Raw genomic sequence first — 57,671 nt, 5'->3', positions numbered from 1 at the left:
CGCGGCGATCAGCCTTCTGGTGCCCGCGGCATATCTGTGCGCGTCACAGGCGATCCGGCTGAGCATGGGCGCCGGTGTGACGAGCCGCCGCCTGGTCGCCATCGCCGCCGTGCTGACCGGACTGTCGCTGGTGCTGCTTGCGGTCGACGCCGTTCCTTTCGTCCAATGTCTTCCGTTCCAGCTTGCCGGTGTCGTCATGTTCCTCGATGCCGTCCTGGCGCTTGCGCGACAAAAGCGGCGCGGCGTGCTGGGCAACGGTCTGCTGGTGCTGTGCTGCTGTTCGATGACGGGGATTGCGATCCGCATTCCGATGTTTCCGCTGTTGCTCGGCCAGCCGACACCGTTTCCGATCATGTCGGCAGAGACGTTCGAGCGTGTCTTCGTAAATTCGCTCGGCGTGCTGACGACGGGGCTCGCGCTGTTCATCATCGCGCGGATCGTGGCCAATGAAATGGCGAGCTATCGCTACCGTTCGGAACGCGATGACCTGACCGGCCTGCTCAATCGCCGGATGCTCGGCGGCATGCTCGACCGTCCGGCAGCGACCGCGGGGGCCGTGGTCATGTGCGACATCGATCGGTTCAAGACGATCAACGACCGGTTCGGCCACCATGTCGGAGACGAGGTCATCCAGTCCTTCGCCGCTATCCTGAAGGGACATGCCGGGCATGTCGGCCGCGTCGGCGGAGAGGAATTTGCCCTGTTGCTGTTCGGCGCCAGCTCGCAGGAGGCGGGCGAGACGGCAGACGCAATCCGCTGTCGCTTTCAGCAATTCCAACACCCGGCCGTCGGCGAGGCCGGTACGCTGAGTGCAAGTTTCGGGGTCGCCGCATTCGATACCGGCGCGAGCGTGCGCAGCGCGATGCGGCAGGCGGACAAGGCACTCTATGCCGCGAAGCGCACCGGTCGCAACCGCGTCTGTATCGCGCCTGATGAAGCGACGGTCCGGCGCGGGATGCAGCACGCGGCCTGACGCGGCGACCTCGCACGCGCCTGCCGATGGCGACCGGCTAAGCCGGGATCAGCTTCCGCCCTTGCGCGGCTTGCGCTTCGCTTTCGCGTCGAACCGCCCGCGCGGACCGGGCGAGCGCGGCTTGTGTCTGTCGGCGCGGAATTTCGTCGGTTTGCCCGAATGATGGCGGCGTGCAGCCTCGCGCGGGCCATCGGACGGTTCGATATGAACGCTGTCCTCACCGCTTTCATCCTTCGCCGTGCGGGCGAGCGCGGCGTTGAACTTGTCGGCGATCGCGCTGGGAACCTGAAAATGGGTCTCGTTGGCGCCGATGCGGATCGCGCCGACCTCGTTGCGGGTGATATGGCCGCGCCGGCATAGCAGCGGGAGCAACCAGCGCGGATCGGCATTCTGCCTGCGCCCGATATCGAGGCGGAACCAGACGACGTCCTCGAATCCCGGCCGGTGCCGTTCCTTCTGCGCCGCGCGGCGGGCCTCTGGCGTGTTTTCGATCAATTCTTCGGGCTGCGGCATCGCTGCGCGGTGCGCGCGAACGAGCGCCGCCGCGATATCGGCCGGGGTCCGCTCTGCGAGCAGGCGTTCGGCAAGGGCGCGGTCTTCCTCGTCGAATTCGACGGGGCGGAGCAGGTCGGCAAGCAGGCGCTCGCGATCCTGTGCGCGGATCGCTTCGGGTGTCGGGGCATCGATCCAGTCGGCCTTGATCCGCGCGCCGCGCAGCATCGATTCGACCCGCTTGCGGCGGGGATAGGGGACGATCAGTACCGCCGTACCCTTTTTGCCGGCGCGGCCGGTGCGGCCCGAGCGATGCTGCAAGGTTTCGGCATCGCGCGGAATTTCGACATGGATGACGAGGCTGAGGCTGGGCAGGTCGATCCCGCGCGCCGCCACATCGGTCGCGACGCAGACGCGTGCACGGCGATCGCGCAGCGCCTGAAGCGCCTGGTTGCGCTCCGACTGCGAATGCTCGCCCGACAGCGCGACGGCGGCAAAACCGCGTTCCTGCAACGTGGCGTGAAGGCGGCGGACATTGTCGCGCGTGGCGCAGAACAGGATCGCGGTTTCGGCTTCGTGAAAGCGCAGCAGATTGATCGCGGCGGCGTCGATCTCGGCCGGAGAAACGGTGACCGCCTGAAAGTCGATATCGCCGTGCCCGCGATCATCGCCCGCGGTCGAGATGCGCAGGGCGTCGCGCTGATAGCGCCTGGCGAGCGCGACGATCGGCTTGGGCATCGTGGCGGAGAACAGCAGCGTCCGCCGGCCCTCTGGCGTGGCATCGAGAATTTCCTCGAGATCGTCGCGAAAGCCCATGTCGAGCATCTCGTCGGCTTCATCGAGCACGACCGCGGCCGTCGAGGAGAGGTCGAGCGCTCCGCGTTCGAGATGGTCGCGAAGCCGCCCCGGCGTTCCGACCACGATGTGCGCGCCGCCGCGAAGTGCGCGCCGTTCGCGCGAAGCATCCATCCCGCCGACACAGGTCGCCATCCGCGCGCCGGCCTTTGCATAGAGCCAGTCGAGTTCGCGGCTGACCTGCAACGCGAGTTCGCGGGTCGGCGCGATAATCAGCGCGAGCGGCGCCTGCGCGGGGGCGGAGAAGCGATCGAGAAGCCCGTCGGCCAGCGAAAGTCCGAACGCGATGGTCTTGCCCGAGCCGGTTCGAGCCGAAACGATCAGGTCGCGGTCGCGGGCTTCGGGGGCCAGAACGGCGCTCTGTACGCTGGTGGCGTCGGTATAGCCACGCTCGGCAAGTGCATCGCCGAGGACGGACGGCAGGGAAGGAAAGGTCATGGTGCTCGCGAATTGGCCGGGCCGCAAGAACGGCGGGCGAGGTATGGATTGTTACTGGCACCGCTCGCATCCGTCCATGGGCGGAGCGCTGCGGCGTGCTCGGCCGCTCGAACCGGCGGCTTCGCGTCGCGCTATACAGCGTCGGATGCGTTTTGGCTTCAATTGTTTTTGTGCGCCTGCGTCGCCCTGGATAGCGCCGGCGCAGGACGCCGGACCCGCCATGCCAAAGGCCGACATGCGAAGGTTGGGAAATTGTAACCCCAACGCGACCGCCAGCCAATCTATAGAACGCTAGACCGGTTCACGTGCAATGGTTGCACGACAACGGAGAAAGCTCGTGAACAAGTTTATGAAATTCCTGCCGGTTGCCGTCGCGATGGCAGCGGTTCCGTTCGCCGTTCAGGCGCAGCAGCCCGCAGCCAAGATCAGCAAGGCGCAGGCCGAAGCCATCGCGCTGAAGGCAGCGCCCGGCAAGATCGTCGAATCCGACTATGAGAAGGAAGATGGCAGCTGGCGCTATTCGTTCGACATCCGCCAGGGACAGCGCATTCACGAGGTCGGCGTGGATGCCTTCACCGGCAAGATCGTCGAAAGCAGCTATGAAACCGCTGGCGACAAGGACTGACGGCGGCGCATGCGCATCCTGATTGCAGAGGATGACGCCGAAACGGCTGGGTTCGTCGAGCGAGGGCTCGGCGAACTTGGCCATAATGTCGTTATCGCAGGAAATGGCGAGGATGCGCTCCATCTCGGCCTGACCGAGGATTTCGACCTTCTGATCCTCGACCGCATGATGCCGGGGCTCGACGGCCTGTCGGTGCTGAAACGCCTGCGTGCCGCCGACATCACGATACCGGCGTTGATGCTGACCGCGCTCGGCCGCATCGAGGATCGCGTGGCCGGTCTCGATACCGGGGCGGACGACTATCTGGTCAAGCCCTTCGCCTTCAGCGAACTCGCCGCGCGTGTTCACGCGCTCGGCCGACGACGGACGCCGCAGGCGATGGAGACGCGGTTCAAGGCCGGGCCGGTCGAGATGGATCTGCTGTCGCGGGAAGTGCACCGAGACGGAAAGTCCATCCTGTTGCAGCCCAAGGAGTTTCGGCTGCTCGAGGAACTGATGCGCCACGCAGGCGAATATGTGACGCGGACGATGCTTCTCGAGAGGGTCTGGGATTTTCATTTCGATCCGCAGACCAAGATCGTCGAGACGCATATCAGCCGGCTGCGCTCGAAGCTCAACGAGGGCGATCTGCCCGATGTCATCGAGACCGAGCGCGGTGTCGGATACAGGATACGCACTGCGTGAGGGCGCTGTTCAACAGCGCGGCCTATCGTATCGCCTTTGCTTCCTCGCTGGCCTTCGCGCTGGCGACGGCATTGATGGGCATCGCGGTGTTCTACGCCGCGCACGCCGCCTTTACCCGGCAGATGGAAGCGAGCATCGAACAGGCTATTGCCGGCCTGACCGCCGAACTGCGGGACGAAGGCGTGCAAGGCGTGAAGGAGGCCGTGCATAGCCGCGAATCGGGCGGCCCCAATGCGCTCGGCTACGCCGTGTTCGATGCTGCCGGGCACCGGGTTGAGGGGGCGCTCGATACGCCGATGCCCGATCTCGGCTGGTCGGATATCACCTTCAACGATCCCGTCGAGGGACCGGACCCGGCACGGGCGAAGACGGTGGAGCTTCGCCACGGGTATCGCCTGACGGTGGCCGCCGACAAGGAACCGCTCGAGGCGATCGACGCCACGATCCTGACGATATTCGGCGTCGCGTTTCTGGCGCTGCTTCTGATCGGTCTGATCGGTGCGCTCGTGCTGGGCGCGTATCTTCGTCGTCGTCTGAGGCGGATCGAAGCCACGGCGGGGGCGATCGCGGGCGGCGATCTGAGCCAGCGCATGTCGGTGGGTCCGCGCGACGACGAATTCGACCGCGTGGCGGCATCGCTGAACGCGATGCTCGACCGCATTGCCGGGCTGATCGACAATCTGCGCCAGGTGACGAGCGATCTGGCTCATGACCTTCGCACGCCGTTGATGCGGCTGCGCAATCGGCTTGAGGCGCTACACGGGCCGAGCGAAGACGACATACGCGCACAGCGTATCGACGAGGCTGTCGAACGCGCCGATGAGGTTCTGAAGCTTTTCGACGCCATCTTGCGGATTTCCGAGCTCGAAGAAGGAAATCTGCGCCGCAATTTCTCATCCGTCGATCTCGTCGCGCTGCTCACCGACATTGGTGAGGCGCACGAGCCGCTAGCCGAGGATAGCGGGCGAACGCTGACGGTTCGGATCGATACCATGGCGACGATCGATGGCGACCGCGACCTGTTGGCGCAGGCGCTGGTCAATCTGATCGAAAACGCGCTGCGACACACGCCGACCGGCAGCACGATCGAAATTGGCGTGCGACGCGAAGCGGGGCGACCGGTCCTGTTCGTAGCAGATGACGGCCCCGGTATTCCCGCCCATGAGCGCGCCCGCGTCGTCCAGCGCTTCGTCCGCCTGGAAGCGTCACGCTCCACCCCCGGCAATGGACTGGGCCTCAGCCTTGCCGCTGCGATCGCTGCCGCGCACCGCGCCGATCTGCGGTTGAGCGACCGGGAGCCGGGCCTGGAGGCGGCAATTCTGTTCCCCGAGGAGAAGGCATGACCCTGCACAGGGCGATCATACCCGCGGCGCTGCTGCTGTCGGGCTGCGCGGCGTACACGCCCCATCCGCTCGATTCGGCGCCGGCAATGCTTTCGCCGCCGTCCGCGGCGGTGCTGGAGGCGAAGGCGGATGCGATCCGGCGACCGTGGCTGAAGCCCGTCGACCTCGACCTGTCGAAGCCGCTGACGCCGGACGCGATCGCGACGCTTGCGGTCATCAACAATCCCGACCTGAAGGCGCAGCGCGTCCGCGCCGGCGTTTCGGATGCGCAGGTGTTCGCGGCAGGACTGCTCCCCGACCCATCGGTCAGCCTCGGCGCGAACAAGGTGATTACCGGCCCCGATCCGTTCGTCGACCTGACCAGTGCGCTCGGCCTCGACATCAACGCGCTCCGCACGCGGGGCGTAACGCGTGCAAAGGCGCGTGCCGACGCGCGCAAGGTGCGGCTCGATCTCGCATGGGCCGAATGGCAGACCGCCGGAAAGGCGCGCTTGCAGGCCGCGAAGATCGAGGGGCTGGCGCAGATCGTGGCACTCGACAAGGCCTCGAACGAGGTTGCGCAGTCGCTCCTGTCGCGCCTTCAGAAAGCGGCCGGACGCGGCGATGTTGCGGGCGACCGGTTGCAGGCTGCGCGCGTCGCCGCGGTCAATGCCGCCGATGCGCTTCGCAAGGCGCAAAGCAATCTGGTCGCGGCACAGGAACAGCTCGATCAACTGCTCGGCTTTCCGCCGGGGACCTCGGTCGGGCTGGCGTCGATACGATTGCCCGGACCGCCGCCGGCGGTCGAAACGCTATTCGCGCTGGCGCGCGACAGCCGCACCGATCTCGCCGCGCTACGGGCGGGATACCAGTCGCAGGAAGCGGCGGTGCACAAGGCGGTGCTCGATCAGTTCCCTACGCTCAACCTGACGATCAACGCCAATCGCGATTCGGCGGGCAATTTCCTGCTCGGACCGGCGGTCGATTTCACGCTGCCGCTATGGAACCGGAACCGTGGCGGGATCGCGGTAGAGCGGGCGACGCGAGCGGCGCTCAAGGCCGAATATGATGCCCGGCTGTTCCAGACGCGCGCCGATATCGGCGCTGCGGTGGCGGGCATTCGCGTGGCGCGGCAACAACTGGCCGATGCGCAGAAGCGATTGCCGGAAATCCGCCATTACGCAGAGGCGACACGCCGCGCCGCCAATCGCGGCGATCTTTCGCTCGAAACGGCGCTGAACGCCGAACAGGCGCTGCGCGACCGCGAAACGCTGATCGCGCAAAGCGAAAACGACATCGTCCAACAGATGATTGCGCTCGAAATGCTTACGGGCGCGCCAAGGGAGGCATGGCCGCAATGAACCGACCGTTTGCATTTTGCTGTCTGCTGACGCTCGCCGCATGTTCGGGCGGCGGCGGGGGCCAGAGCAATTCCACCGCTCCGGTGGCGCTCGTGTCGCTCGGCGCCGCGACCAAGCAGGCTGTCGGCCAGCAAACGACGCTCTACGGCGCGGTCGAGCAGGGAGCGGAGGCGCAATATACGCTTTCGGCACCGGCCGAAGCGGTGGTCGCCAGCGTGCCCGCGCCCGCCGGCACCCCGGTCAAACGGGGTCAGCTGATCGTCCGGTTGCGACCCAGCCCGTCGACCCGCGCACAGCTTATGCAGGCGCGCAGCGATTATCAGGCGGCCAGCCAGGCGCTGGCGCGGGCCAAGCGGCTGCGCAGCGACGGTCTGGCGAGCGACGCCGATGTCGAAAGCGCCCGCAAGACCGCGCAGAGCGCACAGGCGATGCTCAACAGTCTGCAGAGCCAGACCAACGGCCTTGCGCTGCGGGCGCAAGGAAGCGGCTATGTTCAGTCGGTTGCCGTCAATCCCGGCAACCTTGTTTCGGCCGGCACGACCGTCGCGACGATTTCGCGCCTCGGTACGCTGCGCGCACGGTTCGGTATCGATCCGGCTGCGGCGAAGAAATTGTCACCGCAGGAATCGCTCCGCGTAACGCCGAGCGAGGGCGGGGCACCGTTCAGCGCCCGCATCCTGTCGGTGGATCCCACCGTCGATCCGCAGACGCGCCTCGCCTCGGTCTATGTCAGCGTGCCATCCGGTCAGGGCATGGGGCCGGGGCAGACGCTGACCGCAACCGTGCCCGTAACGACCGCCACGGGTGCGGTCACCGTTCCCTATGAGGCGCTGCTCAACGATGGCGGGCAGCCCTATGTCTATGTCGTCAAGAACGGCGTCGCACACCGTCATGACGTCATCACCGGCCCGGCAGGCAATATCCGCGTCGCAATCGAAAAGGGCGTATCGGCGGGCGACAAGGTGGTGACTGCCGGCGGGACCGGTGTCGAGGACGGGATGAAGGTCCGTACCAGCGACAAGAAGGCGCGCACCAAGTGAAGTCTCGCCTTTCCCGCCATGCCCGCGCGCTATGGCTCGCGATGATCCTGCTGACGCTTGGCGGCGTTTTCGGCGCGATGAAACTGCCCGTCAGCCTGTTTCCGCACATCGCCTATCCGCGCGTCGTCGTTTCGATCGACGCGGGCGAACGCGATGCCGCGCAGATGGAAGCATCGATCACGCGGCCGATGGAGATCGCGCTGCGCTCGGTACGCGGCGTAACGCGCATCCGCTCGACGACGAGCCGCGGCTCGGCCGAGATTCAGCTGAACTTCAACTGGGGCCACAACATGCCCGAGGCGCTGCTGGCGGTGCAGGGGGCGATTTCGGAAATCCGACCCGACCTGCCGTCGGGCGTCAGCTACAATGCGTGGCGGGCCGATCCGACGATCTTTCCGGTCTATGGCATCGCACTGACCTCTCCGACGCTCGACCAGGAAGCGCTTCGCCAGCTTGCCGTGCTGAAGGTGCGACCGGCACTGACCGGGATCACCGGGGTAGCGGCGGTCGATGTGCTGGGCGGCTCCGCGCGAACCTTCGAAGTGGATATCGACCCCGGAAAGCTTACCGCGCTGGGCCTGAGTCCCGATGACGTCAGCACGGCGCTTGGCAAGGCGAACGTCGTTCGCGGTGCCGGCCGGTTGCAGGACCGCCATCGCCTCTATCTGCTGCTGGTCCAGAATCGTCTGAAGGATGCGCGCGACATTGCCGCGACGACGATCCGGGCGGCCAGCGCGCAGGGCGGCGGATTGGTGACTGTGGGAGATATTGCCACGGTGCGTTCGGCATCGGTGCCGAACTATACGCTGGTCACCTCCAACGGCCAGAACGCCGTTCTGGTGAATGTGCGCCAGACCTTTACCGGCGACACGGTACAGGTGGCCAATTCGGTCGCGGCGAAGATGAAGACGCTCGGCCTGCCGCCCAGCGTCAAGGTCACGCCCTTCTACGATCAGTCGCAACTCGTCACCGGCGCGGCCAACGCGGTCCGCGATGCGATCCTGCTGGGCGCGGTCCTGGCGGGGATCGTGCTGTTCGTTTTCCTGCGCTCGTTCCGCCTGATGGCGATCACCGCGGCCGTTCTGCCGGCGGTGCTCGCCGGGACCTGCGTCATCCTGTTCGCGCTCGGCATGCATTTCGACATGATGACGCTGGGCGGTATGGCGGCGGCGGTCGGCCTCATCATCGACGATGCGGTGGTGATGCTCGAACATATGATGCGGCGCATGCAGGAGGGCGAGGCGACCGATCCGCCGGGCCTGCTTTCGGCGGCGGCGGAGATGGGCAAGCCGCTGTTCGGATCGACCGGCGCGACGATCGTCGTGTTCCTCCCGCTCGCCTTTATCTCTGGCGTCACGGGCGGGTTCTTCAAGGCGCTGGCGGTGACGATGGTCGCCGCGCTCGCGATCTCGCTGATCTATGCGCGGTTCATGATTCCGCTGGTTTCCGCGCACTGGCTGAAGCCAAAGGACGCCGAGGCGGCAGAGAATGCCGGCGGTTTCATGGGGCGTCTCAGCCGGGCTTACGAAAGCCTTTTCGACAAGGCGTTCATCCGTCCGGCGATCGTCGTCGCCATTGTCGGCATCGGCCTCGCCGGGGCAGGCTATTATTCCTACAAGCACGTCCCGTCCGGTTTCATGCCGAAAATGGACGAGGGGGGCTTCATCCTCGACTACAAGGCGCAGCCGGGCGCCGCGTTGACCGATACCAATCGGCTGCTCAAGCAGGTCGAACAGATCATTCAGGCCAATCCGGCAGTCCAGAGTTATTCTCGGCGCACCGGTGTCCAACTGGGTGGCGGCCTGACCGAGGCGGACGAGGGCGATTATTTCATCCGGCTGAAAAGCGGATCGCGCAAGCCGATCTGGCAGGTGATGAGCGAAATTCGCGATCAGATAAACAGCCAGGTTCCGGGGCTTGAGATCGAAACCGCGCAGTTGATGGAAGATCTGATCGGCGATCTGACGGCGGTTCCGCAGCCGATCGAGATCAAGCTGTTCGGCGATAATCCGCAACAGCTTGCCAGCGCCGCCAGAAAGGTCGGCAGCGAAATCTCGAAAATTCAGGGCGTCGGCGAAGTGGTCGATGGACTGCGCGTCGCGGGTGACGCCATCGGTGTGAAGGTCAATCCCGGCGCCGCGTTGCAGCAAGGGCTTGATCCCGACGCCGTCGCCAATCAGTTGGAAGCGCTGGTCGGCGGAACGCAATCGACACAGGTGCGCGTCGGCGAACAGATGATCGGCGTGCGCGTGCGCGGCCCAGCCGATATGCGGCAACGTGCGAGCCAGATCGCCGACCTGCCGATCACCGCGCCCGACGGACATACCGTGCGCGTCAGCCAGATCGCCAAGGTTTCCATCCTGGCCGGACAGAAACAGCGTACCCGTGAAGACCTCGCTCCGTTCATCGATGTGACCGCGCGGCTGGAAGGGCGCGACCTCGGTTCGGCGATGAAGGAAGTGCGCAAGACCGTATCGGGGATGAATCTGCCGCGTTCGATCCGCGTCGAATATGGCGGCATGTACGCCCAGCAGCAAAAGAGCTTCACCGACCTCGCGATCGTCTTTTCAGCCGCATTGCTGTTGTCGGCGCTGTTGCTGACGCTGCTCTATGAACGGATCGCATGGACATTGTCGGCACTGGCGACGGTCCTGCTGTCGGCAGCGACCGTTCTGTGCGGACTCTGGATCACGGGCATCGAACTCGACATCTCAGCGCTGATGGGACTGACGATGGTCGTCGGCATGGTGACCGAATTGATCGTGTTCTTCTTTGCCGAGATCGACACCGATGGAACGGTCGATTTCGCGAGCCTGAAGGAGGCGGGGGCAAAGCGGCTTAGGCCGATCCTGATGTCGGCGCTGATCGCCATTCTCACGCTCAGCCCGCTTGCGCTGGGCATGAGCCGCGGTGCGGGTCTTCAGCGGCCATTGGCGACGGCGATTATTTTCGGCCTGACGGCGGCGGTGCCGCTGGTGCTGATTTTTCTTCCGGCGCTCGTCTCGCTGTTGCCCGGTGCCTCGAACAAGCATGAGAAACAGGAGCGAAGCGCCTGATGTTCAATGCGATTACGCATCTTCTCGATCAGCTCGGCTATGTCGGTATCGCGCTGCTGATGTTCCTGGAAAACGTATTCCCGCCGATCCCGTCCGAACTCATCATGCCGCTTGCCGGCTTCGACGCGGCGCGCGGCGACATGAATATCTTTCTGGTCATATTGTCGGGCAGTATCGGGTCGCTTGCGGGTGCGACGCTCTGGTACTTCATCGGCCGCTGGATCGGCGAGGACCGGTTGAAACGCTGGGCGGGAAAGTTCGGCCGGTTGCTGACGCTCAGCGCGTCGGATGTCGATCACGTCAACACCTGGTTCGATCGGCACAATGAAAAGGCGGTGCTGATCGGACGCCTGGTTCCCGCGGTGCGGACGCTGATTTCGGTCCCGGCCGGCCTGTTCGAAATGCGCCTCGACAGGTTTCTGCTATTTTCCAGTATCGGAACAGTTGCTTGGACGACGATCCTTACACTTGCTGGATATTTTCTGGGCGAGAAATACCGGCTGGTGCAAGGCTATTTGAACCCGGTTTCCAACGTCATCGTCGGCGGGATCGTCGCATATTATCTCTACCGGGTCATCACCTGGAAGCCGCATTGATCGCGGGACGGTCGGGTCAGAAGCCGATCCCGACGGTCGCGGAGAGGCGCGGGCTCTTGTCGCCAGCGTCATAGCGCGGCTCGTTGATCGGGAAGGCGGCCTCGACCTCGACGCGGAGGTCGTTCGCCAGTTTGAATCGCGCACCGGCGCCTGCCGAATACAGGTCGCCGGTCCCGTAATTGTCGCGCAGGTCGCGAACCACGCCGGCATCTGCGAAGGTGTAAAGCTGCGCCCAGCGCAGCAAGCCATCGTCCTTATCCAGAAGATCGGTCCGGATCTCGGCTGAGGCCAGAGCGCCTTCGTCGCCGGCGCGCTCGCTGAAATCATAGCCGCGTCCGAACCACGGGCCACCGATGGTGATCTGGTCGATCGCGAGCAGCGGATCGCTGCTCAACTGACTGGTGACGGCGAAGCGTGCGCTTACCGGTCCGGCGATCGTACCGACCCAGTTCGTCCATGCCTGAAGAATGGCGTAATGCGATCCGGCGCCGTCGCGGGAGGCGAGGGGATCGCCCTGACGCGTCGCGCCGAGAATGTTCAGGCCCTGCCGGATGCCGACGCCTGCGCGCAGCCTTCCGCCGGCCAACGGCGTGTATCCGTTCAGCGAAATGCCGAGCGATGCGACGCGGTCGCGCTGGCTGGGCGTTCCGTTCCACGACTGGTTGACCTTCACATAGTTGAAATCGGCCGAGGCCCAGAGGCTTTCGCGCCGCCCGCGCTCGAGCGTCTTGGTGATGCTCGCGTTGAAACCGATGCTGTTGCCGCGCGGGTCATAGCTTTCCCACCGGCCGCCTGAATTGGTGCGGCTATATGTTGTCGAAAGCGCAAGCTCGGTCGATGCATCGGGCAGCAGATAGGCGTAACGGCCGTACAGCACCGTCAGTTCGTCCGGCTCGGCCGGCGTCACGATGCCTTGCAGCGTAACGCGGTCGTCGGCTGCGAGCAGCGAGGCCGCCTCAACCCCGACCTGTGCGCGGATGGGGCCAAGCGCTTCGGAACCGCGATTATCCACTGAAGCCCAGCCACGGACTCGGTCATAGCTGACGGGGACGATCAGGACGCCCTGGCCGTCTTCGACGCTATAGCGCACCTTGCCGATGCCGATGCCGGGAAGGTCGGTCGCCATCATCAGCGCGCGGTCGAGCTGTTCCTCGCGTGCGGGCCTGCCGACCAGGCCGTTCAACAGCTTCGCGACTTCCGTGCGCTGCTGCCCTTCCAGCCGAATCCTGTCGATCCGTCCTTCGGAAACGATGACCGTCAGCACCCCCGCCGTCAGCGTCTGCGGCGGTATGCTGCTCGTCGCGAAGATATAGCCGTGGTTTCGCGCGACGTCGGAAATCGCGCTCAAAAGCTTTTGAGTATCGTCACCTGCAAAGGTCTTGCCCACGAATGGGGTGATGGCCCGGGCAAATTCCGCTTGGTCGATGTCGGGAGCGCCTGCGACGTGCACCGCGCCCACGGTAACACCGGTCAACGCGTTGTTCGAACGCTGGGCCGAGCTTTCTATGTCGCTCTGATCCTGCGCGGGTTCGCGCGATTCCGGCTTTACCGAGGCGCGCCCTACCGCGCCCGGATCAGTCCGCGAGGGCGGAACCTGCTGGGCGAGGGCGGTCTGGGATATCGTGATCGCGCACAAGGCGGCGACTGCAAGGCGAAAGCGAAACATGCAAACGCCATTAACCAGTGTTCGTTTATAATCCTTTTACGTCCCAGTGCTACTTCATGAGATCATGCGATTTATTTCGCCGCGTTCGAGTAACCCGGGACACAGCTTATGATGTACAAGCGACTGACCAAAATCGCGCTTCTCGGCACCGTTTTCCTTGCCGGAACCGCGCACGCCCAGTCGACGGGCTGGACCGTATCCGAAGCATCCGCCGGAGTGACCGTCACCCATGCGGGACAGAGCAAGATCGCTGTACGGGGCAATCAGCTTCATATCGGGGATATCGTATCGACCGGCGAAAATTCGCGCGCGGTCCTGGTGCATGGCGACGAATATGCCGTGGTGGCGCCGAACAGCCGGTTGCAGATCGCCGACCCCGAACCAAGCAGCGGCCTGCTGCAATTTTTCGAAAAGGTCGGCAACGTCGTCTTCAGCGTGACCAAGAAGACCAAGGCGCATTTCGGGGTAAAGACGCCCTATCTTGCAGCCGTGGTCAAAGGAACGACATTCAGCGTCACCGTCGACAGCTCGGGTTCTTCGGTTCAGGTGGTCGAAGGCGCGGTCGAAGTATCGACGCTTGACGGCGGCGCGCGCGACCTCGTGCTGCCCGGCAACGTCGCGATCATCGGTGCCGACAATCTCGGCCGGCTGACGGTGCAGGGGCGCGAAACGAGAACGCTGCAATCCCCCAATGCGCCCGTCGAGACGCCCGATGCGAAATCGAGCGATGCGACAGCCGACGACGCGGTGGTCGCCGATGCAGCGGCGATGGATACGCCTGCACTGGCCACGTCGATCGTTCAGGACGCCGGTTCGATTGCCGGCGCACGCGCGGCCGCTCGTGCCCAGCCCGTAATTGAGTTTGCCGTGGCGGAGCGCCCCAAGTCGCTCGCCACGATCACCGACGGCCTGGTTGCGGGTTCGACCGGGATGGGGGCGGCGGTTGCCGCGTCGGGCGCGACGCCGGCGGCGGTTGAAAAGGCAGCCGGCAAGGGCGGCAACGGAAACGGTGGCGGCAACGGAAACGGTGGCGGCAACGGAAACGGTGGCGGCAACGGAAACGGTGGCGGCAATGGAAACGGTGGCGGCAACGGAAACGGTGGCGGCAACGGAAACGGTGGCGGCAACGGAAACGGTGGCGGCAACGGGAACGGCGGCGGCAACGGAAACGGTGGCGGCAACGGAAACGGTGGCGGCAACGGGAACGGCGGCGGCAACGGAAACGGTGGCGGCAACGGAAACGGTGGCGGCAACGGAAACGGTGGCGGCAACGGAAACGGTGGCGGCAACGGAAACGGCGGCGGCAACGGAAACGGTGGCGGCAACGGAAACGGTGGCGGCAACGGAAACGGTGGCGGCAACGGAAACGGTGGCGGCAACGGAAACGGTGGCGGCAACGGGAACGGCGGCGGCAACGGGGACGGTGGCGGCTCGGGCGACTGAGCCGAATATTACCGGGGGGAAGTGGAGTGGGCTGGCCCATCAAATACGGGCGGAACATGGTCTGGCGCCACCTCCCGCTATTGGTAGCGATGGTCGCCGGGCTTGCCGTCTATCTGTCCGGCGCGGGTACAGGCGTCGAACGGGCGCTCCACAGCGCGCGCGATACAATCCGCGTACATTCCGCCAGCGGCAAGCTGGTGCTTGTCGAAATCGATGCGAAGTCGCTACGGGCAATCGACGATTGGCCCTGGCCGCGAAATATCCATGCCAAGGCATTGCGCGCACTTGAAAAAGCCGGCGCATCGACGGTCGCGTTCGACGTCGACGTCTCGTCGCACAGCAGCCCGCAGCAGGACGCCCGATTTGCTGCCGCTATCGAAGCGGCCCGGGTGCCTGTTATCCTCCCGACATTCCGCCAATACGCTTCGCAGCGTGCGATACATGAGGTCGAGAGCTTACCGCTTCCTGCCTTTCGCAGGCATGCGCAACTCGCTGCGGTCAATATCTTTCCCGATTCGGACGGGCTCGTTCGATCCTATCCCTCGGCGGTGATTACGGCCGGCGTTCCGCGACCTTCGATCGGTGCGATGCTTGCCGGGGCGACCGGGAAAGCGGGGCAGGCATTTCCGATCGACACGGCGATCGATCCCGCCAGCATCCCGCATATCAGCTATGTCGATCTGCTCGATGGCCATGTCCCGGCGGGTAGCCTTGCCGGCAAGACCGCGCTGATCGGCGCTTCCGCGATCGAATTGGGAGATCGATACCCTGTTCCCGGCTGGGGCGTGATATCCGGTCCGGCCATCCAGTTGCTCGCCGCAGAGACGCTGATGGCGGGCAGCAGCCCTGTCGGCCACGGCCCGTGGCTTCCGCTGGGGATTACGCTCGCGCTTCTGTTGCTGGCGTCGCGCTATCGCGGGCGAAAACGCGCGGCGATTCTGGTCGCGGCCACGATCGGTATTTTGGGGCTGCCGCTCGCGATGGAGATGTTGCACTGGGGAACGGTCGGAGTCGCGCCTGCGCTGGTCAGCATCATCGTCGGCAGTGCGTGGATGGGTGCAACCGACGCGCTGGCGTCGTTCAATCACATTCGCGGCACCGACGAAATTTCGGGACTGCCGAACCGCCGCACGCTCGAGCGTGATCTCGAAAGCGAAAGCGCCGGTTCGGTTGTCGCCTTGCGTATCGGCGAATATGCCGATCTGGCGTCGCTGCTCGGCCCGGCGCGCGGCGCGGAACTGGTCCAGCGCGTTGCCGACCGTCTTCATGCCTGCGGCATAGAGGCCGCTTACCGCGTCGAAGAGAATGCGCTCGCTTTCGCCCCGCCCGAACTCGCCAATACCGATGTGGAGGCGTTTTTCGCGCATATCGCCAGTATATTGCGACCCCCGGCAGAGGTGGCAGCGCGGCAGGTGCAGATCGGTTGCTCGTTCGGACGAGCGCTGGTGGGAGAGGACGGTGTCGGCGCCGCGATAGACCGCGCGCTGCTCGCCGCGGATCAGGCGCGGGAACATGGCGCGGTCTGGGAAGACCATAGCCGCGAGATGGAAGGTAGCCTCGACTGGAAATTGTCGCTGGTCGGAGAGCTCGACGCGGCAATGGCTGCCGAGGATTTGTGGGTCGCCTATCAACCGAAACTGAATCTGCGCACGAAACGCATCGTGGCGGCCGAGGCACTCGTGCGCTGGACTCACCCTCAGCGCGGCGACATTTACCCGGACTCGTTCATCCCCCAGCTTGAGAAGAACGGCCGAATCCTCGACCTGACGCTCTATGTGCTCGACCGCGCGATGAAACAGGCGCAGCACTGGCGCGAACAGGGCGCCGCGATCAACGTTGCCGTCAATGTTTCGGCGCCTCTTCTGACCAAGCGGGGTTTCGTCGATGCGGTACGCGAGCGGCTCGACGACGGACGGCTTTCACCCGAATTGCTGACGATCGAAATCACCGAGTCCGCGAGCATGGAAGATCCGGAACGCGCGCTAGAGGGCATGCGCCGCTTCGCAGATATGGGGATCAGGCTTTCGATCGACGATTACGGGACTGGGCAATCGACGCTCAGCTATCTGAAGCATCTGCCCGCGCGCGAAATCAAGATCGACAAGAGCTTTGTCCTGACGATCGAGGATAGCGCCAGCGATCAGGCGATGGTGCGATCGAGTATCGATCTGGCGCACGAACTGGGTTTCGATGTCGTGGCGGAAGGCGTCGAAAATGCCGCGATACTCGAAATGCTACGCAAAATGGGTTGCGATTATGCGCAGGGATGGCACATCGGGCGCCCGGTCCCTGCACGGGACTTCGTCAAGTTGATAGCACAGGACGCCGCCGCCTGAAGTCGGGCCGGTCGACGCTTGTCGAATTGGAGCATCCATGTCCAATGCCGCCGAAAATCGCGAGGGCAAGACCCTGACCGTCACGCGCGCGGCGAAACGACACAAGGTGTTCGTGCCGTCGAAGATGTTGCTGCATTCGGGCGAAGAGCGCGTCCATATCCTTGACATATCGCAGGCCGGCGCGCGCACCTTTGGTTCGTTTACGGCCAAGGTCGGCGATCTGGTCGAACTGACCGTCGGTGACGAGCAGGTCACCGCGCGCGTGCGCTGGGTAAAGGACCGCACCTTCGGCCTAGAATTCGATCCCGAGATGGACCAGGCGGCGATCGACCAGTTGCTGAAGCGCTAAACGTTGCTTTCGCTATATTGCCAGCCTGTCAAAACTGCGATGCCTGCCCCAGACCGCAGATCTTGTCGTCGTTCTAGGCGCGCCTGGCGGATTGGTCGGCAAAGGTAATCATCGGCGCGAAGGTCGATGCCTGCATGCTCGCCCTGCCGACGAGCACGCCGTCGACGTTCGGCAGCGAAAGGATCTGCGCGATATTGTCGGCGTTTACCGATCCGCCATAGAGGAGGCGGGCCGAGGGACCGAGATGCTCGCGCAATCTGGCGTGGACGGTGGCGATCTGATCACTGTCGGCTGCGCTGTCCGCCCCGATCGCCGATTCGGGTTCATAGGCGACCCACATCTGTCCGTTCGTTTCGGCGACAGGTGCGATTTCGTCTCGTAACCGGCGGAATGCTTCGTAGGGGGCTTGTCCGTTCAGATCGGCGCCGACGCACAGGATCGGGGTCATGCCGGCTTTCGTTGCAGCACGTAGCTTGTGGGCGACGGTCGCCGATGTGTCGCCGCGCGCTCGTGTTTCACTGTGCCCGACAAGGGTGAATACGGCACCGGCATCGCTTGCCATCGGTGCCGAGATGCAGCCGGTATGCGCGCCGCCCGGCTCGACATGCACATCCTGGCTGGCGATCTGAACAGCGGTCATCCGGCGCGATCCGGCATCGAGCAGCGTGAAAGGCAGCGCGATCACGACATCGACATTGCTCGCGCTCCGGGCGGCCCGGTCGATTTCGTCGAGCTCGCGCAGTGCCGCCCGGGTCCCGTTCATCTTCCAGTTCCCGACGACGGCCGGCCGGAAAGCGCCAGGTTCCGCTTGCTGCTCCCGCAACATCGACGATCCGCGGGCAGCGTGGGTCATGCCGAGGGGGCGATAATCAGTTCGACGCCCGCGTCCTCGATCATCTTCGCGGATGCTGCGTCGATTCCGTCGTCGGTTACGAGAATATCGACTTCGCCGAGACCGCAAACGACGGCGCCGGACGACATCGCGAATTTCGAGCTGTCGACAAGCAGGATGACCTTTTCGGCCCGGTCGATCAGCCGGCGTTCTGCGGCGACGAGGATCACGTCCGCCTGCATCACGCCCTGCCGGCCGACCGCGGCGGCACCCATGAACAGTTTGGGTGCGTAGAAACGCGGCATGCTCTCTTCACCGGCAGGCGCGAGGATGATGTTCTGTTCGCGGAAGATCGTTCCCGACGGGACGAGGACGCGCGTGTTATCCTGGGGCAGAAGCGCATCGGCGATGTGGAGCGAATTGGTGAGGACCTGAAGCCCGAGCGGGGCCAGGTGCGGGCACATCTGCAACGTCGTGGTGCCACCGTCGATCATGATGCCTTCGCCCGGCTCGCACAACGCCGCCGCCGCCTTGCCGATGGCGCGCTTGGCAGCCAGATTCTGCGTGATCGATTTGGTGAACGGGGTACCGGAAAGGCCGCGGCGGGAGTCGTCTTCGCCTTTGCCTGGCAGTTCTGCACCGCCATGGACGCGGTGCAGCCTGCCCTTTCCTTCGAGCCGCGACAGGTCGCGCCGGATCGTGGCCGGGGAAGCGTCGAGATGTGCCTCGAGATCGCGATAGCTGATGAAGCCGTTGTGCGAGAGCAGCTCCAGTATCAGCCGTTCGCGTTCCGCCGCGTGCATGGATGTCGTCTCCCGTTCCTAACCGCGCTCTGCTTCGAGCTGTTCGAGCGATTTGCCTTCGTTTCGCGGCGCCCAGGCGAAGCCGATAATTCCGCTGATGACAAGGAAACCGGTAAGGATCCAGGCAAGGGTGGTAAAGCCCGTCGCCGTCAGAAGCGGCACGAAAAAGCTGAATATGCCGAGGCTTATCCGTACCATCGCAAATGCAAGGCCCTGCGCTGTGCTGCGGAGCAGGGTGGGAAACATCTCTGCGCTCCAGAGCTGAAAGAAGCTCTGCGCACCGAAACCGCCGCCGAACTGGAGGAGGAAGACATAGAGCAGCGCGATCGGGATGCTGAGCTGGAACAGGCCGAGCAGCGACATGCCGACGACCTGAACGATCGCGGATATCGCGAACAGCGTGCGCTGGTTGACGCGGTCGGCCAGCCGCATGAACACGAAGTAGATCGACGCCATGCCGACAGCGAAACTGGTCGCCTGTATCGCGACGCTTTCCGCCTGCGACGCCGCGCCCATCGTGCGCAGGATATAGGGGAAGAAGAATCCGTTGGTGCCGGCCCACAGGTTCCAGAAGCCGTACATGCCGACCAGGCCGAGCAGCGAGGTCAGATATTTCGGCTTGAACAATTCGGACAGCGGCGGCCGCGCGACCTTTGCCTCCTGCGCCTCGGTCCAGCGCTTCGACTCCTTCATCCTGCGACGCAGCAGCGTCAGCGCGAGTGCGATCACCATCAGATGCGCGAACACGATCCGCGCGCCGAGGAGGCCGAGATCGGTAAGTGCGAGGCTGAGCAGCAGTGGCCCCAAGTGTTACCTAAGGCAACATTTTCGGGACCAGCTGAACGGACGGGCAGGCGATGGCGGTAGGTAACAGACAGGCGGCGGTGGCGCTCACCGATGCGAAGCTGAAGGGCATGAAACCCCCGGCGTCGGGGCAGATCGAATGGTCCGATGCAAAGGTGCCTGGGCTTCGCGTCCGCATCGGGGCGAGCGGCGCGCAAACCTTCATTCTGCGGAAGCGTGTCGGCGGTAAGGTGCGCAACATCACGGTTGGACGCTATGGCCCCCGCTTCGGGATTGCCGATGCTCGCAAGAAGGCGCGTTCGCTGCTGAGCGACATTGAAGCGGGGGGAGATCCGACTGCCACGCTTGCAACGCCACGGCGGGCAGGGAAGGGGGCGCAGACTATCCGCAATATGCTTCCCGACTATCTGGTAGCGAAATCGGGCCTGCGTTCGGTTGGCGAGGTTAAGCGGATCATGGAACGCTACGTCCTGCCCGAAATTGGCGACCGGATGGCCGATGCCGTGACCCGCGCCGATGTAACGCGGCTGATCGACGATATCGCCGCAACCGCGCCCGTTATGGCTCGCGCGACCCATGCGCAGCTATCCGCCTTCTACACGTGGGCTATGCCGCGCTTGGACCGCCTGCCAGCCAATCCGTGCCGGGACGCGGGACGGCCGCCGAAACCGGAAGCGCGCGACCGGGTGCTATCGGAGAGCGAATTGCGAGCGCTATGGCAGGTGGCAGAGGAAGAGGCTTTGCCCTGGGGGGCGGGGCTGAAGCTGCTGATCCTGACCGGGCAGCGGCGTGAGGAAGTGTTTGCAGCCGACCGCGACGAGTTCGACTTGAAAGCCGGCGTGTGGACTATCCCAGCCGACCGGGCAAAAAACGGCGTCGCGCATCGGGTGCCGCTTGCTGGCGAGGCTGTCGCCGTGCTCGAAAGCATACCGGCGATAGCGATGACCGCAGAGGACGGCAGCGAGGCGACCAGTCCCAAGCTGTTCCCGGCGCGCAGTCGCCCCATGAACGCCCCTAGCGGGTTCAGCAAGGCACAGGCGCGGTTCCGGGTATCGCTGGCCAAGAAACTGAACAAGGAGCCTGAGGCGGTGCCAGATTGGACCCTGCACGATATTCGCCGCACGGTCGCGACCGGGTTGCAGCGACTGGGCATACGGGTTGAAGTAACCGAGGCGGTGCTGAACCACGTTTCAGGATCGCGGGCCGGTATCGTCGGCGTCTATCAGCGCCATAGCTTCGACGCGGAAAAGCGGCACGCGCTCGAAGCATGGGCGGCTGACTTGGCGCGGATCGTTTGCGGCGACGATCGCGGGAATGTGGTGGTGCTACATGGCTGACGGATGGAAAACAGTGGGAGCCGGCATGACTGCCCGGCGCCGTTGGAACGATAATGAAATGCTACCGACTGAGGCGGGATTGAGAGCATGGGCCGAGCATTGGAAGGAGATGAACACTCCCCCAGACGGTCCTTGGAAAATTCACCGTCCAGCCTTCGAAGCACTGAAGCGCCGTCGTGACGAGTTGCTAGCTGACGCACCCGATATTGCCACTGACCTGAACGCCTGGAACAAGTGGAGAAAAGCAAACTTGCGCGAGCGGGTGGACGAAGCGTGGTATCTGCAGGAGATCGTTCGACGCGCCGAATTAGTCGACGTTCACATAGGAAACGGGAGTGCGGGCTGGGCAGCGCATGAGGCGATGCACTTAGGCAGCTTGCACGCCGAGGCACAGTTAAAGTTTGCTCACGAGGCGGCGTGGAGCACCGGTCAAAAGCAACGACAAATTTTGACCGATACTCGCAATGCAGCCAACGCAAAACGGAAAGCCGAACGCAGTTCAGAACACGCGCGCTGGCAAGCGGTTGCAGATGAAATCTGGCAGCGCCGCCCAACGCTGTCGGCGCCGTCCGTGGCGGAGGCGGTGGTTAAGCAATTGAATCTGAGCGATAAAGTTCACACAGTGCGCCAGAGAATACGAAAACCTGACACGGCTGGCTAAGCCTCGTCGGAAAGGTCCGTATAGATAGTTCGTCGTCCAACAAAACGAAGGGCGACGACATGACGTTATTGAGACTTCCAGAAGTGATGGCGCGAACCGCGCTGTCTCGCTCCGCCATATACGATCTGATGGGTGAGGGGCGCTTTCCGCGACCCGCCAAGATCGGCGGCCGCATAAACGCTTGGTCTGAAAACGAAATCGCCGACTGGATCTCCGATCGCTTGGCTGAGCGGGAGGCGGCGTGATGGAAATGAAAAACCCCCACGCCAGCGGCGCAGGGGTTTCGGTTGTTCACTTGGCGGCGAACACCGAATCTCTTAGCGCAAGCCTTTCCCCGGCGCAACTTGGGGGACTCGGGCTCTACCCGGTGCAACTCCCTGACATTCGCGCACTCGACTGCGCGATCGAAGCGTTAATCGAGCTGCGCAATGCGCTCGACGGCGATCCCGACCTTGAGGAAACCGACGCGGAGGACGCTCACGACCTCTCACCGATGGCACGGCGCTACGCAGACAGAGGCGCCGGCTGCCCGATCAGCGATCCCGACTGTGCTGTGGACGACCGGCCCTGCGATCCTTTGCAGGAGGATGGCGTATGATCGGCCTCTCGCACATCGCCGAAGCGCTTGGCTGCAAGCTGACCGTTCAGCATTCGCAGCGATGGACAATCGCGACCTTTGCCGGCGAGCGCGTCGAGCTTGTTGCCGACCGCGCATTGCCGGCTGATGTCGGCAACATTGCTTTCCCCGATATCCCAGGCGCACTGATTGCTGATGCCGCCAGCGATGGCCACCGGCTTGAATTGCTCCTGGTCGACGATGGAGGGCAGAAATGAACCGCCCTACCCTCTGCCTGCGTTTCGGCCGCGAGCTGCGCCATACGATCACGATCCAGCGCGAAGCGTTCGGTAGCGAGATTGACGTGCGCGTGTCGCCCTCGCCCGAAGGCGTCGGTCACGATCGCGGTTTTCGATGCGTGTGTGCCGCTCGCGCCTATGCCCGCGGCTTCGGCAGCGCGACCGGCTGGCCAGTCGTCGACCTGACCCTCGACGGGGACAAGGCGGCGTAAGGTGGGCCAGACGAAACGAGGCAATAAAGGCGACGCTTCGCATGTTCGCATCTACGACGCGATGCAGAACAGCGAGGCGTGGCAGCACCTTGGCGGTTTTGCCGTCAAGGCGCTGCTGCACATCGCCAGCTTCGAAAAGAAGAGCTCGCCGAACGGTTCGCTGTTTATGTCATGGAGCGCGCTCGCGACCGGCATTGGCGTTTCCCGTCGCACTGCCGGCGCCGCGCTCGCCGAGCTGATCGACAAGGGCTTCCTGGCTGAAATGGAAAAGGGCCACTTCCATGTGAAGGGTGGTCCCGCGACTTCGTATCGCCTCACATGGCGGCCAGTCCCCGGCGCAATGGGACCGACCGACGACTGGCGGAAATGGAAGCCGGTGGAAACAAATCGCGGGTGCAAAAATGATACCCGCGCGGGTGCAAAATCTGCACCGACCTTGGAAACAAACGCCGCGACGGGTGCAGAAAGTGAACCCGCGATCGTGGAAACGCCGCATGTTTCCGTTCGGCCTACTGGTGCAGAAACTACACCACATACAATGCCATTGGGGGTAGCGAAGCACGGCGCCGAATCCGCTCAACGGAAACAAGCCAATTCTGCGAGCGGCGTTTCCGCGGACGGTTCGGACCCCGACAGCATCGCGCTGCGTCGCAGCCTCGCCAGCCTGCTCGAACGATCACCGGTCGGCACTCAGTCACGCATAGCCGAACGGGCGAACATTCCCGGCGGCACACTCAGCAAGTTCATCGCCGGTCGGCCGCTCGCTCGTCATCACTTCGTGGCGCTGTCGATCGAGCTCGCACGGCAACAGCAGGAGGCTGCGTAGTGTTGTCAGCTTCCCTGGTGGTCGGCCATCACCTGAAGTCGCCAGCGCACATCCCCCTGCGAGAGGCCGTGCTGATGATGGTTTTGAGGTGGAAACGGATCACCACTGTTGGCAGCTATCTCGCGGTTACAACCGAGGCAGCGATAGATGCCAGAGGTGTGCACTGTTTCGCCGGGTCCGTTGACGAACGACCACCAATCGCCGCTCGCCGATGTTGGGACACTACGTTGGTCGTCTCGATACCAAGCCATCTGCATCTCCCCAATTTGGCGGGAAGACTGCAGCGATCTCAACGGCTTTGCAAGCACACCACCCCCGGTCCCGAAAGTTCAGGAGGCGGTCGCGCCCTGACCGGCGCCCATCCTCCGTGCGCACCGAAAGCAGAAACTCAGGGGGGACCTTCCCGAAAGGAGCATCATGAAACTGATTGAAGGCGGTTCCGGCATTCCGCCAGAGCCCGACTGGTCCGCAGTCTTCCCGGGTCGCGCGAAATCGATCGCGGCCGATCGCGCCAACGCAACACGCTATTGGCACGATGCCATCGCCGACCTGCGCGCCACCGAAAAGCTATCGGTCGTGAACGGGCACGCGCTGCAGCGGCTCGTCATCGCATACATTCTCTACGACCGGGCGGCGGTTGAGGTCATCCGCGAAGGGCCGATCGTCCCGGCCCCGCGAACGAAAACCCCGATGCACTCCCCCTGGGCGACTGCAATGCGCGATGCGAGCCGGATGGCGAACGCGATCGAAGCTGAGCTCACCCTATCGCCCAGGCGACGCGCGAGCGGAGGAAAGGTCAATCGGCGGTCACGCAAGCCGGGCGCCTCCGACCAATATCTGAAGAGCGTTCCAACGGAGAATAACGACGATGAAAAATGACGACTTCGAGCGCATCGCCCCGGTTATCGACATGGCGCAGCGTCTCCATGGATCGCTGCATGACAAGCTGATCGAGAAAGGCGTCGCGCCGATCGACGCTCTGATTGCCTCGCTCTATGCTACGCATCAACTCGCCGCCAAGCTGCACGGCAATCCGGTCGCGGCGGTCGAATGGATGCGCGACGCGCTCGACACGATCGAGCGGCAGGCGCTGGGAACGAAACATTGACCGCTGGCGAACGCCTGGCCGCCCTGTCTCCGGCAGCGCGAGCATCGGCAACGGCTGCGCTGGACGAAATCAGCCGACCGCTCGACGTGGGCGAGATCGATGTTGCGCTCGCACGTGCCGGCATTCCTCGATCGAAGCGGCGCCCTGTCGTGCGAGCGCTCATGGAGGCGTTCGACATCATCGCCCTGGAGCCGAACGCGTGAGGCACTGGCCGCGCGGATTGAGTGCCGTGTATGCGATGGCACGCCCGCGGCGACCAATCGCCGAGCGCGACCTGGTGCGGCGAGCGGCCGGCGATATAGGATCGGCCAAGGCGCGCGCCCAGCGCTTGGCGAGCCGCGTTGCTCGAGAAACGCTGGCAGCCGTCGACCGCGATCCCGGCGAGCGCATCTTCGACCTGCTGCGGACCTATGACGACGACCCAGTGCGCGCGCTGGCGACCAGCGCCGACATCGACACGGCGGCGCTTGTGCGAGCGGCGCGACTGGCGAGGCTGGAGGCGCGCGGCTTCCGGCGCCTGCTGCCTGCGGAGGCCATGACCGAGGACGAGGCCGTCTGCGCAGAGGTCGGGCAGCGGCTCGCTGAGCGGTATCGGCGACACCTTTCCGGCAACCGAAAATAGTTGGCGTAAACCCGGTTTTTCACCAGCCCGGCCAGCGCAAGGTCGATCTCGAAAAGGAGATACGACCGATGAATATGCCCCTTATTTCTCTGCCCCGCGGCCTGGTGGCGGTAAACGCCGCCGGTGGTCGCCCGGGCGCCACGGCGACGATGGACACGGTTCTCGAGGCGCTCGAGGACTTCAAGGCGAAATACAACGGCCGGCTGGACAGCCTCGAGTCCTTTCTGGACGCGCAGGCAAAGCAGACCGCGGCAGACAAGCTCGGCGGCGGTGGCGGCATCGGAACGCTGCGCGCGGCCGACCCCGACTATTCGGCGACCTTCGCCAACTACTTCCGCAGCGGTGTCAGCGAGGAAGCCGTCCGCACCGCGCAGGCGACCGGCGAGCGCGCGCAGATCATGGCTTCGATGCAGTCGGGCAGCGAAAGCGACGGCGGCTATCTCGCTCCGGTCGAGTGGGACCGTCAGATCGGCCAGGCGCAGCGCATCCGCTCGCCACTGCGCCGTCTCTGCGATGTCCGTGTCACGACGACCGGCGCATATTCGACGCTCTGGAAGCTGACCGGCCCCGGTTCCGGCTGGGTCGGTGAGACGGCTTCGCGGCCGGCGACTTCGACGCCGACCTTCGCATCGATCACCTTCGGGCACGGCGAAATCTACGCCAACCCGGCGATCACGCAGCGCCTGCTCGATGACGGCGCGATCAACGTGCAGGAATGGCTCGCGACCGAGGTCAGCGAGGAGTTCGACAAGCAGGAGGGCATCGCGTTCATCTCCGGCGACGGGTCGAACAAGCCCTACGGCCTGCTCGGCTATGCCGTGGGCGGCGCGCATGAGGGTCAGCACCCCGGCGGGGCCATCCAGGTCGATGCCAGCGGAGACGCCGCCACGGTGACGGTCGATGGCCTGGTCGACTTCACCTATCAGCTGCCTGCTCCGTATCGGCAGAATGCGGCATGGCTGATGAATAGCCAGACTGCCGCGACGATCGCCAAGATGAAGGACGCCGACGGCAATTTCATCTGGCGCGAAAGCCTCGCTGCGGGTCAACCGGCAACGCTGCTCGGCCGCCGGGTCGAGATCGACGAGAACATGCCAAACATCGCGGCGGATGCGCTGCCGATCCTGTTTGGCGACTTTCAGGCCGGCTATGTCATCAACGATCGGCAGGGCGTCCGCGTGCTGCGCGACCCCTTCACGAACAAGCCCTTCGTGCACTTCTATACAACCAAGCGCGTCGGCGGCGGGCTCAAGGATCCGAATGCGATCCGCGCGCTCAAGATCGCCGCGGCGTAACCGAACAGGCGTGAGGGCGCCTAGGGGCGACGGTTTTTCCTTGGCCGTCGCCCCGCACTCCCTGGGGCGGCATTCGAATGTTGATCGACAGCGAAAACGGGAAACCCGCGCACCAGCTGTTTTTTTGCGCGTGCAAGTTAAATTGCGAGGTCGATAAATGTCACAACTCGCTAACCTGACGACCTATTTCTCGGGCGAGAGCGCGTCGTTTCTCAGCGCTATCAAGGAATCGCGCGGCGGGCTGCGCTCGCTGATCGCTACGCTTGACCCGGCGGCGGCGGCAACTGCTCGCTTCAACAAGCAGCAGGACATGCTCGACAACGCGCTGAAGCGCGGCAAGCTGTCGATCGACCAGCACACCGTCCTGATGGGCCGGTTGAAAGCACGTTACGAAGAAGGCTCGAAGTCGATGGCGACGGTCGCAACCGCGGCCGGTTCGACGCGGGCAGGTATGCAGCAGCTGAGCTATCAGCTGAACGACGTTGCGACTATGTTCGCGATGGGCGCGCGGCCGACACAGATTTTCGCCAGCCAGATCGGGCAGGTTACGCAGTCCGTTCAGTTGATGGGTGGCGGCGCGAGCAAGTTCGCAGCTTTCCTGGGTGGCCCGTGGGGAATGGCGCTGACGACTGCAACTTTCGTCCTTGCCCCATTCGTGACCAAGCTGTTCGAGACGCACGATGCGCTCGACCTCGCCGAGACTGGATCGAATGCGCTCGCTGACGCGCAAAGCGCCCTCGGTAACGTGTTCGATACCGTTAGCGGCAAGCTGAAGACGCAGAACGAACTTCTGCTGCTCAACGCGCGGCTGACGGCCAGCAACATGCGTGCGCAAGCCCTGGCGGAAAAGGAATCGTCGCGCGATGCTTTCGCGAACGCTGGTTATGCCAGTTCAGGGAGTCGCGCAGCTGGTGCCGCGGCGACTGGTCTTGGCCTGACCGGAAAGCCGCTTGCCGACTGGTTGTTGAAGACGAACCGACCGGTGCAAAATCTCGGTCGCCTCGCGCAAGAAGCTAACAAAATTAAGAAAAACGATGAGCGGAGGGCGCGCTTTGACGAAATCCTAAAAATATCCGAGAAACTCGATTTCTCAGGGTCCGGCGTCGACAAGAAGGCGTTCAAGCAGGCGATCATGGATGCGGCATCGAGCCGTTATAAGAATCGCATTGCCGACCTGATCGACCAGTCGCTGGATAGCGGGTCGCTTGCGAAGGAGCTTCGCACTCCCGATAAGTCGAAGCCGAAGAAGGACCGCAGCGCGGAGTACCAGAGCCGCTATCTCAATGAGCTGGATAACTTGCAGGCGGATCAACGGCAGCTTCAGGGCCAGCTGACGACCGATCTTCGCACCCGCGCGCAGTTGCAGCACGAACAGATCAGCGCCGACCGCGATTCCTATAACGCGTCAGTAGATCAGCGCGTAAAGGCAAAGGAACTGACGAAGGCGCAGGGCGAACAGCTCAAGCTCGCCTATGAGGCGAACGCGGCCAAGCGCGATACCGCCACGAATTGGGAGCTGGACGACAAGCTCACCAAGGAGGAGAACCGCCAGAAGCTCGCGCTGCTCGATATGCGCGCCGAACAGCTCCAGTATGAATATGCGGCTGCTCAAACCGAAGCAGAACGGAGAGCTGTGGCGTTGAAACTGCTCGACGTATCGATGGAAAAGCTTCGCATATCGCAGCAGGAGGTTCTGGACCTGCACAGCTCCAGCCTGGCTGAACAGCAGACGGCACAGGCGAAGCTTGCGCAGATCGGACAGATCAAGGCAATGGCGACGCAGCAGATCAACCGCCAGAACGCGGGACCGCTTGCTCGCTACCTCGACAGTCTGCCGAAGACCGCGCAGCAGGCGAACGAGGCCTATCAGGCGGCAGCGGCGGACGGGCTGGCGTCGTTCAACGACGGGCTAGCAGCGGCAATCACCGGCACGAAGTCGCTGGGCGACGTGTTCAAGAACGTCACCAACCAGATCATCGCCGATCTGGCGCGGATCATGATCCAGCGATCGATTACCGAGCCGCTGGCGAACGCGCTGTTTGGCGGCGGCGGGGGTGGCGGCCTGTTCGGATCGCTGTTTGGCGGCGGCGGGGGTGGCGGCCTGTTCGGATCGCTGCTCGGTGGCGCAAAAGGACCGCCGCTCGGGTCGTGGTGGCAACCGGACGGCGCGCGCGCCAGCGGTGGTGACGTTCGCGCGATGCGACCGTACATCGTCGGAGAGCAGGGACCGGAGCTGATGGTGCCAGGCGCATCGGGCACGATCATTCCGAACGATCGGTTGAGGGCCGCTAAAGCAGGCGGCGTCGGCACTGGCGATATCAACGTGACCGTGAACGCGCAGGACGCGGTGCTGACGCACACCGTAAAAGGATGGGTGGCCCAAGGCGTGCAGATCGGCATTGCGCAACACGATGAGCGGCTCGGTAAACGCCGCGAGCGTCTATTTAGGGGGTAATCGTGGTTGATAGGGTGAACATCGAGCTAGGTCTGGAGTTCGCAGAAGTCGCGGGCATATATACCGGGGCAATCGCCGGACTGGTGGCCATTTTGCACCGTGAAGGCATGCTGGACGGCCGAGCTTATGCGGCGACGTTTGACGGCTCCGGTCTTTCGACTGAGCTTGGCAAGACCATGGCGAAAAGTCTGCGCACCTCGATCGAGAACGCGATCGATGGCACCCCCTGGAAGCCGCCCTTGTCGGTGATTGAGGGCGGACGCAGCGACGAAGACTAGCGCCTTGCCAACCGTTCGTGGTTCGTTCTCTATGTGGCGATGCACCGAATCAGCCGCGCCGACCTGCACGATCGCCTCTATGTGACCGTGAAAAGCATACCGAAGCACCTGCTGGCGGCGCTCCGCGGCAAGCTACCCGTTGCCAGCGACCAGGCTGCCGCCGCGATCGCAAACCTGCTGTGTGATGAGGTCGACGGGCCGGACCGCATGGTGATCGAGGCGGAGTCTGTCAGCGACGGGACGTGCGAGCGGCGGCCGGGCAGGTTTGGCGTTACCGAGCCCGATCCTATAAGCTATGCCGATGGCTGAAAGGTTCGTTATCGCTGATCTCGATAAGCTAGTGCTTTCTGATCGCGCGCGGGACGCCATGCTCGATCTGGTATTGGCTTGGGCCCACTTGGACGGCGCATTGTCTATGTGGGTCGGCGCCCGTTTTGGCATAGCCGCCCACAAGAACGCCATACTGTTAGGCCGCTCAGACGGTAAATCCAAGCTGCTCAAGCTTCAGAATCTTTATCGCCTCGACGGCGAAATGGAAGTCGTGCGAGAGATCAAAAAGATTCGACGAGCGTATGAACAGCAGGTCGGGCCACGAAACACGGTAGCTCACGCCAGTTGCCGCGGATCCCTAAAATCGGACCCTGAGATGATCGTTTTTGCGACATATGAAGCTACCGCCGTCGGAGAACTCGCCGTCGACACTATCCCCATAGCTAAGATGGTACTCAGCACGAAATGGGCTCATCGCCTTTCCGTACAGGTGCACAGAATATCCGATATGTTGGTGGCTACCGATACCTAGCACGTTACCTTCGACCACGAAGGTGCGATGAGAATGTTTCTAAGTCTTTGAAAAGTGGTGGACGCACTAGGGCTCGAACCTAGGACCCGCTGATTAAGAGTCAGCTGCTCTACCAACTGAGCTATGCGTCCATTCCGGGCGTCAGAGGCACATATTGGTGTGTGCCACCGCGATTGGAGGGGCGCGGTTAGCACCCGAATCGGTGCATTGCAAACCCTAATTTGCAGCTTTTTACCAGCGCACCGTTTTTCGGGACGCGCGGTCGATCGACATCAGCATCCCGATACACAAAAGCACCGTCATCTGCGCCGATCCGCCATAGCTGACGAGCGGTAGTGGAATGCCGACGACGGGCGCCAGGCCCATCACCATCGCCAGGTTGATGGCAACGTAGAAGAAGATCGTCGTGGCAAGGCCCGCCGCCGCCAGCTTTTCAAACCGCGTGCGTGCGCGCACGCCGACATTCACCCCCCAGCGGATCAGCAGGAAGAAGGCAAGGATCAGCAGGACGCCGCCGATCAGGCCCCATTCCTCCGCCATGGTCGCGAATACGAAATCGGTATGTCCTTCGGGCAGATAGTCGAGGTGACTTTGCGTACCGTGCAAAAACCCCTTGCCGAAAATGCCGCCAGAGCCGATCGCGATTTTCGATTGGCTGATATGGTAACCGGCGCCCAGCGGATCGCTTTCGGGGTTCATGAAGATCAACACGCGCTTGCGCTGATAATCGTGGAGCAGGAAATTGACCGCGAGCGGTAGGACAACCGCAAAGGAAAGCGCGCCGCCGATGAAGAGCCGCAGCGGAATGCCGGCCAGGAACATCACGACGATGCCGCCAAAGGTTATCATCAGCGCGGTGCCGAGATCGGGCTGCAGCATGACGAGCCCGGCGGGAATGCCGATGATGATCGCCGCCGGCCAGATCGCGCCGAATTTGCGGATCTCGCTGGGCGGCAGCATGTCGTAGAATTTGGCCATGGCGAGCACGATCGCCGGTTTCATCAACTCTGACGGCTGAAGCCGGATGAACCCGAGGTCGAGCCAGCGCTGGGCGCCGCCGCGCACCGCCCCGAGCAGTTCGACCAGGATCAGGAGCAGGATTAAAACGCCATAGAGTGGAAAGGCGATCTTCCCCCAAAAGCTCGACGGGATGCGAGACATCAGCATCGCCATGCACAGGAAGGCGAAGAAGACGACGCCCTGACGCGCGGCCCAGGGGGTCAGGCTGCCGCCTGCGGCCGAATAGAGGACGACCAGCCCGAACGTCCCGATCGCCACCACCAGGAAGATGATGCGCCAGGGCAGCTGGGCGAGCGGGGCAGGGATCAGGCCCGGGCTAGTCATTGCCTTCCCCTCGCACGCCGTTCTGCGCTGCCGTCGGGCTGGCGGTCCGGTCGGTCGTGGCGGCCTTTTCCACCACGTTGCTCGTTGCGCTTTCGACGTCTTCGGGCGTCGGCGGGACGGGTGCCTTTTGCGCGGCGAGGAACGCGTCCCATTTCGTCTTCATCCGCGTCTGGATGTCGCCGCCCCAGGTCTTTTCCAGTTCGATCAGCCGTGCCACCGCCTTTTCGCGGTCGAACAGATAGCTGAGAATGTCCGAAGCGGTCGGTGGAGCGTCCTGATCGGGGATCAGGTGGCCGTTATGTTCGAGCACGACCGAAACCGCATAGCGCGGGTTATCCACCGGCGCGAAACCGACGAACAGTGCGTGGTCGCGCAGCTTGAAGGGGAGGGCGGCGTTGCCGAGCACACCGCTGGCGCGTTCCGACCGCGTTATGCGACGTACCTGCGCGGTGCCGGTCTTGCCCGCCATCTCGACTCCGGGGATGTGCATCCGCGCGCGGCCGCCGGTGCCACCGCCGTTGACGACCGCCCACATGCCCTCACGTATGATCTTGATATGCTCGGGATCGAGGCCGAGCGACGCCGCGGGCCGGTGCGGCTGGTCGAGGAGGATGCGCGGCACGATTGCACGTCCGCCAGCCAGCCGTGCCGCCATTACCGCCAGCTGCATCGGATTGACGAGAAGATAGCCCTGACCGATCGAGGCGTTGATCGAATCCGCCACGGTCCACGGCTTGCCGTATTTCTTCTCCTTCCAGGCGCTGTCCGGGACGGTGCCGTAATATTGCGTCAGGAAGGGCAGGTCGTACCGTGCGCCGAGCCCCATTTCGCGGGCCGTCGGTGCGAACCGGTCATAACCGAGATCGCGCGCCATCGTGTAGAAATAGATGTCGCAGCTCTGCGCGATCGCGCGGCGCATCGAGATGGGGCCGTGCCCGCCCCGCTTCCAGCAGTGAAAGCGCCCCGTGCCGACCTGCAACACGCCGCGGCAGTTTACCGTCTGATCCGGGCTGATGCCGTTTTGAAGCAGTGCAAGCCCATGCATCGGCTTCACCGTCGACCCCGGCGGATAGAGGCCCTGGAGGACCTTGTTCATCAACGGAACATGGTCGTCCTCCGACAGCATCTTCCATTCGAGCTTGCCGATGCCCTGCGAGAAGCTGTTGGGGTCGTAGGCGGGCATCGACACCATTGCGAGCATGTCGCCCGTCAGCACGTCGAGCACGACCGCGGAGCCTGAATTCTGGGCGAGCCTGCGCGCGGCATATTCCTGCAGGCCGGCGTCGATCGTCAGTCGAACGGTTTGCCCCTGCTGGTCGGGCCGTGTGTCGAGGTTACGCACCGGCTTGCCGCGCGCCGTCACCTCGACCCGTTTTGCACCGGGTTTGCCCCGCAGCCGCTGTTCGAGTGCCTTTTCGAGCCCGTCCTTGCCGAGCTTGAACCCCGGCGTCACGAGCAGCGGGTCGCGTTCCTTCTTATATTGTTCGGCGGATGCGGTGCCGACATAGCCGGTCAGATGCGCAACGGCGGCGCCGAGCGGATAGTTGCGGGCAAAGCCGCGTGTCGGCTGGACACCGGGAAGGTCGGGCAGGCGGACGCCCACGGCTGCATATTTGTCCCAGCTCAGATTTTCCTCGACCTGAACGGGTTTGAACCCCGCTGCCCGGTCCAGATCGGTGTTGATCCGCGATAGATCGTCTGCGGTCAGCGCGAGCAGTTGTTGCAGTTCGCCCAGGACGTGCGCCTTGTTTTCGAGCCGCTCTGGGATGATGTCGACACGGAAATCGGTGCGGTTGTTCGCGATCGGCGCGCCATAGCGGTCGACGATCCAGCCGCGGCGCGGCGGGATCAGCGTCATGTTGACGCGATTGCTTTCAGACAGAAGCTTGTAATGCTCGTTCTCGGCAACGGCGAGCCAGCCCATTCGCGTGGCGAGCAGCGTGCCGACCGCGGCCTGGCCGATTCCCAGCACCATCGCGCGGCGCGAGAAGCTGAAGCCCTGTGCTGCGGCGGTGACGATCTTGGTCGGGCGGTTCATAGCTTGCGCGGACGATAGTCGAGGCGCGCGCAAATCCGGAACACGGCCGGGAACAGCGCGATGGAAACGATGATCTGCAACAGCAGCGCAGTATCAACATGCGCGCCGAGCGGAGTTGCGATCAACCTGCCGGCGCTGAGGCAAAATCCGATCGCGCCGGCGGCGATCAGCCAGTTGTACCAGATGTTACGCCACACAAGACGGCTATCTATCACGTCCACCGCCAGAAAGCACAGGGTCCATAGCAACATTCCGCTGCCCAGCGGCTGCCCGCTGACAAGGTCGTTGAACAGTCCCAGGAGTAGCGGCGACCATGGCGCAAAGACATCGGGCCGCAGCAATCGCCAGCTCATCAGCACCATCAGCCCGAATGGAGGCAGGATGGGGATTGTGGCGACGAAGGGCAGGGTGTTCAGCAGCGACGCGACGATCACCGAGATATAGGCGCGCCAGCGATGAGGCCCCGATGATGGCTGCGAAGAGCCGAGGGGGAGGCGGCTTGACGGTTTCACGACGGCTGGTCTGAGGCTTCGCCGGTCGGTTCCGGCTCGGGTGGCGCCTCGGGCATGAAGATTTGCTGTACGAGCGCGAAGTCGACCGAATCCGGCCCCGCGAACGGCCGTGCTATCGCGCTGTCGCGGGAATTGCGCGTGACGCGTCCGACCGGGATATTGGGTGGGTAGATGCCCCCGGTTCCCGATGTCACGAACGCGTCACCGGCGAGGAACGGCGCATTGGCCATGTCGGCGGAACGGATGTCGAGCAGGCCGTCTCCGCGCCCGACCGCGATGGCAGGCAGCCCGTCGCGAGTCCGCTGTACCGGCACGATGCTCTCCGGATCGAGGATCAGCAGCACGCGCGCCGTGTTCGGGCTCGTTTCAAGAACGCGGCCGATCAGTCCTTCCGGACCGCGCACCGGCTGACCCTTGCGAACGCCCTGGCGCGATCCGGCATAGAGCACGGCATAGCGACGCGTGCTGCCCGGTGACGAACTGACGAGCCGCGCGGCGGCGACCGTTTTCGGATCGCGATCGCGAAGCTGGAGCAGGCGGCGCAGTCGCGCATTCTCGCGACCAAGCGTCCGGGCGCGCTGGACGAGGTCGCCGCTCTGCCTGAGCTGTTTCTTGAGCCGCTGATTTTCCGACACGACGCCGAAATACTGGCCGATCCCCGATGGCACGCCGGTTATGCCGCGACGGACTCCGCCTAGTGAGGCGGAAATCGGTGCCGTAACCTCGCGCACCGCGCCGCGTAGCGCGGAATAGGCGGGCGCGTTGAGCTGCGACAGCGCAATCAGGACGACCGCGATCAACGCGCCGCCGATTGCCACGACGTAGCTCAGAAACAAGCCATATTGCGCCCGACGCGAAAATCCCGGACGCCGGTTACGTGGCGGCGCCATGCGTCCCCCGTTGAATCAGACCGCGAGCAACACGCCGCGGTAGATCGGGTCTTCCAATGCCCGACCGGTGCCAAGCGCGACACAGGTCAGCGGCTCTTCGGCGACGGTGACCGGCAATCCGGTCTCGTCGCGCAGAACCTCGTCAATTCCGTACAGCAGCGCGCCGCCGCCGGTCAGGACGATGCCCTGGTCGACGATGTCGGCAGCGAGTTCGGGCGCGGTGTTTTCCAGCGCGATACGGACGCCCTCGACGATCGTGCCGACCGGTTCGGACAGCGCTTCGGCGATCTGGCCCTGGTTGATCTGGATTTCCTTGGGCACGCCGTTGACGAGGTCGCGGCCCTTGATGTGGATCGTCTCGCCGATGCCGTCGGCCGGCGGCTTGGCGACGCCGACTTCCTGCTTGATGCGCTCGGCGGTCGATTCGCCGATCAGCAGATTATGGTTGCGGCGGACATAGGAAACGATTGCCTCGTCCATCTTGTCACCGCCGACGCGAACGCTGGTCGAATAGGCGAGGCCGCGAAGCGACAGGACGGCGACCTCGGTCGTGCCGCCGCCGATGTCGACGACCATCGATCCGATCGGTTCGGTCACCGGCATGTCGGCGCCGATCGCGGCGGCCATCGGCTCCTCGATCAGCCATACCTGGCTCGCGCCCGCGTTCGACGCGGCGTCGCGGATCGCGCGGCGTTCGACCGAGGTCGAACCCGACGGCACGCAGATCACGATCTGCGGCCAGCGCAGGAACTTGCGCTGTCCATGCACCTTCTGGATGAAGTGCTTGATCATCTGCTCCGCGACATCGATGTCGGCGATCACGCCGTCGCGCAGCGGACGAATCGCCTCGATCGTGCCGGGCGTCTTGCCCATCATCAGCTTGGCGTCGTCACCGACCGCCTTCACCTTGCGAACGCCTTGCAGCGTTTCCACCGCCACAACCGACGGCTCGTTGAGCACGACACCGCGCCCGCGCAAGTAAACGACCGTGTTCGCGGTACCGAGGTCGATTGCCATGTCGTGTGACATGAATTTGAAAAGTTTGGAGAAAACCATCCATTTCTTCCGTCGTATCCGCACCCAGCCCCTGGCGCGGGCGTTCGCACAAAATTTTGACCGGGACCCTCCGGGGACGGATCAGATCCGGCCTGGCAAAACTGGCGGATACGGGTCGCGGGATGGCGCCGCTTGGGCTACAGCGGCGTCCATGTCAATACGCCGTCTACCTGAACATCTTGTCAACCGCATCGCCGCCGGCGAGGTGGTCGAGCGCCCGGCAAGCGCGCTGAAAGAACTCGTTGAGAATGCGATAGATGCCGGCGCGAGCCGGATCGCCGTGCGGATCGCGGCTGGCGGCACCGATCTGATCGAGGTCATCGACGATGGGTGCGGCATGTCACCCGAGGATATGACGCTTGCGCTCGAGCGCCATGCGACGTCTAAACTGCCGGGCGATGCCATCGAGGCGGTCGAGACGTTGGGTTTTCGCGGTGAAGCGCTGCCGTCTATCGCGAGTGTCGCGCGGCTCACCCTGGAAAGCCGGATACGCGGGAAGGAAGGATGGCAGCGAATCGTCGATAACGGCGCTGTCGAGGCGGAAGGACCGGCGGCACTTCCGCCCGGTACCAGGGTTCGCGTCGAATCGCTTTTTGCGCGCGTTCCCGCCCGGCGGAAATTCCTGCGGACTCCGCGTAGCGAATATGCCGCGTGCATGGATGTGATGCGTCGTCTGGCGATGGCGCGGCCCGACATAGCCTTCTCGCTCGAACATGATGGGCGCCGCGTGCTGAACGTCCAACAGGACGAATCGCGGCCTGCGCGTGTCGCCGCGCTTACCGACCGCGCGCTTGCCGAAAACAGCGTCGCGATCGATTTCGAGCGCGAAGGGCTGCGGCTGGGCGGTGTCGCCAGCCTGCCGACGTTCAACCGCGGCGTTGCCGATCACCAGTATCTGTTCGTCAACGGTCGGCCGGTGAAGGACCGGGTGCTGACCGGAGCGGTGCGCGGAGCCTATGCCGAGATGCTGGCGCGCGATCGTCACGCCGTCGTCGCGCTGTTCCTCGACGTGCCGACAGATGCGGTCGATGTGAACGTGCATCCGGCAAAGACCGAAGTGCGCTTTCGCGATCCCGGCCTTGCGCGCGGGCTGATCGTCAGCGGGTTGCGCCGCGCGCTCGACGCCGAAGGGTTTCGCAGCGTGCAGCGGCCGAGCGAAGCGTCGCTTGGCGCATGGCGGCAGGAGCCGGTGGGCCTTCGCCAGTCGCGCCCGACCGGCGGCGGCCTGGGCCTGATCGACCGGCCCGCACCTCCGTCGGCCGCGTTGGTGCAGGACGAACATCCCGGCTTCATGACCGCTCCGCCCCAGGCGCGGGCCGAACCGGCAACCACGGACGCGCCCGTCGCCACCACCTATCCGCTGGGCGCGGCGCGCGGGCAGGTGGCGAAGACCTATATCGTCGCGGAAGCGGAGGACGGGCTGGTGCTCGTCGATCAGCATGCGGCGCACGAACGCCTGGTACTCGAGAGGATGCGCAAGTCGCTCGCGGAAGGCGGGGTGAAGTCGCAGGCGCTGCTGCTGCCCGAGGTCGTGGAACTGGACGAAAGTGCCTGCGACCGGCTGGAAGCTCGGATCGAGGAACTGTCCGAATTCGGCCTCGACCTCGAACGGTTCGGTGCCAAGGCGATGCTTGTTCGCTCGGTGCCCGCGATGCTCGGCCAGGGCGATGTCATCGGGCTTGTCACCGATCTCGCCGACGAACTGGCGGCCTATGATTCGGCGCTCAGCCTGAAGGAGCGGATCGACCATGTCGCGGCGACCATGGCCTGTCATGGCTCGGTTCGTGCGGGGCGCGTGCTTTCGGTCGCCGAAATGAATGCGTTGCTCCGGGAAATGGAGGTCACGCCGCATTCGGGCCAGTGCAACCATGGCCGACCGACCTGGGTGAAGCTGGGCATGGCCGATGTCGAAAAGCTGTTCGGCCGGAAATAGCGGCGAGCCGCGCCACCATTTCCGTACCGCTTCGCGGTCACTTGCCGTTGAAATATTTCTCCAGCGCATCGACGAGATCGAGTTCCTTCGTCGATGCCGACATGGCAAGTTTCATGTCGCGGTTCGCAACCGCCTTTCGCATGTCCGAGATCTTGTTCGCCATCTGGTCTCGCAATTTGGCGTCCTGTACCTGTGAGCCGAGCGTATCCCACTGGTTCTGCGCAAAGGCCGCCGCCTTGCCCGCATCGTTCCAGCGGGCCGGCTGGGCTTTCAGATCGGCCTGATAGCGAAAACCCGAATAGTCGAGCAGGCTGACCGCGGTCGGGACCGGGCCGGTGTTGCCCGCGTTCGAGACCAGCAGCCGATAGGCCTCGACCGACTGGAGCGCGACATCGACCGGCTGGCCATTGGATTGCGCGGTTTCCATGTTCGATACCCGCTGCGAAAGCTGCTTCGACGCGTCCGCCGGGAGTAGAGACGAGGCACCATTGGCGCTTGCTTTCGCCTTTGCGATCAACTCGACGAGCTTTTGCGGCGAGGCCGTTTCGGCCTGCTCGGTGAGCGCTTCGAACGGTTCGGCCGCCGCCATCAGCGAAGATCGTCTCGCATCCGCATCCTGTTGCGGGGCGCTAGGGATCGTCGAGCCGACGTTGCTCGGCACGCTGAGGGTGTTCGCGGTCGGGTTGTTCGGGCTTCCCGAACTACACGCGGCGAGCCCGAGGGCGAGGGCGGCGGAAGCGAATGCTGGCGACTTCATTGCGGGTTCCTTTGGCTGTTGCAAAGAACCAAAGCGCACCTGTTGCTGCCGTTCCGGTTACACCTGAAGGTTGGGAAATTGTAACCTGCGCGGACGTGCTTGGGGGCTACGCCCGCAGGTTTGGCTTCGCGTAGCCGGAGCGAAGAAGGCGCGACATTCGCACGAGCAAGGGACGTGCGAAGCGGACCGAGCGTTCCGACGCGCGTTCGATAAATCCCGGTCCCAGCCTGCGGTGAAGATGAAGGAGGAGGAGCGCCAGGATACCCCATGCAAGGGCGTACACGCCGGGCGCGGCAAATCCTCCGGCGTGGCGCACGAAATCGCTGCCGCGTATCGCGAGGACGATGAGCACCAGTCCAATAGCTATTCCCACGATCCCGCCGCTTCGCTTCGCCGGTACGCCGAGGATATAGGAGAGTAGCGGCAGCAGAAGGATGAACCATGCCATAGTGGCGCGTGCTCCGATCTCGCCAAGCGCGCGGTTTCGCTCGCTTGGCGATGCGCTGCCGAACGCCCTGCTGGCGAGGTCCTGGAGGTTCATGGTCGCCCAGCGATCGTCTTTCGACACCGTTTCTGCCGGCCGCTGGCCGGATGGAAAGCTGAGCGACAGATGATCGAAGCGCAAGCCGCGGTTCGTCCCGTCGAGCATCACGCCGTCGCTCAGATCGAGATCCCACGCACCGCCTGCTCCCAGCGACATCGAGCCTCGCTTTGCCGAGAAGATCACGCCCTTTCGACGGACGAAGATGCCTTCGATCGCATGCTGATCGGGACTTGTCCGGTCATAGGTCAGCGAGATTCCGGGTGCGGGATGGTGCATTTCATGGGGTTTCAGCCCCAAGCCATATTCCCCCTCGGCCAGCCGCTTTCCGGTTTGAAGCAGCCAGTGTTCGCCGGCGGGCTGAAGCTGGAACTGGATCGCCAGCGATGCGATAGCCGTGATGAGTCCGATCAGCAGCGGAGTCCGCAGCAAGCGCAGGTCGGACACGCCGATCGCCGCGAATATGTCGAGTTCCGACCGTTGGCCGAGCGCACGGATCGTAAACGCCGTACCCACGAACAGACCCAACGTCAGCGCAAGCCCGGCATATTCGGGAACAAGCGCGACCAGGCTTTCGGTGACGAATCGCGCACGGTCGTTGACGGCTTCCGACAGATGAAGAAGCGATGGCAGATGCTCGACCAGGAGCAGCGCGACGACAACGATGAAGGTTGCGGTGAACCGCCTTAAAATCTGCCGTCCGACTAGTCGGTCAAGCGTCATGGCGCCTTGCTGCCGCCAGCGAGGTTTGCCGCATGCTCGCCAGATAGGCGGGAGCAGCCTGTTCCATCGTGAAGCGGCGCAGCAATCGCCGCGCTGCCGGGCGGTCGAAACGGATGTTGCGGGCGGCGGCCATCGCGGCGGCGAGTGCTTCGGCATCGCGCGGTGGCGTCACGATCCCGTGATCGGGATTGGCAAGCAGCGAGCGCATGCTGGCGCAACAGTCTGTGGAGACGGTCGGCAGCCCGGCCGCGAGCGCTTCGAGCAGAACCGCAGGGACGCCTTCATAATCCGATGACAGCACGAAAATGTCGGCGCGCTTCATATAGTCGGTAGGATCGGAAACATGTCCGGCAAAGGTGACGCTTTCGGCGATGCCGAAGCTTTCCGCGAGCGCTTCCAACTTGGCGCGCTGCGCGCCGTCGCCGAGGATCGTCAACCGGTCGCCCGATTGGCGCGCGCGGGCAAATGCCTTGAGCAGAAGCGAGAAGTTTTTCTGGGGAACGAGCCGGCCGACCGCCAGATAGTGCGTGCCGGGACCAGGCGAGGACGAAGGCGCGATGGACAGCCGATCGATAGTAAGGGCAGGGTCCTCGATCGTGTCGACGCGGCTTTCCGGAACGCCGGTCAACGCGACGATTTCGGGCTCCATCGCCGGAGCCAGTGCCACGAACCGGTCGATCATGCGGGCCTGGAGCCGCAGCCAGAGGCGGTAGAAGGGGCGGGCCGGGCGGGGAAGATCGTGGCGATGCAGGTCGTTACTGATCTTACAGATGATCGGCGGGCAGTTTTGGCGCAGCAAGATGCGCATGGCGACCATGACGATGGCGTAGGTGTTGCCGGCGCAGAACAATATGTCGGGTCTGACGGCCCTGATTGCGCGCGGCAGGCTGGCGATCATCCAAAGCGTTTCCCAGCTCGCCGTGGGGAGCCATCGCGGCGAGAGCGTGAAATACCGCAGTCCGTCGAACTCGCGCCGCATGGCTCCGTCGGTGCGGCCGACGACGAGATGGCTGTCGACACCCGCCGCCCGCCAGGCCCGATGCAGCCGCAACGCGATGCGTTCGACCCCGCCGGGTTCGAAACTGTGCAGCGGCGTCAGAATGCGTAGCGGCGGGCCATCGCCCGAATCCCTGAAGAAATCGCTTCCGTCAGGCGGCATCGCGCAGCTCCGACGACGCCTCGTACAAGGCCGCGAGTTCGGTAAAGTGACGGTCCATCGTGCGGACGGCAGGGGCTGCTTCGGCGGCCCGGGCGCGCAGTGCGGCGCCGTCGGCATCAACCAGCTGGTGGAGCGTGCGGACAAGATCGGCCCGGTCGGTCGCCGCATAGCGGAAGCCCGCCCCGTGGCGATGATGATCGCTCGCGCCGCCGCGGTCGGGAACGATCAGCGGCAGGCCGCTGGCGCGCGCCTCTGCGGCGACCATGCAGAATGTTTCGGCCTCGCATCCATGCACCAGCGCGTCGGCACTGGCCATCAACCGCGCCATTCGTTCGCGCGAGCGGATCGGTGCGAGAATGCGGACATGGGGGCTGTGCCCGCTTGCCCGCATCACGGCCGCCTGGTCGCGACCTTCGCCAACGGCGATCAAGCCGATCGGGGCGCGGCAACCGGCGGCGAGCGCAGCGCCGATCACCATCGGAATGCGCTTTTCAGGGGCAAAGCGGCCGATAGTCAGCAGCAGGGTCGCATTGTCGCCGAGCTCGCAATCGCGGAGCAGGCTGGCGCGCAATGCCTCGTCGCGCAGCGCGGGATCGAAAACCCCGGGTTCGACACCCATCGGGACGGTTCGAAGGTTGCGCAGACCGCCCTCGGCCATGCGCCTGGCAAGGTCTCGGCTGGCGACGACGACATGGTCGAAACCGGCGTCGAGGCGTCGCAAATGGCGCCAGTACCGGTCAAACCCGCGGTCGATGACGGCGCGCGGGGCGATGGGGCCGAACCACCGATAGGCATAGGCCGATAGCGGGTCGGCATGCATCACCAGCGCCCGCGGCGCCGCGCCGTTCCAGCGCGCGACCATCGCGGCGCTGGCCCATGGCGAGGATGCTTCGACGAAATCGGGCTTCAGTCGGTCGAGCGCCCGGTGCAGCGCCTTTTCATCATCGAAATAGCCGTAGCGCCGGTCGAGCGGGAAGCGCGGGCTGGGGATCGTCACGATATGCGCGCCGGGCGCGATCTCTTGCGTTTCTTCGCGCTCGCCCGGCGCCAGGATGACGATTTCGTGCCCGAGCGCGGGCAGCGCCGCCAGTTTGCGCTCGACATAGGTCCGCACACCGCCCCCGCTGGGTGTGTAGAACGCGTTTACGTCGACGATCCGCATCGCTTCCTCCTCAGCTGGCCTTGCGCGCCGAACGGGCAAGCTCTGCGAGGGCAAGAACGCTACCGACGATGACTTGTCCGGCAAAGATCAGCGTCCCCACCAGCAGCACGGCCGAGGTCGCCTCGGTCGAGCTGCCGGTTATCAGCACCGCGAGTCCGGCAAAGGCGACGTCCTTGTTGGGCAGGAAGGGCAGTCGGGTCACCAACTGCCGGCCCGCCGCCATCAGCAGCCACCATTGCGCCGCGACCGATGGCAGGATTTCGTGCCACAGCAGCGCGACCATCGCTGTCGCCAGCAACGTCCGCAGCAGATGGATACCCGAAACATACCAGCAGTCGCGCGCGCCGAGCGAGAGGATACGATTGCGCAACAGTCCGACCGCCATCGACGAGCCGAGCAGCACCGCGATCGACCATAATATCGGTGAGACGGCCTTTCCGATGACGACATGGCCGATAAATGGCCACGCCACGCACAGCAGCGCCAGCGTGACAGCATTGCCGACCATTGCCGACAGGATCGCGACGTCCTTTACTGCGCCGAACGGAGAGCCGGCTAGGTCGGCATGGCGCCGTGCCCAGGCATAGAATTGCACCTCGCCAAGATAGCCGAGCAATACGTCGTTGCTCGCCGATTTGCGGAACAGGGCCGCAAGGCCGGAGCCCGGAATTTTCCAGAGGCGACGAAAAATGACGAAATCGCACAGCGGTGTAATGGCGAGATAGGCGGCGAGCATCAGCCAGAGCTGCGGACGCGCGGGAAGCAGACGGAAGGTGCTGTCCAGATCGCCGCGACCGGCCATCCAGAACGCTGCTGCCAGCAAGGCGACGGCGCAGGCGGGGCCGATCAGCTTTACCCAGCCGCGAAACGGGCTGGCGAGATCGGCAAATTCGAACTCCGGCGCTACGGCGGGGCTGGTGAGCGTTTCCGCAGGGTCGAGTTCAGCGGTGGATATCGATGTCATCAGTTGGATGTCTCGGTGGAGGAAAGGCGGTTTCGGTTTATCTCGGGGACGGCGTTGGAAACGGTCGGCGTGCCCAGCAGATCGGCATAGCGGCCGATTGGCGCGCGGTTGGCGAGTGCGCGAACGGTTTTTGCGATGCTGTCGACCAGCCGTGGTACGGTCACATCGCCGGGATGAACCGCGAGCCGCATTCCGCGACGGGCAGGCATCAGCGCGCGCGCAGCGGCAGCCACCGCCAGCGACGATGCCTGCCGCATCCGCGTGCGGCTCGCCCAGGTGATGACCGGTCCGCGCGCAACGATGGTTCCGTCCGACGGTTTCCAGACGCGAAAATGGTCCTCTGCCAGCGCGAAGCCGCAATCGGCCATCGCGGCAAGCGCATCGGGGCCGTAAAGCCAGGCTGGCGCGATGAAGCCAGCCACCGGCTTGCCGATGATGTCTTGCAGCATGTCGCGCCCGTCGCGCATCCGGTTGAACGCGGTCTGATAGTCGAGGCCGAGGAATTCGCCTTCGCCCGCCGTCATCCGCTTGGCCTTCCAACGGGCGGCGGCGGAGTCGTGGCTGGTATCGTCGCGGTGGTAGCAGCCGTGCAGGAATATCTCGACACCACGGTCCGACCAGTCGCGCAATCGGCTGGCGAACGGGCTGCCGGCAACGATGGGCGCGCGACCCCAGTGGTTCGGCACGACCAGCATTGCGTAGCGATATTCACCCGTGGCGGGTTCCAGAATGTCGCGCAGCCGATCGGTCGCGCCTTCCGAACTCGGGCCGACATCATGTATCGAAACCAGCAGGTTGGGCGGCATGGTGGTGCGGGGCATTCGGGCGGATTGCTCTTCGGAAATGGGCGTACGCTGATGCGACGACGCGGACAAGCATGGTCCTCACCCCATCATATAGTGTTTTTGATCCCGATAGCGAAACGGCTATGGCGGAAGCGTGCAGCGCGGGGACGAATCCGAAACCGCCTCCATCGAGGGGCTTGCCGGGGCGCTTGCGGCGCATCGGCCCGAACTGTTGCGTTTTCTGACGGCGCGAACGGGTGATGGCGCGCTTGCCGAGGATCTGATGCAGGAAATGTGGCTCCGCGTGCGCGAGGGGCGTCCGGTGTCGATCGGCAATCCTCGGGCCTATCTTTACCGGATGGCGCAGAATCTGGTGCTCGACCGCCTGAAGGAAGAGCGGCGCCGGATGGCGCGCGATCTTCAGTGGTCGTCGAGCCGGACGGACGAACACGGCGCCGATCTCGACCGTAGCGATCCCGAAAAACAGATGATCGAGGACGAGAGAGTGGCGCGCTTCACCGCTGCCATCGCTGCGCTTCCCCCCGCCACGGGCAGGGCGTTTCGGCTGAACAAGATCGACGGTCTCGGTCAGGCGGAAGTGGCGGCGTCGATGGGAATCAGCCGCAGCGGCGTCGAAAAGCACATCGCCCGCGCGATGGTGCATCTGCGCCGGTCGCTGGCAGGTGAGGATTGATGGAGGTGGCGGCGTCTTTTGAACTGATGTGGAAATTTTCAACCGGGACAGCGCCCAAGGAGCGCTTAGCATGGTGAGCGAGGACCATCTCCTCGCCGCCGCCCGGTGGCATGTGCGCTCCCCGTCCGACGATATGGATTGGGATGGTTTTACCAACTGGCTGGAGGCGGATGCGCGCCACCGCGAGGCGTTCGACGCGGTGGCGCTTGACGACGCGGCGCTTGCCGATTGCCGGGCGGGTGTGGCGGCGGCGCTTGAGGGTGGCTCGGTGGATATTGCCCGATCGAGCAACGACGAAGTGACCGCCAATGACGACTGGCCTGCGACCGGCGCTAATTCATTGCGCTGGTGGCGATGGGCCGGCGGAGCTGGCGCAGCTGCAATCGCCGCAGGCATTGCCGCGATGATCATGGTCCCGGGAGAGCAACCGGCATCACCGCCCGCGAAGCAGTATCTGGCAAGCGATGGTGCCCGTCGGATTGTGTTGCCCGATGGGGCTCGGGTCGCGCTGGCGAGCGGATCAAGTCTCAGTGTCGCGGCGGGCGATGCGACCACGCTGACGCTGAAGGGGGCGGCGTATTTCGACGTGCCGCACCGAACCGATCGCACGCTGACCGTGCGTGCGGGCGATTTCCGGATCGTCGATCTGGGGACAAGGTTCGAGGTGACCAGTACCGCCAATTCGCTGCGTGTGACGGTGGCGGAGGGCAATGTTTCGGTTCGTTCGCCCCGGCTCACCAAACCGATGCGCCTATCGGCGGGGCAGGGAATGCTGGCGCTTGATCGCGAGAATGTCATCGAGCCGCTGAAAGTCGCGCCAGCCAATGTCGGCAGTTTTCGTCGCGGCCAACTCGTGTATGACAACGTTCCGCTGGCCGTGGTGGCCGCGGAGCTGGGGCAATATACCGATGGCAGGATCGTTCTCGAACCGGGGGTTGGACAGCGTCGCTTTTCGGGTTCGCTCGCGCTTGGCGGGCGCGGGGAAGCGGTAGCGAATCTTGCCCGGCTCATGGACCTCCAGCTTCGTCGCGAAGGCGATGTGGTGCGCCTTTCCGCTGGCGGCGGCGACTAGCCTGCCCGCGCAGGCGGAGGCGCGGGAAGCGCGCTATCGGTTTGACATTGCCGCTGGCCCTCTGAACGAGAGTATCGCCGCGTTTACAGCGCAAACAGGCATTTCGGTCGGGATGCCGGGGCGCGTGCCGACACAGCATGTCGAGCGGCTGCACGCCCGCTTGACCGCGCATCAGGCGCTCGAGCGTCTGTTGCGCGGGACCGGGCTGCGGCCGCGCCGCATCGCCCCCGATGTCTATCGGCTAGAACCGACCGGCCGTGCGCGACGTGGCGGATCGCCTGCGACCACCGCGCCACCATCACCGCCGATTGCCGATATCGTCGTTACCGGGCGCAAGCAGTCCGAAGCGCTTTCGGACGTGGCGGCGCCGCTTTCGGTGTTCGTGCCGGGGCGAGTTACGTCGCTGCCCCCCGATGCCACGGGAAGCAGGGATGTCGCGCGCCAGACGCCGGGACTGGTCGCGACCAATGCCGGGCCGGGGGGCAATCGCCTGTTTATTCGCGGCATCGCCGACAGCCCCTTTTCGGGTTTCGGGCAGTCGACCGTTGCGATCCAGATCGACGAGGGAAGGGCTACGTATGACGGCCCCGACCCCGATCTGCGACTGGTCGATATCGACCGGGTGGAAGTGCTGAAAGGGCCGCAGGGGCCGCTCTATGGAACCGGCGCACTTGGCGGGGTGTACCGTCTGGTTACGCGAAAGCCGGTACTTGGCGCGGCTTCGGCAAGCGGAATGCTCCACGGCGACCTTGCCTATGACGGTCAGCTTGGCGGCGGCGGGTCAGCGGTCATCAATCTGCCGCTCGTGTCGGACACGCTTGCGCTGCGCGGTGTCGGCTATGCCAGCTATCGGCCCGGCTGGATCGAGGATGTCGGACTTGCCGAAAACGCCAACTGGTCGCGGGTCGCGGGTGGGCGTCTTGCCGTTCGCTATGCGCCGGTATCAGGCTGGACGCTGGACGCGGGCGCTTTGCTTCAGGACGTGCGGACGGGTGATAGCCAATATGTCGTCGCGGACGCCGAAACCCTGTCGCGAAACGTGCGCATCCGCGAACCGTCCAGCAGCCGCTTCGCGATGGCGTCGGCACGGTTGCAGGGGCCGGTGGGAAAGCTCGACCTGACCGTCGCGACCAGCATGGACTGGCAGAATATCCGGCGGACGTTCGATGCGAGCGCCGCTGCGGATGCCTTTGCGCTGGCGCCGCCGCTGCGCGCGACCGACGCGCGGCGATACCGGGTCTTCGACCAGGAGGTCCGGGTCGAACGCAATAGCGCGAAGGGAATGCGCTGGATGGCAGGCATTTCCTATCTCAGCGCCACAACTTATGGGAAGGGCACGTTGTTTGCGGCTTCGGATGACCAGCACACGATCGTCGATGTGCGGCGCAAGGTCAGCGAAATGGCGGTATTCGGCCAGGCCGACCTTCGTCCTCTCCCGGGAATGACCGCGTCGCTGGGCGCACGCCTGTTTCGCAATCTCATCGAGGATGAGACCGACCGTTCGGAAGGCCATGTCGAGGCAGGGCAGTTCATCGGCTTCTCGCCCAGCCTATCGCTCGGCTGGCGGCCCGTCGAACCGCTGCTCGTCTATCTGCGCTATGCCAACGCCGTGCGCCCCGGCGGTGTGGCGATTGGCGGCAGCGGCCAGCGTTATGACGCCGACGAACTCAGCAATATCGACCTCGGCGCGCGTCTTGAAAGCCCATCGGGACGGCTTTCTATCGACGCGGCGGCGTACCGGTCGGTGTGGCAGCATGTGCAGTCCGACTATCTGCTCGATAACGGTCTGGTGGCGACGCGCAACGCGGGTGATGCCCGCTCGCTTGGCATCGACATGTCGGTGCGCTGGCTGCCGCTCTTCGGATGGAAGCTGGAGACCGGCCTGTCGCTGCAGCGTTCACGGCTGGAACGGGCATCTGGCGCGCTCGACATGGTCCGCGATTCGCGAATGCCGATCGTGCCCGACATTAGCGGCAATGCCCGGCTGGCGCATGATTTCAGCCTGGGCACCTGGCAGGCGACCGTCGGAGCCGATGTCAGCTTCATCGGTCCGACGCGGTTGAGCTTCGATCCTGGGCTCGATCGCCGGACCCCGTCCTACACGGTGCTTGGCGCCGATGTGCAATTCGCGATGGATCGGTGGCGTGTCGGCCTCGATGTGCGAAACGCGCTCAACATACGCGGCGACAGTTTCGCCTTCGGCAATCCCTTTTCGATCTTCGCCGAGCGGCAATACACGCCGATTGCTCCGCGCACGATAATGCTCAGCCTTTCCTATTCGCGGTAGTTTCGGGGCGTCCTGCGCTACCTCGACCGCGACAGGACCGTTATGCGCATGCTCACTATCATATAAAGAAATCTTTATATTCCATTTGATTTCGCGGGCGCGAAGGCTTAGGTGGGACGCATCGGCGGCCGGGTATTTTCCCGGGCCGCGCACATGACATTCATCACCCAGGAGACCGTAGCTGTGGCAACCGTTGCCGAACGCCCCGATCATGTCATCAAGGACATCAGCCTTGCCGGCTGGGGCCGCAAGGAAATCGAGATCGCCGAAACCGAGATGCCGGGCCTGATGGCGCTGCGCGAGGAATATGGTGCGAAGCAGCCGTTGAAGGGCGCGCGCATCACCGGATCGCTGCACATGACCATCCAGACCGCGGTGCTGATCGAGACGCTGACCGCGCTTGGCGCGCAGGTCCGCTGGGCGACCTGCAACATCTATTCGACGCAGGACCACGCCGCCGCCGCGATCGCCGAACAGGGCATTCCCGTCTTCGCCGTAAAGGGCGAAAGCACGGCCGATTACTGGGACTATGTCGGCCGTATCTTCGACTGGGGCGACGACGAAACCGCCAACATGATCCTCGACGACGGCGGCGACGCGACGATGTTCGCGCTGATGGGCGCCAAGCTCGACAATGGCGAGACGCTGCCCGAACCGGAAAATGAGGAAGAGGTCGAGATGCAGCGCGCGCTCAAGGAGTTCGTGAAGCGCAAGCCCGGCTACCTCGCCAAGTCGGTGAAGAACATCAAGGGCGTGTCGGAAGAGACCACCACGGGCGTTCACCGCCTGTATCACATCGCCAAGAAGGGTGAGCTTCCGTTCCCGGCGATCAACGTCAACGACAGTGTCACCAAGTCGAAGTTCGACAACCTGTATGGTTGCAAGGAATCGCTGGTCGACGCGATCCGCCGCGCAACCGACGTGATGCTGGCGGGCAAGGTCGCGGTCGTCGCTGGCTTCGGCGATGTCGGCAAGGGATCGGCGCAGTCGCTTCGCAACGGCGGCGCGCGCGTGCTCGTGACCGAAATCGACCCGATCTGCGCGCTGCAGGCGGCGATGGAAGGCTTCGAAGTCGTGACCATGGACGAGGCGACCAAGCGCGGCGACATCTTCGTCACCGCCACCGGCAATGCCGACGTCATCACCGCGGAGCACATGAAGGCGATGAAGCCGATGGCGATCGTCTGCAACATCGGCCACTTCGATTCCGAGATCCAGATTTCGGCGCTGTCGAACTACAAGTGGACCGAGATCAAGCCGCAGGTCGACGAGGTCGAGTTCCCCGACGGCAAGAAGATCATCGTGCTCGCTCGCGGCCGCCTGGTGAACCTGGGCTGCGCCACCGGCCATCCGAGCTTCGTGATGTCGTCGAGCTTCACCAACCAGACGCTCGCGCAGATGGAGCTGTGGAACAACGCCGGCGACTACAAGAACGACGTGTACGTCCTGCCCAAGCATCTCGACGAGAAGGTCGCCGAGCTGCACCTCGAAAAGCTGGGCGTGAAGCTCGAAAAACTGAGCGAGAAGCAGGCGGCGTATATCGGTGTGCCGGTCGAAGGACCGTTCAAGCCGGATCACTACCGCTACTGATCGCGCGCTATCGCGCTCAAAGCCAAGGGCCGCGGCTGGAAACAGTCGCGGCCTTTTTTGTTGCGCTGCATATCTATTTTAGCGCTAGTGGTCCAAGCACTTCGGTCAAGGGAGAGAGCCATTCTTTATAGGGCTTCCAAACGGCAATCCCGTCGCGATTTAACGGCCGCCTGACCTGTTCGCTGCTCGGCGTGCGAACGACTCGATCGAGCTTATGGAACTCTAGTGTTGCGGGATCCCACGGCAGGCCGAGATAAGCAAAAATCTCGCGCAATCGCGGCTCCGCGTTTTCCACCAGTGCTTCGTAATCGACATGATGTACCAAATTTGGTGCGATATCGTTGATATGGTCCATCAAATCGACATAGTCGCGGTAGCATTTCCCGATGTCCGCAAGCCGAAATGACGAAGCATGGGCGCTTGAAAAGGATTGTGTGAAATTCGAGAAGCAGCAATCCATCGCATTCCGCCGAATATCGATAAATCGCGCTTGTGGAAGCATACGGCGCACTAGAAGAATATTGCTCCAATTATGCGGAAGCTTATCGACGATGTAATCCTTATCCGTCTTGCGGTGAACGGACGCGCGTCGCAAATAGTCCTGACCCATTGCCTCTGCCTGATCCGGCGTTAGCGCCGTCAGAAGCTGGGGCACCGTCATGCGCGAGCGGCGTGTTACCATTTCCATCATAGATCGAAGGATTGCAGGAATATACGGTAGTTCGCCAAGCGCTTCGATATCGCTGTGGCTGGCCAACATTTGTTCCAACAGGGTTGACCCCGATCGTGGCAGGCTAACGATGAAGATCGGGATTACCTCACCGACGGGAGTTTTGCTAAACGACTGAACGGTGGAGGCGTCGATCGTTTGTTTCAACTCGGCCACTTCTTTGGTCAGCTCATTCGAGTTGTAAGCCAGATCCTCTGCGCGCAAACGATTCCCTTCGGAATAATGCTCGAATGCTTCACGATGGTCGCCGCGATCATGCAGCGCACGGGCAAGCGCGAAGTTGAGAGGAGCAATGTTGCGCACGTCGACGGCAATGCGAATGGCTTCCTGCATTCGCTTAATGTCATCGTCGCCAAATATCTGTTTCTTGATGCTGGCCAGTCCCCACCAGGCCTCACCTCTCTCGAAGTCGAGGGACAGTGCTCTGCGATATGCGGATACGGCTTCGGAGACACGCCCCGCCGCGCGAAGGCTGGTCGCCAATCCGATCCAGTACTGTGGATCGTCAGGGCGGTCCGCTGTCGTTTCCTGCAGTAGTTGTAACGCTCTTTCATGGTGACCGAGCTTGTCTAGAACGAGTGCTCGGCGCGCCTTCAACTCAACGTTGTTTGTCTCCTCGACGAGCTGGGCAAAATGCTGATCTGCTTCGGTCAATCTTTGTTGCTGGTCGAGGACGGACGCGAGTTCGTAACGGACCTCGAAGTCCCGAATTCCCGCCTCCAGCGCCCTAGTTAGAAATAGCTCTGACTGCATGAGAGCGCCCAGCCGCATGGCTATTCGACCTAGTAGCGCTGTTCCTCGGGGTTCGTTACGATGTCGGCCAAGATGCGACATGACGAGCCGTGCCGCCTCCTCGAGCCGCCCGTCATGCATGATCGTTTCTGCTTCACCGAGCAGCGGGTAGAGACGGATACGATCGTCTGCGGTTGTCATGATCTTGCTCTGCGGACCTAATTCAATGATAACCAAGCAAAGCTCGGAGGCCTGGCGCCTGATAATCAACCAATGCACGATGTCGCGCGTCGAGCGTGTCAGGCAACTCCAGCCCAATGCCCGTCAAATTTTCTCTGGCGGTGCCACTTTGTTTGCGATCGGAACCGATTGCAACGCGTTCTCGCCAATCGTGGGGTCTAGTAATTTCGCACGCATTAAGCAATTTGGCGAAGAATTTATCAGCTTCTTCGCTTCCCAGATTTTGAACGTGAAGAGTTAGCTCTTCAAATTTGACCACTTCAATCTCTGTACCTAACCACGCGGCCGCATTCATTTCATAGATATCGTTCAGAGATGGCGCTTTTCCCGGAATGCCGAAGATCATCATGGTAAGCAGATCATCGACTTTGAGCGCCCCGGTCTTGAGGTGATCCATGTTGCTACTGAACTGCTCGGATATGAAGAAGCGGGCGCGAGCGATCACCCAGTCATAGGGATCTCGGTACAGCAATATTTTTCGGGCAAATGCGGTCTCGATCACCGAAGCGTCGGCTAGGAACAAATGCCCCCAACTAAGCATCGGTGCAGCGGGGTCAAAGGCAGCGAGGTGTTGTTGGAGGTTCGCCCATTGAATAAAGTCCCGCGAATATTGTTGCTCAACGGGTACGAACATCCGAAGCACGTTGCGCAGCAGATGGCTACCACTCTTGGGAACACTGTTTAGAAATACCGGTCGACGAAGCGGGGCGTGCGTAAAGCGCCGATTTTCATCGTCCAGAGTGTCGGGGCGGACATTTACCGTGGGCATGCAAGCTACGATACAACGCTTCGATTTATGATTCAGAACTTTTCGTTTGGAGTAGGGCGACGCGTCATCGCGCCGCCCCACCCATATCATCGCCTCATCAGAACTTGGTGGAGACGTTCAGGAACGCTCGCCGTCCGACAAAGCTATACTGCGAAGCTGCAACAACCGGCCCGAGCATGCTGATTTCGCCGCCGTTCAGAACCGATACGCGCGGCGGACGGGTATCGAACAGGTTGCTGATGCCCAGTGTAATTGAATAGCTCTCACCGATGTCCTTCGTGATCGAGACGTTATGATAGAAAATCGCTGGAGCCGTCAGATCAGGGCAATAGGTCCCCCGGATTGGCGTACCGTCCGGTTGATACGAGTCGATGCATGGATCGCCTCCATTATCGCGCAGAAAATCTCCGACATTGGAGGTGCCTCCGATGACGTTCATCCCATAGAAGATGTTGAGATCGCGATCAGCGTTCTCCCAGCTCAGGCGGAAATCGCCCACCCACCGCGGTGAACCTGCCTCTCCGTTGTCCGTTTCAAGAGGAGAATCGGGAAGTAGCTTATAATTGTCGCGGGTTTGCCAGGTCATGTCAGCAAGAAGGGTCAACCGACCCAAACTTCCAAGATTCTGGCGTAGCTGGACTGTAACGTCGACGCCGCTATTCTTCTGGCTAGCTATATTAATATATTTGTCGCGAACCGTTGCGATGTTGTACGGTGCGCCGGTCTGACCGCGCGTGAACAGACTGCACAGCGGGTCATTCGGAAAATCAAGCGAATTGTAGCATTGATAGATAATATTGCGTGCACCAAGCTGTGCAACTTCGCCCTTTACGCGGATGTCGAAATAATCGACCGCGATATTGATGTCGGTTTGCGGCAGGAAGCCGAATTTCGGTGTAAGGATCCCACCGACGACAAAGGCCTTTGACGTTTCGGGGCTAAGAACGCCCACGCCGCCTTGTGAAATCGCGGTAGCTGTAACGCCTGCTCCATTGTAATTCGACGGGATACCGTCTGCGGCACAATTGTCCCTCTGACGTTGTGTAATTGCACCTTGTGCAAGCGCATTGTCATAATTCACGCACGGGTCGATATCGGTTTGTCGAGGGAAACTCGTCTGGTCCGACAGGAACTGTTCAAACAGGGCGGGAGCGCGGAATGATGTTCCATAACTTGCACGAAACCGCAGAAAGTCGGTCAATGCCCAGTTCGCCCCGAGCTTGTAGGTATAGTTACCCGTGTTCTTGTCTTGGAACCCATCGGATGCCCTGGTTGCGGTCACATTCGTGACGCGACCAGCGGCGGACAGAGTGAGTTCCTTAAACAAAAGCGTGTCGTTGATCACCGGAATGTTCAACTCGCCGAACGCTTCCTTGGTCACGGTGTTGCCCGCCGTGATCCCCGATGTGGACGAACCCCAGGCATTCCCGGCGAGAGTAATTGCGCCAGGCACGTCGTTGATTTCGTCGCGGCGGATAGTCAAACCAGCGGCTACGCCAAGGGGGCCGGCGGGCAAGGTGAGAAGATCGCCTGAAACCGATGCTTCCGCGGTGAGCTGGCTATAGGTCGTTTTACCCTCTTCCCACGAAAAAATATAAGCGACCTGCTCGGGCGTGAGTTCGCCACGCAGGAAGTTCGGATCTGTCCACGGCAGATCGATGCACTGCTTGCCGGAGACCGGCGTCGTCATGCCGACGCACGAACCAATCGAGCCAAAGCCCTGCTGCGTGCTGATGTCGTAGACGTCCTGCAGGATCCGTTCGTTGCGATAACGACCGATGCTGCGGCTATACTGGCCGTACATCTCCCAGTGCCAACCGTCCATGAACCCACCACTGCGGACATCGCCTCGGACGCCGCCGACACCGCGATAATAGTCAACCTTCTGGCTGCTATCGGCATGATTCGTGATCGCGGTCGGACTGATGAGGTTCAGGCCAGTCCATCCCGGCGCCCAAACATTGTAAGTGGTTCCTGTCCCATACAGGTCGCCTGTGTATCCGAAACTCCAGAACTGGCGCCAGCCATTCTGATAGGTTTCCCGGCGGTTAAAAAGAAATTCGCCAAACAACTCGACCGAATCGGCGATTTCGTACGCGCCATCCGCGTAGAATGTGTACAAATCCGTCTTCGGAATGATTGTCTGTTCCTCGACGAACGGATGGTACGCGTTCTGTACCGCCAGCGACTGGGTGTTATACCCTGTCGGATACCATCCCGGAGGGGCGCCAAAGTCGCCGGGGTAGGCGGGGGCACCGTAGGCGGGGATGCCCAAATTCTCTCCAGGATATTGATACTGCATCAGGATCGTCTGACCCCGCGGCGATGTGTTATACCCGGTATTGGGTCCGCCCGGCCCGTCGAGCTGCATGTTGTCGATCAGGTTGTAGGTCCAGACATGACCCCAGCGAAGGTCTTCGCATTTGTACTGGCCGGTCCGCGGATCCACGATGTCTGCGCGACTGCCGTCAGGGCGGAACGTGTACGCCTCCGGACAAGCAAGATAGCTGCGGTCCCCACGCTTCAATTCGTTGGTATGCGAATAGTCGCCGGCGACCATGATGTGGCCACGGCTGAATGTCTTACCCCAGATGGCATTCAGACGGTACGTTTCACCACCGCTATCGAAAGGCACCGATACATTGCCGTCGAGTTGAAGGCCATTGGTGTCCTTCTTGGTGATAATATTGACCACCCCGGCAATCGCGTCTGAACCGTAAATCGAGGATGCGCCGGTCTTCAGAATCTGGATATTACTGACAATAGACTGCGGCAGCACGTTGAGGTCGAACGACGATACGCCGCCGCGAACACCAGCGGGACCGGCTCGGCGACCATTGAGTAGCACCAGGGTGCGGTTCGGGCCTAGGCCGCGTAGATCGATGGTTTGCGCACCCGGCCCGCCATTCGTAACAAAATTCGACGATAGTGCTGCGGTGATCTGCGTCGATCCGGCCGCGATCGGGGAACTCTGCAGCATTGACGCTGTGTCGAGCTTGCCCTCCTTCATCGCGATTTCGGGATCGATAATCGAAACCGGATCGGGGCTATTGAAGGCTGTCGTTGCCCGAATGCGGGTGCCTGTTACGACGAGCGCATTCCCTTGGTCAGACTCCGGCTGCTGCGTTTGCAATGCCGTTGCATCACTCGCTTGCTCAGCGCTGGTCTGATCTTGATCAGCGGTTGACTGCGACGATTGATCCGTGGCGCTGCCGTCCGCGGTTTGCGCAAATGCAGTGCCAGACGCCGTTACGGAAATCAGCAATGCAGTCCCGAGTGCGCTCGACCGAAGAAAAATGCTCTTCTTCATAAAACCCCCGTTAATAGAACATTCAGCTAGCTTGTCCGCGCGAATGCGGTATCGCAACTGCGAAGTCATCAACGGCACGTTTTGGCGTATCTTATGTGGCGAAAGCGCAACAGTGTGTAACTATGATAGTCGGTCACCTGCAAAATCGAAATGCTCCAGCGAGGTCCTCGACCCCTTTGTTACGAAGGCAGCATTGCGTATGACGTTCAACCAGATGGATTCTTGGCACGCGGTAAAAACGATTGAGTGAAGTTGGCGAAATTGGTCCGGTCGCCGTCGGCGCGGTGCTTGCGCTGGTGCTGGCGGTCGGCCTTGCCGCGTTTTTCACGGGTTGGCGGTGGCGGCGGCAGGCGGCGGAGCAGCACGGCGTTACGGGCCGGCTGGAGCTGCTGATGGCGGGATCGCCGGCGGTGCCGATGGTGGTGCGTGCCGATGGTCGGCTGGAAATGCCGACACGGCTTGCGCAGTGGCTCGGGCTGGACGGGCCGGTTGACGATCTTGCCGAACTGGTTGCCGATGACGGAGCACTGGAACCCGGCGATGCCGCTGCGCTTCGAGACGCGGTCGTTGCGGGGCAGAAGGCCGCGCGGCCTTTTCGGTTGCCGATCCGCGCGCTCGGGGCGAAGCGTGCGCTGTTCGCTGTCGGAGAGCGCGCGCCGGACGGCCTCAACGCCCCGGGCGGCGTGCTGGTCTGGTTCTTCGATGCCTCCGAGATGCAGGAAGAGATCGCGCAGCTCGTGGGCGAGACGCAAGAGCTGCGCGACGCTTTCGATTCGCTGACCGGGCTGATCGAGGCTGCCCCGTTGCCGATGTGGTATCGCGGCGCCGACCTTCGGCTGGCGATGGTCAACAGCGCCTATGTTCGGGCGGTCGACGCGGACAAGGCTGCCGATGTTGTTAGGCAGCAGATCGAGCTTGTCGAGGATTCGGGTCTCGGCGGACCGCTGGCCAATGCCGCGATCGCGCGTGATACCGACGAACCGCAGGTCAGTGCGATGCCCGCAACGATTGGCGGCGCACGGCGGATGCTGCGTATTCATGACGTGCCGCTTCCCGATGGCGGCGTGGCAGGGGTTGCTGTCGATATCGAGGACCTTGAACAGGCCAGGGGCGGGCTGAAGCGGTTTGGCGAGGCACAACGCGCGATGCTCGACCGCCTCTCCGCGGGCGTGGCCCAATTCGGTGCCGACCGGGCGCTTCGTTTCTGCAACCAGCCGTTTCAGCGAATGTTTTCGATGCGACCCGAATGGATCGCCGACCGACCCGAGTTCGATCGCGTGCTCGAACGGATGCGCGAAGCCAAGCGGCTTCCGGAGGTCCGCGATTTCCCAAGCTGGAAGGCGGAGCACCGCGAGTGGTTCCAGGCCGCCGGCGCGGAGATCGAAGAAAGCTGGCACCTGCCCGGCGGCGTTCATCTGCGCGTGGTCGGCCAGCCGCTTCCCGAAGGCGGCCTGTTGCTGATCTTCGAGGATCGGACCGAACAGGTCCAGCTCGCCAGCGCGCGCGATACGCTGTTGCGCGTCCGGACCGCGACGTTCGACAATCTGTTCGAGGCGCTGGGCGTATTCGCCGCCGATGGGCGGTTGCAGCTCTGGAACAACAAATTTCGCCTGATCTGGGATTTTGAAGAGGAGATGCTGGCCACGCATCCACGCGTCGATGCGCTGGCCGAGGCGGGCGCGCCGAAGCTGAAGAATCCCGATCGCGGCAAGTTGATCGGGGCGCTGGTGCGCTCCGCAACGGTCGATCGTCAGCAGCGCGGCGGGCGCGTAGAGTTCGCCGACGGTCGGCATTTCGAATTTACCGCAGTGCCGTTGCCCGACGGCAACGCGCTGTTCACGATGCTCGACATCACCGACAGCCGGATGATGGAGCAGGCGCTTCGCGACCGGAACGAGGCGCTGGAAGCCGCCGACCGGGTGAAGACCGCGTTCGTCGCCAATATGAGCTATGAGCTGCGCACGCCGCTGACGTCGATCAAGGGCTTCGCAGAAATGCTCCATGGCGGCTATGCAGGCGAACTGACCGAAAGCGGCACCGGCTATACCGAGGCGATCCTTGAATCGGTGGGCCGGCTGGGCAGCCTGATCGACGATGTGCTCGACCTGACCGAGGGCGAGGAAAAGCCTCTCCCGGTGGAACGGGTCGACCTCGAACTGACCGCGGGTGCAGCAGCAGGGGCGGTCGCCAACATGGTCAACGAACGCGGTGTCGAACTGGTCGTGGACGTACAGGGCTCCGCCGGCAGCGTGAAGGG

General features: G+C 63.3%; 52 protein-coding genes and 1 tRNA gene (2 of these 53 cut by a window edge). 33 read left to right on the top strand and 20 right to left on the bottom strand.

The window, feature by feature from the left end; all coding sequences use genetic code 11:
* A protein-coding gene (locus J7S20_RS04520; RefSeq protein WP_284053028.1) for a GGDEF domain-containing protein crosses the window boundary here: on the top strand, positions 1-973 show its 3' portion. It extends 185 nt beyond the left edge of the window; 973 of the gene's 1,158 nt are visible here — the last part of the coding sequence; its start codon lies off the left edge, out of view; the stop codon is at positions 971-973.
* Between the two features lie 48 nt (positions 974-1,021).
* Here J7S20_RS04520 and J7S20_RS04515 read toward each other — a convergent pair whose 3' ends face one another.
* Positions 1,022-2,758 (bottom strand): DEAD/DEAH box helicase, encoded by a 1,737-nt coding sequence (locus J7S20_RS04515; RefSeq protein ID WP_284053027.1) that lies wholly within the window; start codon positions 2,756-2,758, stop codon positions 1,022-1,024.
* A gap of 337 nt (positions 2,759-3,095) precedes the next feature.
* Here J7S20_RS04515 and J7S20_RS04510 point away from each other — a divergent pair, with 337 nt between their 5' ends.
* From J7S20_RS04510 to J7S20_RS04480, 7 genes are read left to right on the top strand one after another with little or no spacing between them, the layout of a single operon-like run.
* Positions 3,096-3,383 carry a PepSY domain-containing protein gene (locus J7S20_RS04510; protein WP_284053026.1) on the top strand — a complete coding sequence of 96 codons (288 nt, stop codon included), beginning with the start codon at positions 3,096-3,098 and terminating at the stop codon, positions 3,381-3,383.
* A 9-nt stretch (positions 3,384-3,392) separates the two neighbouring features.
* Complete coding sequence (locus J7S20_RS04505) at positions 3,393-4,067, top strand: response regulator transcription factor (protein WP_284053025.1); 675 nt, start codon at positions 3,393-3,395, stop codon at positions 4,065-4,067.
* The gene (locus J7S20_RS04500) at positions 4,064-5,410 is read left to right on the top strand and encodes a sensor histidine kinase (protein ID WP_284053024.1); all 1,347 of its coding nucleotides are present in this window, start codon (positions 4,064-4,066) and stop codon (positions 5,408-5,410) included. Before J7S20_RS04505 ends, J7S20_RS04500 begins: the two co-directional genes overlap by 4 nt.
* Complete coding sequence (locus J7S20_RS04495) at positions 5,407-6,750, top strand: TolC family protein (protein WP_284053023.1); 1,344 nt, start codon at positions 5,407-5,409, stop codon at positions 6,748-6,750. Before J7S20_RS04500 ends, J7S20_RS04495 begins: the two co-directional genes overlap by 4 nt.
* Entirely contained in the window at positions 6,738-7,790 is a 1,053-nt protein-coding gene (locus tag J7S20_RS04490; RefSeq protein WP_284053022.1) for an efflux RND transporter periplasmic adaptor subunit, read from the top strand. The genes J7S20_RS04495 and J7S20_RS04490 overlap by 13 nt, the downstream gene beginning before the upstream one ends.
* A complete protein-coding gene (locus J7S20_RS04485; RefSeq protein WP_284053021.1) occupies positions 7,787-10,846 on the top strand; it encodes an efflux RND transporter permease subunit in 3,060 nt (1,019 codons plus the stop codon). The genes J7S20_RS04490 and J7S20_RS04485 overlap by 4 nt, the downstream gene beginning before the upstream one ends.
* Positions 10,846-11,442 (top strand): DedA family protein, encoded by a 597-nt coding sequence (locus J7S20_RS04480; protein ID WP_284053020.1) that lies wholly within the window; start codon positions 10,846-10,848, stop codon positions 11,440-11,442. Before J7S20_RS04485 ends, J7S20_RS04480 begins: the two co-directional genes overlap by 1 nt.
* Positions 11,443-11,458: 16 nt before the next feature.
* Here the strand turns inward: J7S20_RS04480 and J7S20_RS04475 are convergent, their stop codons facing one another.
* Entirely contained in the window at positions 11,459-13,108 is a 1,650-nt protein-coding gene (locus J7S20_RS04475) for a ShlB/FhaC/HecB family hemolysin secretion/activation protein (protein ID WP_284053019.1), read from the bottom strand.
* 108 nt (positions 13,109-13,216) lie between these two features.
* Between J7S20_RS04475 and J7S20_RS04470 the strand changes: the two genes are divergently transcribed.
* The 3 genes from J7S20_RS04470 to J7S20_RS04460 are packed head-to-tail and all read left to right on the top strand — an operon-like array spanning position 13,217 to position 17,236.
* The gene (locus tag J7S20_RS04470) at positions 13,217-14,551 is read left to right on the top strand and encodes a FecR family protein (RefSeq protein WP_284053018.1); all 1,335 of its coding nucleotides are present in this window, start codon (positions 13,217-13,219) and stop codon (positions 14,549-14,551) included.
* A 26-nt stretch (positions 14,552-14,577) separates the two neighbouring features.
* Positions 14,578-16,887 carry a putative bifunctional diguanylate cyclase/phosphodiesterase gene (locus J7S20_RS04465; protein ID WP_284053017.1) on the top strand — a complete coding sequence of 770 codons (2,310 nt, stop codon included), beginning with the start codon at positions 14,578-14,580 and terminating at the stop codon, positions 16,885-16,887.
* Between the two features lie 37 nt (positions 16,888-16,924).
* Positions 16,925-17,236 (top strand): PilZ domain-containing protein, encoded by a 312-nt coding sequence (locus tag J7S20_RS04460; RefSeq protein WP_284053016.1) that lies wholly within the window; start codon positions 16,925-16,927, stop codon positions 17,234-17,236.
* 73 nt (positions 17,237-17,309) lie between these two features.
* Here the strand turns inward: J7S20_RS04460 and J7S20_RS04455 are convergent, their stop codons facing one another.
* Genes J7S20_RS04455 through J7S20_RS04445 form a run of 3 tightly spaced genes read right to left on the bottom strand, consistent with a single transcriptional unit; the run spans position 17,310 to position 19,678 of the window.
* Positions 17,310-18,062 carry a triose-phosphate isomerase family protein gene (locus J7S20_RS04455; protein ID WP_284053397.1) on the bottom strand — a complete coding sequence of 251 codons (753 nt, stop codon included), beginning with the start codon at positions 18,060-18,062 and terminating at the stop codon, positions 17,310-17,312.
* A gap of 23 nt (positions 18,063-18,085) precedes the next feature.
* Positions 18,086-18,871: a DeoR/GlpR family DNA-binding transcription regulator gene (locus tag J7S20_RS04450; RefSeq protein WP_284053015.1), complete on the bottom strand. Its 786-nt coding sequence runs from the start codon at positions 18,869-18,871 to the stop codon at positions 18,086-18,088.
* Positions 18,872-18,889: 18 nt separating this feature from the next.
* Positions 18,890-19,678, bottom strand: coding sequence for an MFS transporter (locus J7S20_RS04445; protein ID WP_284053014.1), 789 nt, complete (start codon positions 19,676-19,678; stop codon positions 18,890-18,892).
* A 50-nt stretch (positions 19,679-19,728) separates the two neighbouring features.
* Between J7S20_RS04445 and J7S20_RS04440 the strand changes: the two genes are divergently transcribed.
* From J7S20_RS04440 to J7S20_RS04365, 16 genes are all read left to right on the top strand, one after another.
* A complete protein-coding gene (locus tag J7S20_RS04440) occupies positions 19,729-21,012 on the top strand; it encodes a tyrosine-type recombinase/integrase (protein WP_284053013.1) in 1,284 nt (427 codons plus the stop codon).
* Positions 21,005-21,673, top strand: a complete 669-nt coding sequence (locus J7S20_RS04435; protein ID WP_284053012.1) for a hypothetical protein — start codon at positions 21,005-21,007, stop codon at positions 21,671-21,673. The genes J7S20_RS04440 and J7S20_RS04435 overlap by 8 nt, the downstream gene beginning before the upstream one ends.
* A 59-nt stretch (positions 21,674-21,732) precedes the next feature.
* Positions 21,733-21,918, top strand: coding sequence for a helix-turn-helix transcriptional regulator (locus J7S20_RS04430; protein ID WP_284053011.1), 186 nt, complete (start codon positions 21,733-21,735; stop codon positions 21,916-21,918).
* On the top strand, positions 21,918-22,271 hold the full coding sequence (locus tag J7S20_RS04425) for a hypothetical protein (protein ID WP_284053010.1): 354 nt from the start codon (positions 21,918-21,920) through the stop codon (positions 22,269-22,271). Before J7S20_RS04430 ends, J7S20_RS04425 begins: the two co-directional genes overlap by 1 nt.
* The gene (locus J7S20_RS04420; RefSeq protein ID WP_284053009.1) at positions 22,268-22,507 is read left to right on the top strand and encodes a hypothetical protein; all 240 of its coding nucleotides are present in this window, start codon (positions 22,268-22,270) and stop codon (positions 22,505-22,507) included. Before J7S20_RS04425 ends, J7S20_RS04420 begins: the two co-directional genes overlap by 4 nt.
* The gene (locus J7S20_RS04415; protein ID WP_284053008.1) at positions 22,504-22,740 is read left to right on the top strand and encodes a hypothetical protein; all 237 of its coding nucleotides are present in this window, start codon (positions 22,504-22,506) and stop codon (positions 22,738-22,740) included. The genes J7S20_RS04420 and J7S20_RS04415 overlap by 4 nt, the downstream gene beginning before the upstream one ends.
* A 1-nt stretch (position 22,741) precedes the next feature.
* The gene (locus J7S20_RS04410; RefSeq protein ID WP_284053007.1) at positions 22,742-23,566 is read left to right on the top strand and encodes a hypothetical protein; all 825 of its coding nucleotides are present in this window, start codon (positions 22,742-22,744) and stop codon (positions 23,564-23,566) included.
* Positions 23,567-23,983: 417 nt separating this feature from the next.
* Positions 23,984-24,445, top strand: a complete 462-nt coding sequence (locus tag J7S20_RS04405) for a P27 family phage terminase small subunit (protein ID WP_284053006.1) — start codon at positions 23,984-23,986, stop codon at positions 24,443-24,445.
* Positions 24,435-24,674, top strand: a complete 240-nt coding sequence (locus J7S20_RS04400; RefSeq protein WP_284053005.1) for a hypothetical protein — start codon at positions 24,435-24,437, stop codon at positions 24,672-24,674. The genes J7S20_RS04405 and J7S20_RS04400 overlap by 11 nt, the downstream gene beginning before the upstream one ends.
* A complete protein-coding gene (locus J7S20_RS04395; protein ID WP_284053004.1) occupies positions 24,671-24,877 on the top strand; it encodes a hypothetical protein in 207 nt (68 codons plus the stop codon). The genes J7S20_RS04400 and J7S20_RS04395 overlap by 4 nt, the downstream gene beginning before the upstream one ends.
* A gap of 35 nt (positions 24,878-24,912) precedes the next feature.
* Positions 24,913-25,296: a hypothetical protein gene (locus tag J7S20_RS04390; RefSeq protein ID WP_284053003.1), complete on the top strand. Its 384-nt coding sequence runs from the start codon at positions 24,913-24,915 to the stop codon at positions 25,294-25,296.
* Positions 25,297-25,364: 68 nt separating this feature from the next.
* Positions 25,365-26,591: a phage major capsid protein gene (locus tag J7S20_RS04385; RefSeq protein ID WP_284053002.1), complete on the top strand. Its 1,227-nt coding sequence runs from the start codon at positions 25,365-25,367 to the stop codon at positions 26,589-26,591.
* Positions 26,592-26,901: 310 nt separating this feature from the next.
* Entirely contained in the window at positions 26,902-29,046 is a 2,145-nt protein-coding gene (locus J7S20_RS04380; RefSeq protein WP_284053001.1) for a phage tail length tape measure family protein, read from the top strand.
* A 2-nt stretch (positions 29,047-29,048) separates the two neighbouring features.
* Positions 29,049-29,324 carry a hypothetical protein gene (locus J7S20_RS04375; RefSeq protein ID WP_284053000.1) on the top strand — a complete coding sequence of 92 codons (276 nt, stop codon included), beginning with the start codon at positions 29,049-29,051 and terminating at the stop codon, positions 29,322-29,324.
* Positions 29,325-29,363: 39 nt separating this feature from the next.
* Positions 29,364-29,633 (top strand): hypothetical protein, encoded by a 270-nt coding sequence (locus J7S20_RS04370; RefSeq protein WP_284052999.1) that lies wholly within the window; start codon positions 29,364-29,366, stop codon positions 29,631-29,633.
* A complete protein-coding gene (locus tag J7S20_RS04365; RefSeq protein ID WP_284052998.1) occupies positions 29,626-30,126 on the top strand; it encodes a hypothetical protein in 501 nt (166 codons plus the stop codon). Before J7S20_RS04370 ends, J7S20_RS04365 begins: the two co-directional genes overlap by 8 nt.
* Before the next feature lie 55 nt (positions 30,127-30,181).
* On the opposite strand, the gene J7S20_RS04360 is transcribed toward J7S20_RS04365, so the two are convergent.
* From J7S20_RS04360 to J7S20_RS04335, 6 genes are all read right to left on the bottom strand, one after another.
* Positions 30,182-30,257 (bottom strand) — tRNA-Lys (locus tag J7S20_RS04360).
* 100 nt (positions 30,258-30,357) lie between these two features.
* The gene (rodA, locus tag J7S20_RS04355; protein ID WP_284052997.1) at positions 30,358-31,470 is read right to left on the bottom strand and encodes a rod shape-determining protein RodA; all 1,113 of its coding nucleotides are present in this window, start codon (positions 31,468-31,470) and stop codon (positions 30,358-30,360) included.
* Entirely contained in the window at positions 31,463-33,508 is a 2,046-nt protein-coding gene (mrdA, locus tag J7S20_RS04350; protein ID WP_284052996.1) for a penicillin-binding protein 2, read from the bottom strand. The genes rodA and mrdA overlap by 8 nt, the downstream gene beginning before the upstream one ends.
* Positions 33,505-33,942, bottom strand: coding sequence for a rod shape-determining protein MreD (gene mreD, locus J7S20_RS04345; protein ID WP_430980902.1), 438 nt, complete (start codon positions 33,940-33,942; stop codon positions 33,505-33,507). The genes mrdA and mreD overlap by 4 nt, the downstream gene beginning before the upstream one ends.
* 74 nt (positions 33,943-34,016) lie before the next feature.
* On the bottom strand, positions 34,017-34,910 hold the full coding sequence (locus tag J7S20_RS04340) for a rod shape-determining protein MreC (RefSeq protein ID WP_284052994.1): 894 nt from the start codon (positions 34,908-34,910) through the stop codon (positions 34,017-34,019).
* A 15-nt stretch (positions 34,911-34,925) separates the two neighbouring features.
* The gene (locus J7S20_RS04335) at positions 34,926-35,966 is read right to left on the bottom strand and encodes a rod shape-determining protein (RefSeq protein ID WP_284052993.1); all 1,041 of its coding nucleotides are present in this window, start codon (positions 35,964-35,966) and stop codon (positions 34,926-34,928) included.
* Positions 35,967-36,117: 151 nt separating this feature from the next.
* Between J7S20_RS04335 and mutL the strand changes: the two genes are divergently transcribed.
* Complete coding sequence (gene mutL / locus J7S20_RS04330; protein ID WP_284052992.1) at positions 36,118-37,899, top strand: DNA mismatch repair endonuclease MutL; 1,782 nt, start codon at positions 36,118-36,120, stop codon at positions 37,897-37,899.
* Between the two features lie 37 nt (positions 37,900-37,936).
* On the opposite strand, the gene J7S20_RS04325 is transcribed toward mutL, so the two are convergent.
* From J7S20_RS04325 to J7S20_RS04300, 6 genes are all read right to left on the bottom strand, one after another.
* Positions 37,937-38,656, bottom strand: coding sequence for a hypothetical protein (locus J7S20_RS04325; RefSeq protein ID WP_284052991.1), 720 nt, complete (start codon positions 38,654-38,656; stop codon positions 37,937-37,939).
* A 106-nt stretch (positions 38,657-38,762) separates the two neighbouring features.
* Positions 38,763-39,920 carry an LptF/LptG family permease gene (locus tag J7S20_RS04320; RefSeq protein WP_284052990.1) on the bottom strand — a complete coding sequence of 386 codons (1,158 nt, stop codon included), beginning with the start codon at positions 39,918-39,920 and terminating at the stop codon, positions 38,763-38,765.
* The gene (locus tag J7S20_RS04315; RefSeq protein WP_284052989.1) at positions 39,910-41,079 is read right to left on the bottom strand and encodes a glycosyltransferase; all 1,170 of its coding nucleotides are present in this window, start codon (positions 41,077-41,079) and stop codon (positions 39,910-39,912) included. The genes J7S20_RS04320 and J7S20_RS04315 overlap by 11 nt, the downstream gene beginning before the upstream one ends.
* Entirely contained in the window at positions 41,069-42,241 is a 1,173-nt protein-coding gene (locus J7S20_RS04310; RefSeq protein ID WP_284052988.1) for a glycosyltransferase, read from the bottom strand. The genes J7S20_RS04315 and J7S20_RS04310 overlap by 11 nt, the downstream gene beginning before the upstream one ends.
* Before the next feature lie 10 nt (positions 42,242-42,251).
* Positions 42,252-43,205, bottom strand: a complete 954-nt coding sequence (locus J7S20_RS04305) for a hypothetical protein (protein WP_284052987.1) — start codon at positions 43,203-43,205, stop codon at positions 42,252-42,254.
* The gene (locus J7S20_RS04300; RefSeq protein ID WP_284052986.1) at positions 43,205-44,026 is read right to left on the bottom strand and encodes a polysaccharide deacetylase family protein; all 822 of its coding nucleotides are present in this window, start codon (positions 44,024-44,026) and stop codon (positions 43,205-43,207) included. Before J7S20_RS04300 ends, J7S20_RS04305 begins: the two co-directional genes overlap by 1 nt.
* A 118-nt stretch (positions 44,027-44,144) precedes the next feature.
* On the opposite strand from J7S20_RS04300, the gene J7S20_RS04295 reads away from it, so the two are divergent.
* From J7S20_RS04295 to ahcY, 4 genes are all read left to right on the top strand, one after another.
* Complete coding sequence (locus J7S20_RS04295) at positions 44,145-44,684, top strand: RNA polymerase sigma factor (RefSeq protein WP_284052985.1); 540 nt, start codon at positions 44,145-44,147, stop codon at positions 44,682-44,684.
* Positions 44,685-44,754: 70 nt separating this feature from the next.
* Positions 44,755-45,756, top strand: coding sequence for a FecR family protein (locus tag J7S20_RS04290; RefSeq protein ID WP_284052984.1), 1,002 nt, complete (start codon positions 44,755-44,757; stop codon positions 45,754-45,756).
* Complete coding sequence (locus tag J7S20_RS04285; RefSeq protein ID WP_284052983.1) at positions 45,683-48,043, top strand: TonB-dependent receptor; 2,361 nt, start codon at positions 45,683-45,685, stop codon at positions 48,041-48,043. Before J7S20_RS04290 ends, J7S20_RS04285 begins: the two co-directional genes overlap by 74 nt.
* A 153-nt stretch (positions 48,044-48,196) precedes the next feature.
* The gene (ahcY, locus tag J7S20_RS04280) at positions 48,197-49,633 is read left to right on the top strand and encodes an adenosylhomocysteinase (protein WP_430980901.1); all 1,437 of its coding nucleotides are present in this window, start codon (positions 48,197-48,199) and stop codon (positions 49,631-49,633) included.
* 73 nt (positions 49,634-49,706) lie between these two features.
* Here the strand turns inward: ahcY and J7S20_RS04275 are convergent, their stop codons facing one another.
* The 3 genes from J7S20_RS04275 to J7S20_RS04265 form a co-directional block, all read right to left on the bottom strand.
* On the bottom strand, positions 49,707-51,296 hold the full coding sequence (locus J7S20_RS04275) for a tetratricopeptide repeat-containing sulfotransferase family protein (protein ID WP_284052981.1): 1,590 nt from the start codon (positions 51,294-51,296) through the stop codon (positions 49,707-49,709).
* A gap of 22 nt (positions 51,297-51,318) precedes the next feature.
* Positions 51,319-52,104, bottom strand: coding sequence for a hypothetical protein (locus J7S20_RS04270; RefSeq protein ID WP_284052980.1), 786 nt, complete (start codon positions 52,102-52,104; stop codon positions 51,319-51,321).
* A 97-nt stretch (positions 52,105-52,201) separates the two neighbouring features.
* Positions 52,202-55,483 carry a TonB-dependent receptor domain-containing protein gene (locus J7S20_RS04265; protein WP_284052979.1) on the bottom strand — a complete coding sequence of 1,094 codons (3,282 nt, stop codon included), beginning with the start codon at positions 55,481-55,483 and terminating at the stop codon, positions 52,202-52,204.
* Positions 55,484-55,656: 173 nt separating this feature from the next.
* Here J7S20_RS04265 and J7S20_RS04260 point away from each other — a divergent pair, with 173 nt between their 5' ends.
* Positions 55,657-57,671, top strand: the 5' portion of a protein-coding gene (locus J7S20_RS04260) for a sensor histidine kinase (RefSeq protein WP_430980900.1). It continues 334 nt past the right edge of the window; only the first 2,015 of its 2,349 coding nucleotides appear in the window; the start codon lies at positions 55,657-55,659; its stop codon lies beyond the right edge, outside the window.

It is taken from the genome of Stakelama marina (assembly GCF_018122655.1).
GTDB classification, from domain to species: Bacteria; Pseudomonadota; Alphaproteobacteria; order Sphingomonadales; family Sphingomonadaceae; genus Sphingomonas; species Sphingomonas marina.
Note: the sequence above shows the minus strand (reverse complement) of the source record. Positions and strands in the feature narration are given on the sequence as shown.

Coding starts and splice junctions, on each gene's coding strand:
- J7S20_RS04300 (WP_284052986.1), bottom strand. CDS start 44,026: ATGCCCCGCACCACCATGCCGCCCAACCTGCTGGTTTCGATACATGAT.
- J7S20_RS04470 (WP_284053018.1), top strand. CDS start 13,217: ATGATGTACAAGCGACTGACCAAAATCGCGCTTCTCGGCACCGTTTTC.
- J7S20_RS04490 (WP_284053022.1), top strand. CDS start 6,738: ATGGCCGCAATGAACCGACCGTTTGCATTTTGCTGTCTGCTGACGCTC.
- J7S20_RS04425 (WP_284053010.1), top strand. CDS start 21,918: ATGGAAATGAAAAACCCCCACGCCAGCGGCGCAGGGGTTTCGGTTGTT.
- J7S20_RS04320 (WP_284052990.1), bottom strand. CDS start 39,920: ATGACGCTTGACCGACTAGTCGGACGGCAGATTTTAAGGCGGTTCACC.
- J7S20_RS04385 (WP_284053002.1), top strand. CDS start 25,365: ATGAATATGCCCCTTATTTCTCTGCCCCGCGGCCTGGTGGCGGTAAAC.
- J7S20_RS04290 (WP_284052984.1), top strand. CDS start 44,755: ATGGTGAGCGAGGACCATCTCCTCGCCGCCGCCCGGTGGCATGTGCGC.
- J7S20_RS04275 (WP_284052981.1), bottom strand. CDS start 51,296: ATGACAACCGCAGACGATCGTATCCGTCTCTACCCGCTGCTCGGTGAA.
- J7S20_RS04340 (WP_284052994.1), bottom strand. CDS start 34,910: ATGGCGCCGCCACGTAACCGGCGTCCGGGATTTTCGCGTCGGGCGCAA.
- rodA (WP_284052997.1), bottom strand. CDS start 31,470: ATGACTAGCCCGGGCCTGATCCCTGCCCCGCTCGCCCAGCTGCCCTGG.
- J7S20_RS04400 (WP_284053005.1), top strand. CDS start 24,435: ATGAAAAATGACGACTTCGAGCGCATCGCCCCGGTTATCGACATGGCG.
- J7S20_RS04415 (WP_284053008.1), top strand. CDS start 22,504: ATGAACCGCCCTACCCTCTGCCTGCGTTTCGGCCGCGAGCTGCGCCAT.
- J7S20_RS04455 (WP_284053397.1), bottom strand. CDS start 18,062: ATGTTGCGGGAGCAGCAAGCGGAACCTGGCGCTTTCCGGCCGGCCGTC.
- J7S20_RS04420 (WP_284053009.1), top strand. CDS start 22,268: ATGATCGGCCTCTCGCACATCGCCGAAGCGCTTGGCTGCAAGCTGACC.
- J7S20_RS04315 (WP_284052989.1), bottom strand. CDS start 41,079: ATGCCGCCTGACGGAAGCGATTTCTTCAGGGATTCGGGCGATGGCCCG.
- J7S20_RS04460 (WP_284053016.1), top strand. CDS start 16,925: ATGTCCAATGCCGCCGAAAATCGCGAGGGCAAGACCCTGACCGTCACG.
- J7S20_RS04325 (WP_284052991.1), bottom strand. CDS start 38,656: ATGAAGTCGCCAGCATTCGCTTCCGCCGCCCTCGCCCTCGGGCTCGCC.
- J7S20_RS04305 (WP_284052987.1), bottom strand. CDS start 43,205: ATGACATCGATATCCACCGCTGAACTCGACCCTGCGGAAACGCTCACC.
- mrdA (WP_284052996.1), bottom strand. CDS start 33,508: ATGAACCGCCCGACCAAGATCGTCACCGCCGCAGCACAGGGCTTCAGC.
- J7S20_RS04480 (WP_284053020.1), top strand. CDS start 10,846: ATGTTCAATGCGATTACGCATCTTCTCGATCAGCTCGGCTATGTCGGT.
- J7S20_RS04450 (WP_284053015.1), bottom strand. CDS start 18,871: ATGCACGCGGCGGAACGCGAACGGCTGATACTGGAGCTGCTCTCGCAC.
- J7S20_RS04335 (WP_284052993.1), bottom strand. CDS start 35,966: ATGGTTTTCTCCAAACTTTTCAAATTCATGTCACACGACATGGCAATC.
- J7S20_RS04440 (WP_284053013.1), top strand. CDS start 19,729: ATGGCGGTAGGTAACAGACAGGCGGCGGTGGCGCTCACCGATGCGAAG.
- J7S20_RS04405 (WP_284053006.1), top strand. CDS start 23,984: ATGAAACTGATTGAAGGCGGTTCCGGCATTCCGCCAGAGCCCGACTGG.
- J7S20_RS04515 (WP_284053027.1), bottom strand. CDS start 2,758: ATGACCTTTCCTTCCCTGCCGTCCGTCCTCGGCGATGCACTTGCCGAG.
- J7S20_RS04380 (WP_284053001.1), top strand. CDS start 26,902: ATGCTCGACAACGCGCTGAAGCGCGGCAAGCTGTCGATCGACCAGCAC.
- J7S20_RS04495 (WP_284053023.1), top strand. CDS start 5,407: ATGACCCTGCACAGGGCGATCATACCCGCGGCGCTGCTGCTGTCGGGC.
- ahcY (WP_430980901.1), top strand. CDS start 48,197: ATGACATTCATCACCCAGGAGACCGTAGCTGTGGCAACCGTTGCCGAA.
- J7S20_RS04475 (WP_284053019.1), bottom strand. CDS start 13,108: ATGTTTCGCTTTCGCCTTGCAGTCGCCGCCTTGTGCGCGATCACGATA.
- J7S20_RS04430 (WP_284053011.1), top strand. CDS start 21,733: ATGACGTTATTGAGACTTCCAGAAGTGATGGCGCGAACCGCGCTGTCT.
- mutL (WP_284052992.1), top strand. CDS start 36,118: ATGTCAATACGCCGTCTACCTGAACATCTTGTCAACCGCATCGCCGCC.
- J7S20_RS04370 (WP_284052999.1), top strand. CDS start 29,364: ATGCACCGAATCAGCCGCGCCGACCTGCACGATCGCCTCTATGTGACC.
- J7S20_RS04265 (WP_284052979.1), bottom strand. CDS start 55,483: ATGACTTCGCAGTTGCGATACCGCATTCGCGCGGACAAGCTAGCTGAA.
- J7S20_RS04435 (WP_284053012.1), top strand. CDS start 21,005: ATGGCTGACGGATGGAAAACAGTGGGAGCCGGCATGACTGCCCGGCGC.
- J7S20_RS04365 (WP_284052998.1), top strand. CDS start 29,626: ATGGCTGAAAGGTTCGTTATCGCTGATCTCGATAAGCTAGTGCTTTCT.
- J7S20_RS04310 (WP_284052988.1), bottom strand. CDS start 42,241: ATGCGGATCGTCGACGTAAACGCGTTCTACACACCCAGCGGGGGCGGT.
- J7S20_RS04270 (WP_284052980.1), bottom strand. CDS start 52,104: ATGCCCACGGTAAATGTCCGCCCCGACACTCTGGACGATGAAAATCGG.
- J7S20_RS04505 (WP_284053025.1), top strand. CDS start 3,393: ATGCGCATCCTGATTGCAGAGGATGACGCCGAAACGGCTGGGTTCGTC.
- J7S20_RS04390 (WP_284053003.1), top strand. CDS start 24,913: ATGGCACGCCCGCGGCGACCAATCGCCGAGCGCGACCTGGTGCGGCGA.